This window comes from Pseudonocardia sp. NPDC046786, assembly GCF_040645415.1.
Taxonomy (GTDB): Bacteria; Actinomycetota; Actinomycetes; order Mycobacteriales; family Pseudonocardiaceae; genus Pseudonocardia; species Pseudonocardia kongjuensis.
Window position 1 is genome coordinate 1 of sequence record NZ_JBEYYF010000031.1, and the last position, 57,357, is coordinate 57,357.

Here is a 57,357-nt window from a genome sequence, read left to right on the forward strand (position 1 = left end):
CGCTCTTGCACACAGTCCCTGGGCGGTCCCGGCGCGCCCCCCCCCCCCCCCCCGGGGCCCCCCCGGGCCCGCCCCCCCCCCCCCGCCCCCCCGCCCCCCCGCGACCAGGGCGCGGGCCAGCCGCAGGTCGTCCGGGCTTCGCTCGGGGTGCGACTGCACGCCGAGCACCCACGGCCCGCCGGGGGGCGGCTCGATCGCCTCGACCACCGGGCCGGACCGGGCGGTCACCCGCAGCCCGCTGCCGGGCCGGTCGACCGACTGGTGATGGTGGCAGCGGACGGTGACCGGACCGGTGCCGAGTGCCGCCGCGATCCGGGAGCCGGGCTCGGCGACGAGCTGCACCGGCGCGTAGACGCCCGGCCCGGCCGAGTGCGCGGCGGCGACGGCGTCGCCGACCGCGTCCGGCAGGTGCTGGTGCAGCGTCCCGCCGAGCGCGACGTTGAGCAGCTGGTGCCCGCGGCACACGCCGAGCACCGGGATGCCGAGCTCCAGCGCGCGGTGCACCGCGGCCAGGTCGGCGGCGTCCCGCTCGGTCCGCGGCTCGTCGTCGTGCGGGCCGCGGACCGAGCCGTGGTGCGCGGCGCCGATGTCCGGCCCGCCGCTCAGCAGCACGCCGTCGCAGGCCGCGGCGGCGTCCGCGGCGTCCGCGGTCGGCGGCAGCAGCACCGGTGTGCCGCCGGCCGCGGAGACCATGTCCAGGTACCCGCGCGGCACCAGCACGGTCTCCTCGTCCTCGACGACCCAGTAGCTCGCCCGCTCGGTGTAGGCGGTGATCCCGATCAGCGGCCTCATGCGTCGGCACCGCGCAGGACGTCGAGCACCTGGTCGCCGTAGCGGGCCAGCTTGCCCTCGCCGATCCCGGCGATCGTGCCCAGCGCGGCCCGGTCGGCCGGGGTGCGGGAGGCGATCTCCCGCAGCGTCGCGTCGTGGAAGATCACGTACGCGGGCACCCCCTGTTCCTTCGCCGTGGCGGCCCGCCAGCTGCGCAGCCGCTCGAACACCGGCGCCGCCTCGGCGGACAGCTCGGCGGGGGGTCGGGAGCCCGATCCGGACCGGGTGCGCGGGCGGGCCGTGCGCTCCGGCTCGGCGCGCAGCATCAGTGGCGTCTCGCCGCGCATCACGGCGGGGGAGTCGTCGGTGAACACCAGCGTGGAGTGCAGCCCGCCGACGGCCAGCAGCCGGCGCGCCACCAGCTGGCGGATCACGCCGCGCCACTGCACCTCGGACAGCTCGGTGCCGATCCCGAACACCGACAGCTGGTCGTGCGAGAACTGCTCGACCTTCGGCGTCCGCTTGCCGAGCAGGATGTCGATCAGGTGCACCGCGCCGAAGCTCTGCCTGCGCTCGTTGCGCAGCCGCCAGACCGCGGACAGCACCTTCTGCGCGGCGACCGTCCCGTCCCAGGACGTCACCGGGGTCAGGCAGGTGTCGCAGTTGCCGCAGGCGGTGGCGCCGGTGCCGAGGTCCTGGCCGAAGTAGCGCAGCAGCTGCACCCGCCGGCACTCGGTGGTCTCGCAGAGCGCGAGCATGGCGTCCAGGTGCATGCCCAGGCGGCGCTTGTGCGCCGCGTCGCCCTCCGAGTCGTCGATCATCTTCCGCTGCTGGACGACGTCGGCGAGCCCGTAGGCGAGCCAGGCCGTCGACGGCTCGCCGTCCCGGCCGGCCCGGCCGGTCTCCTGGTAGTAGCCCTCGACCGACTTCGGCAGGTCGAGGTGCGCGACGAACCGGACGTCCGGCTTGTCGATGCCCATCCCGAACGCGATCGTCGCGACCATGACCAGGCCGTCCTCGCGCAGGAACCGGGACTGGTTGGTCCGGCGCACCGACGCGTCCAGGCCCGCGTGGTAGGGCAGCGCCCGGATGCCCTGCCCGGACAGGAACTCGGCGATCTGCTCCACCGACTTGCGGGACAGGCAGTAGACGATGCCGGAGTCCCCGGCGTGCTCGGAGCGCAGCAGGTCGAGCAGCTGGCGGCGCGGCTCGTTCTTCGGGGCGATCCGGTACTGGATGTTGGGCCGGTCGAAGCTGGCGACGAAGTGCCGGGCGTCGGTGAGCTGCAGCCGCTGCGCGATCTCGGTGCGGGTGGCCTCGGTGGCGGTCGCGGTGAGCGCGATCCGCGGGACGTCCGGCCAGCGCACGTGCAGCTCGGAGAGCAGCAGGTAGTCGGGCCGGAAGTCGTGCCCCCACTGCGCGACGCAGTGCGCCTCGTCGATCGCGAACAGCGCGATCCGGCCGCGCTCCAGCAGCCGGACGGTGGACTCCACCCGCAGCCGCTCCGGGGCCAGGTAGAGCAGGTCCAGCTCGCCGGCCAGGAATTCCTGCTCGGTGAGCCTGCGCTCGTCGGCGTCCTGGGTGGAGTTGAGGAACCCGGCCCGCACGCCGAGCGCCTGCAGTGCGTCGACCTGGTCCTGCATGAGCGCGATCAGCGGCGACACGACGACGCCGGTGCCGGGCCGGACCAGCGCCGGGACCTGGTAGCAGAGCGACTTCCCGCCCCCGGTCGGCATGAGCACCAGCGCGTCGCCGCCGCCCGCCACGTGGGTGACGATCTCCTCCTGGTCGCCGCGGAACGCCTCGTAGCCGAAGACCCGCCGCAGCACCTCGTGCGGGTCGGAGCTGCGCACCGGCGCCGGGACGGGCCCGCCGGGGTCGTCGGGGGGACCGTCGCGGTCGTCCGGCGGCGGTTCCCAGCCGTGGTCGTCGTCCGGCTCGGGTGGGAGCGGGACCTCGTCCGGTGCGGCAGGGTCGAACACGCACCCGATCGTAGGGGCCGGGATCGGCCGGGCCCGCCCGGCTCCGGGGATCCGGCACCGTCCGGTGCCGGGCCGGCGGGTCCGGGTGACCGGATCGGTGCTGCGCGAGGCGCGCCGGGGGTGTAGGTACTCGGGTAGGACACGGCGCGCCGACCCCGTTGCGCGCCCTGCACGCGGTAAGGAACAACCTGTGGATCTCAAGATCGGGTACAAGGCGTCGGCCGAGCAGTTCGGCCCGCGCGACCTCGTCGAGTATGCTGTGCTGGCCGAGCAGGTCGGGCTGGACAGCGTCTGGGCGTCGGACCATTTCCTGCCCTGGCGGCACACCGGCGGGCACGCCCCGGCGGCGCTGCCGTGGATGGCCGCGGTGGGGGAGCGCACCGAGCGGGTCCAGATCGGCACCTCGGTGCTGACCCCCACCTTCCGCTACAACCCGGCGGTGCTCGCCCAGACCTTCGCAACGATGTCGCTGCTCACCGGCGGCCGGATCGTCGCGGGCGTCGGCACCGGCGAGGCGCTGAACGAGATCGCCGTCTCCGGCCGCGAGTGGCCGGAGTTCAAGGAGCGCTTCGCCCGGCTGCGCGAGGCGGTCCGGGCGATGCGGGCGCTGTGGACCGAGGACACCGTGTCCTTCGAGGGCGAGTACTACACGCTGGTCGACGCGACGATCTACGACCGCCCTGAGCAGCCGGTCCCGATCTACGTCGCCGCCGGCGGCCCGATGGTCGCGCGCTACGCCGGCCGGCACGGCGACGGCTTCATCTGCACCTCCGGCAAGGGCATGGACCTCTACACCGAGAAGCTCGTCCCGGGTGTCGAGGAGGGCGCCGCCAAGGAGGACCGGGACGCCGCGACCATCGACAAGATGATCGAGATCAAGATCAGCTACGACCGGGACCCGGAGGCCGCGCGGGAGAACTGCCGGTTCTGGGCGCCGCTGTCGCTGACCGCCGAGCAGAAGCACTCGGTCGGCTCGTCGCAGGAGATGGAGCGGCTCGCCGACGCGCTGCCGATCGAGCAGATCACCCAGCGCTGGATCGTCGCCTCCGACCCGGACGAGGCGGTCGAGCAGATCCGCCCCTACATCGACGCCGGACTGAACCACCTCGTCGTGCACGGGCCGGGCGACGACCAGCGCCGCTTCCTCACCCAGTTCTCCGAGGACGTGCTGCCGAAGCTGCGGGCGCTGGGGTGAGCGCTCTGGAACGCGACGGCCGGGTGCTGCGCTGCCGGATCTCGGCCGGCCGGCACGGCACCCTGGACGGCCCCGCGATGCAGGAGGTCGCCGGGGCGCTGGAGAAGCTGGCCCAGGCCGACCCGGCCGATCCGGACGGCGTCGGCGCGGTGCTGCTGCACGGCGACGGCGAGAACTTCTGCACCGGCGGCGACGTGCGCGCGTTCGCCGGCGCCGAGGACCGGTACGGCTACGTGCACGGCCTGGCCGACACCTTCCACGCGATGCTGCGCCCGCTGGTCGGCTCGCCGGTCCCGACGGTCACCGCGGTGCCCGGCTGGGCGGCGGGTGCCGGGATGAGCATCGTGCTGGCCTGCGACCTGGCGGTCGGCGGCCGGTCCACCCGGCTGCGCCCGGCCTACCCGGCGATCGGGTTCTCCCCGGACGGCGGGATGAGCTGGACCCTGCCGCGGCTGGTCGGCGCGGCGCGGGCCCGCCGGATCCTGCTCACCGACGAGGTGCTGGACGCCGACGCGCTGGCCGAACTCGGGATCCTCGCCTCGGTCGTCGACGACGACGCGGTGGCCGACGAGGCCGCCGCGCTGGCGCACCGGCTGGCGCAGGGCCCGACGGCGGCGCTCGGCCGGATCCGCGGGCTGCTGGACCGGACCTGGGCATCGACCCTGGACGACCAGCTGGCGGCGGAGGCGGACTCGATCGCGACCTGCGCGGCCGGGCCGGAGGGGACCGAGGGGCTCGCCGCGTTCACCGAGAAGCGGCGGCCTCGGTTCCACTGAGGATCGTGGGCCGGGGCCGGGGCCGGGGCCGGCGGGTGCGGGCCCGCCGGCCCGGGAGCTGCGCCCGGCCCGGTCAGCGTCCGCTGACCGGGCTGCCGGCGGCGAGCCGGCGGCCGCGCTGCGCCGGCCGGGTGGCGCCGGGCATCCCGACGCCCCAGCGCTGCACCGGGCGGTGCAGGCCGGGCCCGAGCGGCCAGCCGGAGTCGAGCGGGGCGAGCAGCCGGTCCAGCTCGGAGTCCGGGGTGGCGCCGACGCTGTTGCGCAGCAGCCGCTGGAACTCCTCGTACTCGGCGAGGGCGTCGGCGACGTGGCCGCCGGCGAGCAGCGCCTCGACCAGGGCCCGGCGGGAACGCTCGCGGCTGGGCGCGGTGGCGACCGCGCGCCGGGCGACGGCGACGGCGTCGTCGTGCCGGTCGGCCGCGGTGAGGGTGCCGGACAGCCCCTCCAGCGCGGAGAGCCGCAGCTGGCGGAACCGCTCCCGCTCGACGGCGATCCACGGCGCCGTCCAGGACGGCAGGATGTCGGCCTCGAGCAGGCCGGTCTGCGGGCAGCCGATCTCGCGCACGGTGCGCAGCAGCTCCGGCGAGGACAGTCCGCGGACCAGCAGCAGCGCCTCGGCCAGGTCGACCCGCACGTCGTCGGCGAGGTGCAGCCGGCCGCGGTCGTCGGCGGCCAGCAGCTCGGGCAGGTCCACACCGGTCACGGCCTCGTCGAGCAGCCGGGCCGCGGGGCCCGGGCCGACGCCGGCCCACAGGTCGGCGGCCAGCGCGGCGGTCGGCTGCGGGCGCGGGTGCACGGCCAGGTAGGCGATGAGGCGGCGCGAGTCGACCGGCAGCGGGACCGGATGGTCACCGACGCGCAGGCCGAAGGCACCCAGGACCCGTACCTGCGGTGCGGTGCTCCCGGTGTCGGCGGTGGACGGTGCGCGTTCTGCGGAATCGGCGAGTGCTGGTGTCACAGCGCACTCACTGGATCGACAGTGATCGTCGGACATGCGGTTTTCCCCGGATCGTTCGTGACGTGCGGCCCGCAGGCGGCCCTGCGCCGGGCCGCGGCGCGCCACCCGGGCGGACGACCGGGGCGCGGAGAGGGCACGACGAGACCGCACCGCACGGACGGCGGGCGGCGTCTCCGTGCGATGTGCTCGGTCGCCGAGGATAGCGGAGCCGGGCCCCGGACGTGAGATCCGGGTGAGGATTCACTCCGGCGGCGGGGTGCGCGCACCGCCGAACGGGGCTCAGGCCCGGACGAGCAGCCGGACATGGGTGCCGTCGGGGGCCCGCCACACGTGCAGACTGTCGCACAGCTGGCGGGCGATCCAGGTGCCGCGCCCACGCGGGCGCGACGGGTGCGGCGGCGCCAGCCCGATCAGCGCCAGCGGGATCGAGCCGGTGTCGTGCACCTCGCACACCAGCTCGCCCGGGCGGGACCAGACCGACAGCGCGGCCTCCGGCGAGCCGTGCTCGACGGCGTTGGTCGCCACCTCGTTCACCGCCTGCACCATGTCCTCGCTGCGCACCGGATCGAACCGGCAGGCGCGGGCGGCCTCCTCCACCGCGTCCCGCACCCGGGACAGCTCGAAGGTGTTGTACTGCAGCTGGACGTCCGGCGGGCCGAGCAGGTGCGGCGGGGCGAACGGGAGCGCCGCGAGCACCTCGGCCGGCGGCCGGGACGCCGGGTTCGGGGTGAGCTGCTCGCCGCGCAGCTGCAGCGGATGGTTGGCCAGCGCCGCGTCGCCCACCGCACCGTGCAGCGGGATCCGCGGGTAGACGCACAGCTGGGTGACCGGCAGGCCGTCCAGCGAGATGTTGAGCGCGGCCTCCAGCTCGATCCAGAACCCGCCGTCGATCCCGTCGAGATCCGGGTCGTGCTGCGCCACGACGAACACCGGCCTGCCCGACGACGACAGCGCGCGCAGCTCCCTGGCCCGCCACGCGGCCACCGTCTGGCCGGACTCGCGGGCCGAGCGGGTGAGCGTGGTGAGCCTGCCGATCCCGCCGGAGCAGTCGGCCAGCTCCGCGCGCAGCGCCTGCTCGGCCTCCGCGGAGACCGCGAGCGCGATCTGGGCGCCGGTGTCCCGGTCCGCGGCGGCGGCCACCGGCGCGACCCGGCGGACCAGCTCCGCGGTGTCGTCGGCGTGCACCAGCGCGTGCGCGAAGCCGGGCGGCCGGGGGACCGCGTTGACCTTCATCTCTCGACCTTCATCGGACCGTCACCGTCCCGGCGCGCCGGGCGGCCCGACCGGGGGCGGCGCGTCGTCGAAGGCCAGCTGGGGGGAGAACGCGGCGCCGCAGCGGTCGAGGATCCGCTGCACCCGGGGCCGCACCCGGTGCAGCACCAGCCGGTGGGTGGACGGGAAGCCCTCCGCAGCGTGCACCAGCGCCACCGCCGAGGCGACGTCGATGAACCGGACCGAGGCCATGTCGAGCCCGATGTCGGTGGGGGCGTCGGCCGAGCGCAGGGTGCCGTCCAGCGCCTGGTGCAGCAGCGAGGTGATCTTCGGCCGGTTGCTGTGGTCGATCTCGCCGGCCAGCCGGGCGTGCCCGATCCCGAGCCGGACGATGCGCAGCAGCCCGTCGTCGTAGGCGCCGGTCACCGCGAGGTGGTCGCGGTGCAGCGCGCGCATGATGTCGATCGACTCGTCCGGGAAGTGCACGTGGTCGAACGTGCAGAGCGCGGCGAGGCTGTCCCGGTTCTCCCGGATCAGCCGGGCGAGCAGCCCATCGTACTCGGGCAGGGTGCCGGACGCACCCGGGGCCAGCGCCCCGTGCATCTGGCCGGTGATCCGGGCGCCGGTCCAGCCCGCGTCCAGCGCGCGGGTCACCTCGCCGGTGATCCCGGCGTGGATGTCCGGCAGCGGGGTGCGGAAGGTCCGCCGAGTGTCCTCCTCCGGCAGGATCTCCAGCTGCCCGACGCGCAGCGGCTCGCCGATCTCGTGACCGTCCTCGGTCATCCGGCGCAGCAGCCCGTCCGCGGCGCCGTCGTCGTCGAAGAAGAGGACCTTCTCGCCGCGGGCCAGCCCGTGCGCGACGAAACCGGAGGTGATCTCCCCGAGATGCTCGACGCTCTCCGGGACCGCGCAGACGTGATCGCCGGACGAGACATCGTCCGCCAGCTTGATCACGTGTCACCTACCGGGGCGCGGTCACCGGCTGTCGGTGGGCACGCCCTGTCACGCCTACCAGGACGCCGTCACCGTACGGAGACCGGCTCCGGGCCCCGGAGACCCCGGAGCGTGCCGGGCGCCGAACCGACGGTGACGCGCGACGAGCGGACCGCCACCGGCGGTGGTGCGCAGGTGATGGCGCGCAGAACATGCCGTTCGGCGCAGTGCGCCGACCCTCGGACGGAGCAGGGCCGGCTCGACCGGCGGGCTCAGCCGGCCGGCCGGACCTCGACCGACGTACTCGCGCTGCCCTTGATCGTCTGCAGGACCACGCAGTATCGCTCGGTCAGCCGCACCAGGGTGGCGACCGTGTCCGGGTCGGCCGGGGCGTCCCCGGAGCGGACGTCGACGTCGAGGAACAGGCGGATGTCCCGGAAGCCGACCGGGGCGTCCTTGGCGACGCCGAGGGTGCCCCGGAAGTCGAGGTCCCCCTCGGCCCGCAGGCCGCCCTGCACGTCGAGCTCCAGGGCCGTCGCCACCGCCCGCAGCGTCACCCCGGCGCAGGCGACCAGCGCCTCCAGCAGCATGTCCCCGGAGCACAGCTGGGTGCCGTCGCCGCCGGTCGCCGGGTGCAGCCCGGCCTCGGCGAGCGCCTGGCCGGTGCTCACCTTGCAGGCCACCCCCGCGCCGAGCTCGCCGTCGGCGGACAGCGTGACGACCGCGGATCCCGGGTCGTCGCGGTACTGCTGTTTGAGCGGGGCCTGGATGTCCTTGAGCGTCACGCCTGCGGCCGCGTGCGGGCCGGGCACGGAGTCGGCGCCGGAATGGGTGTCGGAATGAGTGTCGGTCACCGCGCCATCCTCACCCCGCGGGGCCGGGCTGCACAGTGCGGGAGCCGTCTAGGCTGCCCGGGTGGGCGGGGAATCCGATACGGGCAGGGCCGCGGCGGTCCGGCGCGGCGCCCGTGAGGCCCGGGACACGGTGCGCGACACCGTGCGGGACACGGTGCACGACGTCGCCGGTCCGCCCACCGGCGACGACCGGCTCTGGACGGTGCCGAACGCGCTGAGCATGCTGCGCCTGGCCGGGGTGCCGCTGTTCCTGTGGCTGATGCTCGGCCCGGAGGCCGACGGCTGGGCCGTCGCAGTGCTCGCGATCGGCGGCTTCACCGACTGGCTGGACGGGAAGCTGGCCCGGGTGCTGGACCAGTACAGCCGGTTCGGGGCGATGCTCGATCCGGCGGTCGACCGGCTCTACATCCTGGCCGCGCTGGTCGGCCTGGCGATCCGCGACATCGTGCCCTGGTGGGCGGTGGGTGCGCTGCTCGCCAGGGACGTCGTGCTGGCCGTGTGCGTGTTCGTGCTGCGCCGCCGGGGGTACGGCCCGTTCGAGGTCGTCTACCTCGGCAAGGCCGCGACCTTCGTGCTGCTCTACGCCTTCCCGCTGCTCCTTCTCGGGGACGGCCCGTCCGCCGCGGAGACCGCCGTCCGGGTGATCGCGCACGCGTTCGCGATCTGGGGCGTCGCCCTCTACATATGGTCCGGCCTGCTCTACCTGGTGCAGTTCGGGCTGGCGATGCGGCGCCCGTTCCCGCCCCCGGCGCCCCGGTTCGGTCACCCGGATGGCGGGGGCTAGGCTCGTCGCGTGAGTTCGGAGATTCCCTCGGACCTGACCTACACCGAGGCCCACGAGTGGGTGCGCGACACCGGGAACGGGGTGGTCCGGATCGGCATCACCGACCACGCCCAGTCGCAGCTGGGGGATGTGGTCTTCGTCCAGCTGCCGACCGTCGGCGACGTGCTGTCCGCGGGCGACACGATGGGCGAGGTCGAGTCGACCAAGTCGGTGTCGGACATCTACGCACCGGTGGCGGGCGAGGTGGTCGCCGTCAACGAGGCGCTGGACGCCGGTCCGGAGCTGATCAACTCGGCTCCGTACGGGGACGGCTGGATCGTCGACGTGCGGATCGCGGACGGCGCCACGCCGGCCGGCCCGCTCGACGCCGACGCCTACCGTCGGCTCGCCGACGGTTCCTGACCACCCCCGGCGACCGTCCGTCGCACGGGTCACCCGGGCGCCGCGGCCTGGCGTATCGCGGCGACACCGGGGCGGGTAGGTTCGGTCCCCCTGACACGTCGACATCGCGGCCGGTCGAGGCGACATCCGTCTCAGCGCAGCACCGCACCAGTGCGGCCGGCCCGCCTGCATCACCCGGACCGTGTCCGGGACCCCCGCTTCCGGAGGAGGAGACCCCGAGGTGACCACGAACGACCCGCGCGACGTGCCGCCGGAGCGCGCACCGGAGACCACATCGGTCTTCCGGGCGGACTTCCTCGCCGACGTGGAGCAGCCGAGCGCCGAGCCCGCCGTCTCCGGCGTCGACGGGCTACCCGCCGGGTCGGCCCTGCTGGTGGTCCGGCGCGGCCCGAACGCCGGTTCGCGCTTCCTGCTCGACGTGCCGACCACCAGTGCGGGCCGGCACCCCGACAGCGACATCTTCCTGGACGACGTCACCGTCTCCCGCCGGCACGCCGAGTTCCGCCGGGACGCCGGCGAGTTCGTCGTGGTGGACGTCGGCAGCCTGAACGGCACCTACGTGAACCGCGAGCCGGTCGACACGGCCGTGCTCGCCAACGGTGACGAGGTCCAGATCGGCAAGTTCCGCCTGGTCTTCCTGACCGGTCCTCGCGAGGGCGACCCCCGGGGCTGATCCACCGGCGGCGGTCCAGCGGACACGCCGTGCGGAGGCGGGCGTGTGACGATCGTCGAAAGGACGCTGTCACACCCCGTCCGGAGGCGCGCATCGGGGGCCCCGCCCGTGTAGCGTCGGAACGTGTCGGTGGCGGCGGTACGAGCGACCACAGCTCCCAGGGCACGGACCAGGGCGAGCAAGGCGATCAGGGCGGCCGGGGTGGCGGGTCCACCCCGGGCGGCCGACAGGCCCGACAGGGCCGGGGAGGCGGGCTGATGAGCGAGATGCGCGTCGTGGGCGTCCGGGTCGAACTCCCGGCGAACCAGCCGATCCTGTTGCTGCGGGAGACCAACGGTGATCGCTACCTCCCGATCTGGATCGGATCGGTCGAGGCGACGGCCATCGCCCTCGAGCAGCAGGGGGTCAAGCCGGCACGGCCGTTGACCCACGATCTGCTCAAGGACGTCATCGGGGCACTGGGCCGGCGGCTGGAACAGGTCCGGGTGACCGACCTGCAGGAGGGCACCTTCTACGCCGAGCTGATCTTCGACGGCGGCGTGACGGTGTCCGCCCGGCCGAGTGACTCGATCGCGCTGGCGCTGCGGACCGGTGTCCCGGTGCACGCCGACGAGAGCGTGCTGGCCGAGGCCGGGCTCGTCATCCCCGACGAGCAGGAGGACGAGGTCGAGAAGTTCCGCGAGTTCCTCGACTCGGTGTCACCGGAGGACTTCCGCGGCGCCCAGCCCGGCTGACACCCGAACGGGTGTTCCGGACCGTTCGGCGACACCCAGTGCCGCTCGGCGTGACCGGGCCGCCCGTGCTCCGTCACCTGGCGTTGTGCGGTACGGCCGTGTCGGCGAGCCGCGTTGACCACTCCGGCCCCCGGGCCTACCGTCATCAGCGTTGATGACATCCGTGCAACTCGCCTTCACCGAGAGTGATGGGACGGCGAGGACGGTCACGGTGCGGCCGACCGAGGGAGACCACGCGGTGCAGACGCCACCACGCGAGGGGCCGGGGCAGGCAGAGCTGTTCCCGGACCCGCTCGTCGGTGAGGGGCTGGACGGGGTGTCCGATCGCCTCGTCGGCTTCCGCGGTCCGACCGCATGCCAGGTCGTCGGCATCACCTACCGGCAGCTCGACTACTGGGCTCGGACCGGGCTCGTCGTGCCGTCGATCCGCGGTGCCGCCGGATCCGGCAGCCAGCGGCTGTACTCGTTCAAGGACGTACTGGTCCTCAAGATCGTGAAGCGGCTGCTCGACGCCGGGGTCTCGCTGCAGAACATCCGGATCGCGGTCGAGCACCTGCGCCGGCGCGGGATAAGGGATCTCGCCGGGATCACCCTGTTCTCCGACGGGACCACCGTCTACGAGTGCACCTCCCCGGAGGAGGTCGTCGACCTGCTGCAGGGCGGTCAGGGTGTGTTCGGGATCGCCGTCTCGGGCGCGATGCGCGAGATCAGCGGTGTGATCAAGGACTTCCCGGTGGAACGCGCCGACGGCGGCACCGTCGACGAGTCCCCGGAGGACGAGCTGGCCCGGCGCCGGTCCCGGCGCGCGATCTCCTGAGCGGCCGGCTCACGCGACCGAGCGGAACGGGTCGTGCTCGGCGATCAGCTTCTCCAGCCGCGCCTGGTCGACCCGGTTGACGACGGTCAGGCTCTCCTGCTTGTCGCGGACGCACTTGGCGAGGGTGAACGCAGAGGTGATGGCGTACAGCACGGCGATGGCCAGGAACGCCTTCACCCAGCCGTCGACGGGCAGGTAGAAGGTCCCGACGACGACCGCGGCCAGCGAGACGCCGAAGGACAGGACCGCCTGCAGGTGGAAGGCGGCGGTGGTGGCGGGAACGGGGTTCGGAGCGCTGCTGTTCGACATGTGAGCAGCCTGGCGGGACGGTTCCGGCCGCGGTGCCGTGGAAATACTGACCGGACCGGTTATCCTCGGCCCGGTAGTCGTTGACACCGAGCGGGAGAGACCCGGTGCAGTACAGCCGGGCGCCGAAGGAGCAAATCCCTTCCCGGAACCTCTCAGGCACCAGGACCGCACGGTAGAGACGCCTCTGGAAAGCGACGGGCCACCACGGGGGGCCCGTCCGCCGACGGGGAAAGCCCGAAGCCTCGGGTGAATCTCTCAGGCGCCCGGATCGCGGGTACGGACAGAGGGGGAGGGGCGAGACAGCCCTGCCCCGCCCGAGCCGTCACCTTCGGAGGCGCCGTGAGCCCGACCCCGCAGCAGCACCGTCCCACCCTCGCCGAGCTCGAGCGTGGACTGCCGTTCGCCGACCGGCACGTCGGGCCCCGGCCCGGCGAACTCGCCCGGATGCTCGACGCGCTGGGCGTCGACTCGCTCGAGGCGCTGGCCGACCGGGCCCTGCCCGCCGCGATCCGCGATCCCGAGCCGGTCGGCGGTTCGCTGCCGGCGCCGGTCGGTGAGGCCGAGATGCTCGCCGAGCTGCGGGCGCTGGCCGACCGCAACACGGTGAACGTCCCGATGATCGGGCTCGGCTACCACGGCACCCGGACGCCGTCGGCGATCCGGCGCAACGTGCTGGAGAACCCGGCCTGGTACACCGCGTACACGCCGTACCAGCCGGAGATCAGCCAGGGCAGGCTGGAGGCGCTGCTGGCGTTCCAGACGATGGTGTCGGACCTGACCGGGCTGCCGGTCGCCGGTGCGTCGCTGCTGGACGAGGCGACCGCCGCCGCCGAGGCGATGACGCTGCTGCGCCGGGCCGGGCGCGCGAAGTCGGCCCGCTTCGTGGTCGACGCCGACACGCTGCCGCAGACCCTGGACGTGCTCCGCACCCGGGCCGAGCCGCTCGGCATCGAGCTGGAGGTCGCCGACCTGTCCGGCGGTACCCTGCCGGACGGCGAGATGTTCGGCGTGCTGCTCAGCTACCCGGGCGCGTCCGGGCGGGTGTCCGACCCGTCGGCGCTGATCGAGCAGGCGCACGAGCGGGGCGCGCTGGTCGCGGTCGCCGCGGACCTGCTGGCGCTGACCCTGCTCACCCCGCCCGGCGAGCTGGGCGCGGACGCGGCGATCGGCTCCACCCAGCGGTTCGGTGTCCCGCTCGGCTTCGGCGGCCCGCACGCCGCCTACCTGTCGGTCGGGCAACGGCACGCCCGCCAGCTCCCCGGCCGGCTGGTCGGGGTCTCCCGGGACGCAGACGGCAACTACGCGCTGCGGCTCGCCCTGCAGACCCGCGAGCAGCACATCCGCCGGGAGAAGGCGACCTCCAACATCTGCACCGCGCAGGTGCTGCTGGCCGTGATGGCCGCCTGCTACGCCGTGTACCACGGCCCGGAGGGGCTGCGCGCCATCGCCCAGCGGACCCACCGGATGGCGGCGGTGCTGGCCGCCGGGCTGCGCTCCGGCGGCGTCGAGATCGTGCACGACGCGTTCTTCGACACCGTGCTGGCCCGGGTACCCGGCCGGGCGGACGCCGTCGTCGCCGCCGCGCACGACGCCGGGATCGCGCTGCGCCGGGTCTCCGGCGACGAGGTCGGCATCTCCACCTCGGAGATCACCACCGTCGCGCACCTGCGCGCGGTGTGGGAGGCGTTCGGGGCCGGCCCGCAGGACGCCGCGGAGCTGGACACCGGCACCGCCGACGCGCTGCCCGGCGCGCTGGCCCGGACCAGCGACTACCTGACCCACCCGACCTTCCACGAGCACCGGTCGGAGACCGCGCTGATGCGCTGGCTGCGCCGGCTCGCCGACGCCGACCTCGCGCTCGACCGCACGATGATCCCGCTCGGCTCGTGCACGATGAAGCTCAACGCCGCCGCCGAGATGGAGGCGGTGACCTGGCCGCAGTTCAGCGACCTGCACCCGTTCGCCCCGGAGTCCGACACCGCCGGTTCCCGGGAGCTGATCACCCAGCTGGAGACCTGGCTGGCCGACCTGACCGGCTACGCCGCGGTCTCGCTGCAGCCGAACGCGGGCAGCCAGGGCGAGTTCGCCGGGCTGCTGGCGATCGCGGCCTACCACCGCAGCCGCGGCGAGGCCGAGCGCGACGTCTGCCTGATCCCGGCGTCCGCGCACGGCACCAACGCCGCGTCGGCGATCATGGCCGGGATGCGGGTGGTGGTCGTCGGCACCGACGCCCAGGGCAACGTCGATCTCGACGACCTCCGGGCCAAGATCGACGAGCACGGGTCCCGGCTGTCCGCGCTGATGATCACCTACCCGTCGACGCACGGCGTGTACGAGGCGCAGGTGCGCGATGTGTGCGGCGCGGTGCACGACGCGGGCGGCCAGGTCTACGTCGACGGCGCCAACCTCAACGCGCTGGTCGGAGTGGCCCGGCCGGGCGCCTTCGGCGGCGACGTGTCGCACCTGAACCTGCACAAGACGTTCTGCATCCCGCACGGCGGCGGCGGGCCGGGGGTCGGCCCGGTCGCGGTGGCCGAGCACCTCGTCCCGTTCCTGCCCGGCCGCGGCGAGGTCGGCCCGGTGTCCGCGGCACCGCACGGCTCCCCGGGCGTGCTGCCGATCTCCTGGGCCTACCTGCGGATGATGGGGCTCGACGGGATGCGGCGGGCCACGCTCACCGCCGTCGCCGCCGCGAACTACGTCGCCCGCCGACTGGGAGAGCACTACCCGGTGCTGTACTCCGGGACCGACGGCTCCGTCGCGCACGAGTGCATCCTGGACCTGCGCGCGATCACCAAGGAGACCGGCGTGACGGTGGACGACGTCGCGAAGCGGCTGATCGACCACGGCATCCACGCCCCGACCATGTCGTTCCCGGTGGCCGGGACCCTGATGGTCGAGCCGACCGAGTCCGAGGACCTGGCCGAGATCGAGCGGTTCATCGCCGCGATGATCTCGATCCGCGGCGAGATCGACCGGGTCGCCGCGGGGGAGTGGCCGGCCGACGACAACCCGCTGCGGGGCGCCCCGCACACCGCGGCCTGCCTGGCCGACGACAAGTGGGACCACCCCTACCCGCGCGAGCTCGCCGCCTACCCGACCGGTGCGGCGCCGGGCGTGCACGACCGCAAGGTCTGGCCGCCGGTGCGCCGGATCGACGGTGCGCACGGCGACCGGAACCTGGTCTGCTCCTGCCCGCCGCCGGAGGCGTTCACCTGACGGCACCCCGGGCGTCCCGCCCGTCCCTCGACGAGCGGGCGGGACGCGCGGCAGCCGGGCCACCGGTGCCGGCTCCCGCGCAGCCGGGTGCCGGCACCGGCACCGGCGCGGGTGAGGCGGGACCGGCGGTGCGCCGCCATCCGGACCGGCGCGTCGCTCCAGCCGTGGCCGTCGTGCCGGCCGGTGCGCTGCACCAACACGAGGAACAGCCGCCCACCGAGCAACTCGGTGCACACCTGGAGCAGGTCGCCGTCGGCGTCCCGCTCGTGCAGCACCCCCAGCTCGCGATAGACGGCGATCCGCTCGTCCGGCAGGTCCAGGCGGGCCGCCAGGTCGTCGTGGTAGTTGCCCGGCACCGGCAGCAGCGGGACGCCCCCGGCCCGGGCGGCGGCCGCCGTTTCGAGCAGGTCGTCGGTGCCCAGCGCGACGTACTGCGGATCGGCGACCCCGGGACCCCACTCGCCGCGGCGCAGCAGCGACACGGTCAGCGCCAGCCGGACGGTGCGCCCGGCGTCGGCCAGCGCGCGGCTGCGGACCAGACCGAACGGGGCGGCGAACTCGCCGTCGGCGACCGGGTCCAGGCCGAGCACGCCTCTCCGGCACCCCGGCCGGGCAGATCCTGGCGACCGCGGTGTTCCTGCCGGTGGCGCTGCTGCCGGAGGAGGCGCTGCTCAGCTGGGGCTGGCGGGTGCCGTTCTGGGCGAGCGTGCTGGTGCTGATCGCCGGCGTGCTGATCCGGCGCACCCTGCACGAGCCCCCGGTGTTCGAGAACGAGCTCGCCGACGACCGCCGGACGGCCGCGGACGGTGCCCCGGCGCCGTCGAAGACGGAGCAGCTGCCGATCGCCGCTCTGGTGCGCGGGCACTGGCCGAACCCGCTGCGGGTCACCCTGGCGGCGACCGTCGCCTCGGTCAGCACCCTGATGACCGTCTTCGCACTCTCGTTCGCCGTCAACACCGCTCGGGCACTACCAGGGCGTCACCGACCAGGTGACGATGACGGCGACGCCCGGCGAGTACCGGACGGTGCTCGTGCCGCGCGGCTCGTCCCGCCCGGAGTGGCTGCCGCGCCCGGCCTGAGCGGGCACGCGGGCCTCCCGGCACCGCACGGTGCGGCGAGCGCCGGTCGGCTCACCCGGGCCCGGGAGGGTGCTGGAACTGGAGCCGGGGCCGGGGCCGGGGCCGGGTGACCGGTCTCGGTGTCACGGTGCCGGTGTCACGGTGCTGGTGTCACCGGTGCCGCGGGGTCGCGGTGCTCGCCCTTCACGGTGCGGTTGTGCGCGGTGCCGTCGACCTGTGCCAGCACCCGGTGCGGCCGGATCCGGATCACGCCGGGCGCCCCGCCGCGGAACGGCCCGCCGGGCACCTCGCCGGGCAGCAGCTCGGCGGTGCCGCGCACCTCGACCCAGCGCGGCGACCAGCCGGGGCCGTCCCCGGTGTCGTCGACGACGAGCGCGACCCGCGGGTCGCGCCGCACGTTGCGCCACTTCTGGGTGGCCGGGTTGTCGATGCCACCGATGTCGATCGTGCCGTCCGGGTTCACCAGGTAGCCGACCGGGCGGATCTGCGGGCCGCCGTCCGGGCCGATGGTGGCGAGCCGGGCGAGCCGCCCGGTCCCGCGCAGGTATCCGAGCTCGCTGTCGCTGAAGATGCTCATGTGAGCGATCCTCGGAGGTGAACCCGGCTTCAGGTCAAGGGTTTCCGGGGCCGTCCCGCCGGTCGATCCGGGGGAGCGGGCGGGTGACGTCGGCGTCCGGGCCGCCGGGGTCGCCGGATCCCTCGGCGGGGCGGACCGGGCGCAGGAACCGGGTCTCCTCCTCGGCGGACACCGGGGCGGGCCCCGAAGACGACACCGGGGCGGGCCCCGAGGCATCCAGCGGGGCGGGCTCGGTGCGCGGCTCGACCCGGCGCTCCAGCACCATGATGCCGATCACGAGCGCGGCGCCGAGCAGCGCCGGGACCAGCATTGCGATCCAGCCCGGGTCCGGGGCGAGGACGCCGCGGGCGCCGTCCTGCCAGGGCCACAGCGCCCGCAGCGCACCCAGCAGCACGCCCACCATGATCACCATGAGGGTGCGGCGGTGGTGCTCCAGCAGCCACTGCAGCAGCGAGACGAAGGTGCCCAGCCCGACGATCGCGCCGAGCGCGAAGACCGCGATGTAGGCGATGTCGAACTCGGCGACCGCGCGCAGGGTGGGCTCGTAGAGCCCGAAGACCAGCAGCAGGAACGAGCCGGAGAAGCCGGGCAGCACCAGCGCGCAGATGGCGATGGCGGCGGCGAGCCCGATCAGGACGTACGGCGGCCGCCCGTCGCCCGCGGCCGGCGGCAGGCTGCTCACCAGGTACGTCACCGCGAAGGCGACGACCACGATCGACCACTCGCGCCGGCCGCGCAGCATCCCGGTGATCCGCAGCGGCACCGCGACCGAGGCTGCGACCATCCCGAAGAACACCGCCCGGGAGCCGACCGGATGCGCCTCGATCAGGTCGGGCAGCACCCGCGACGCCAGCACGACGGCCAGGATCATCCCGACCGCGACCGGCACCAGCAGGCCCCAGTCCAGCCGGCGGAGCTGCTCGCGCGGCCGGACGTCGCCGCCGGCCTGGCCGGGGAGCAGGCCGCGGACCGCGCCCACCAGGTGGCCGGCCTGGGCGATCAGCCGCTCGTAGATCCCGACGACGAGGGCCATCGTCCCGCCGCTGACGCCGGGGATCGTCTCGACGACACCGATCGCCGCGCCACGCGCGAGGTGGACTCCGGACATACGCGACAACACGACGGGTCAGGTTACCGACCGGCGTTCGGGGACGGACCACTCGGGTGAGCAGGGCCCGCCTGAACAGGGTGATTGCAGGACGGAACGGTGCGCGGGGCGGGCATGCGGGCGGCCGGCCCGGCTGTGAAGCGGCACGGGTGTGAACCGGCCAGGCCGCGAACCGGCACGGGTGTGAACCGGTCCGGCCGGGTACCTACGGTGGGACCGCAGACCCGTCCGGAGAGGACCGCATGACCCGCACGCACCGCACCCGCCCCGATCGTCGCACGGCCGGCCCGCCGCCGTCCGGTGTGCAGGGCGACGTCCGGGAGCTCGCCGCCCGGCTGCACGGCCTGGACGGCTCGGGCTATGGCGCCTACAAGGGTCTCACCGGGCGCTGGTCGTTCGACGGGGTCGAGCTGTCGGTCCGCAAGGTCCAGGCCGATCCGTTCGCGCCGCCGTCGCGGCTGCGGATCACCGTGCCCGCGGCGACGGCGGAGCTGCCCGCCGAGCTGTACCGGAGCCCGGTGCGGGCCAGGGCGCTCGGCGGGTTCCTGCTCCGCGCGCTGCGCGCCGCCCTGCACGACACCCCGCTGACGGTCGACGCCGGCGGCCAGGAGGTGCTGGAGCGCAGCGCGATCCGGATCGACCGGGAGTCCGGCGCCGTCGTCGTCGAGCTGGGGATGCCGCTGCCGGGGCACGGCCGCCGGATCGCCGGGCACGCCGCCGCGCGGACCCTGACCGACGACCTCCCCGCTGCCGTGCACAGCGCGCTGAGCTGGACGAACGCCGACCGCGATCGGGCGGTGGAGTTCGTCGAGACGGTCGAGGACGCCGGCGCGCTGCGGGACGCGCTGCGCGCCGAGGGCCTGACCGGGTTCGTCGCCGACGGCGCCGTGCTGCCCCGCGCCTCCGGCATCGACGACCGCCCGCTGCGCGACGCCGTCCCGTTCGAGGCGCCGGAGTCGCTGCGGGTCACCCTGCACACCCCGAACCGCGGCCCGGTGCGCGGGATGGGCGTCCCCGAGGGCGTCACGCTGATCGTCGGCGGCGGCTACCACGGCAAGTCCACCCTGCTGCGGGCGCTGGAGAGCGGGGTGTACGACCACGTCCCCGGCGACGGCCGGGAGCTCGTCGTGACCCGGCCGGACACCGTCTCGGTCCGGGCCGAGGACGAGCGGTCGGTGCAGCGGGTGGACGTCCGCGCGTTCGTCTCCGACCTGCCGTCCGGCCGGCCGACCGACGACTTCTCGACGCCGTCGGCGTCCGGATCGACCTCGCAGGCCGCGTCGACGATCGAGGCACTCGAGTCCGGCGCCGACACGCTGCTCGTCGACGAGGACACCTCGGCGACCAACGTGATGATCCGGGACGCCCGGATGCGCGAGCTGATCTCGGCCGAGCCGCTGGTGCCGTTCGTCGACCGGGTCCGCCCGCTGCACCGTGAGCACGGCGTGTCCACGGTGCTGGTGATGGGCGGCTCCGGGGACTACCTGGACCGGGCCGACACGGTGATCCTGCTGCAGGACTACCGGGTCACCGAGGTCACCGGGCGGGCCCGGGAGATCGCCGGGGTGGCGCCGGACGCCGACGACGCCGGCTTCCCGGCGTTCGGTCGCCGGGTGTTCGATCCGGCGAGCGTCGATCCGCAGGTCCGCGGGCGCCGCAAGATCACCGCCCGCGGCCGCGGCCGGCTCACCTTCGGCGCCGACGACATCGACCTGTCCGCGGTGTCCCAGCTGGCCGACCCGTCGCAGACCACCGGGATCGGGCTGGCCCTGGCGCACCTGACGCTGGACGGCGTCACCCTCGCCGAGGCACTCGACCGGCTCGACGACGACCTGCGGCGCGACGGCGCCGCCGCGATCGCGCACGGCACGCTCGCCGACTTCGCGGTGCCCCGCAGGCACGAGGTCGCCGCCGCGGTGAACCGGCTGCGGTCCGCCCGGGTCACCGGCCACCGTCGGCGGGACGCCCCGCGATCCTGACCAACGGGTGACCGGCTGATTCCATCGGGTGACATCGGGAACCGGCGGAACCCCGCGGGCGACCCCTCCCGACGGCGCGGATGTTCGTCCGCGCGCCGTCCGAGAGGGGAGCACCCGCATGCGTCACATCGCCACCTTCTGCGGCAGCTGCAACTGCGGCTGCCCCGAGCTCTACGTCGACGAGGCCGCCGCCCCGGAGAAGCGGATCGTGATCACCGACGACTTCGGGCAGCGGATCCAGATGAGCGTCGACCAGTTCTCGGACCTGGTGGCCTCGGCCCGCGACGGCGTGCTGGACCAGGTGGTGTCCGCCTGACCCGGCCGGTCAGGCCAGCCACTCCAGCGCGGCGGCCGCCGTCCACGCCTGGGCGTGGCTGCCCAGCGCCTCACCGGTGAAGGGCTCGTAGTACTCGGCGAACGTCAGGTCGGTGAGCTGGGCCAGCGCCGCCGCTCGCAGGTCGGCGTGCAGGGCGTCGTCGCCGTCGCGGCGGGCGGCCCAGCCGAGCAGCAGCACCAGGAACGGCCACACCGGGCCCCGCCAGTAGGTGCGGGCCCGGAAGTCCGGGCTCTCCGGCGACGTCGAGGGCGGCAGCGGGAACCGGAGCCCGGGATGCCCCGCCCAGCGTGCCGAGCGCAGCAGTGCACGCTGGGCGGCGAGCAGGCCGGGCTCGCCGCCGGCGACCAGCGGGGCGAACCCGGCGATCGTCTCGGCGCCGATCCACTCGCCCGCCCGGACGTCGAAGTCGCGGGCCAGCCCGGTCGCCGGGTCCACCGTGCCGGCGACGCCCGCCCGGAACCGGGCGGCGGTGCGGCGCTGCTCGGCGGCGTCGTCCGGCCTGCCGAACTCGTCGCAGATGCGGGCGAGTGTCCCGGCCGCGGCGGCGAGCACCGCGGAGAAGAACACGTCGCGCACCCGGAAGTCGACCGTCGAGCCGGTCGCGGCGTCGTCGTAGCCGACCGAGCGCATCTGCTCGACCAGCCACAGGTAGCGGTCGTACTCGGTGTCGGTGGGGCGCTCCCCGGCCGAACCGACGTGCAGCACGTCGCGGCGCCGGTAGGGCGGCAGCGGGCCGGGCGTGATCCGGGCGTAGGGGCCGTCCCAGCGCGGCGAGTTGTCGAACCCGGACTCCCAGCTGTGGTGGATCTCCACCAGCCCGACGCCGTCCGGGTCCCGCGCGGAGGCCAGCCAGCGGTGCCAGGCGAGCCAGCCGTCCAGCGAGCCGGCGACCAGCCGTTCCGCCTCGGCGGCGTCCGCGCCGCCGTTCTCCCGGCCGCGGTCGAGGATGTGCCGCAACGCGATCGCGTGCACCGGCGGCTGGCAGATGCCGGACGTGCGGTAGCCGGCCGGGCGGGCGGCGACCTCGTCGGTGCCCCACCGGTCCGGCCCGGGGAAGTAGTCGGTCGACGACGGCGAGAAGACGATGTGCGGGACCATCCCGGTGCTCCACTGGGCGGCGAGCAGCGACCGGAGCTCGGTCGCGGCGCGCGGCACGTCGATCCGGGCCAGCCCGATCGCGACGAACGCGGAGTCCCAGCTCCACTGGTGCGGGTAGAGGTCGGGGGCGGCGGTCGTCATCGTGCCCAGGTCGTTGCGGCGCAGGACCTCGACGGCGGCGGACCGGAGCGTCCCGGGATCGACGGCGGCGGTGGTGCTCACGAGGGTCGGTTCTCCATCAGCTGGTGGGTCGCGGCGTCGTAGAGGCGCAGGGTGTGCGGTGGCAGGCGCAGGTGGACGACGTCGCCGGGATCGGCCCGGAACGACGCCGGTGCGCTCACCTTCAGCTCCCGGTCGCCCGCGCTGACGGTGAGCAGCACCGCCGAGCCGGTCGGCTCGCGCACCTCCAGCCGGGCGGGCAGGGTGCCGGCGGGCGCGTCCCCGCCGGTCCCGGCGATCTCGATGTTCTCGGCCCGGACACCGAGCAGCACGTCCCGCCCGGCGCTGCCGCGCAGCGCGGCGGGGGCGGGCAGGTCCGTCCCGGCGACGTCGATCCGGTCGCCGTCCGGGGTGAGCGTCGCGGCCAGGAAGTTCATCGGCGGGGAGCCGAGGAAGCCGCCGACGAACTTCTCGGACGGGGTGTCGTAGACGGCCAGCGGATCGCCGAGCTGCACGATCCGGCCGGAGCGCATGACGGCCACCCGGTCGCCCAGCGACAGCGCCTCGCCCTGGTCGTGGGTGACGTACACGGTGGTGACGCCGAGGTCCTGGACGATCTTCTTCAGCTCGGTCCGGAACTCCATGCGCAGCAGCGCGTCCAGGTTCGACAGCGGCTCGTCCATCAGCAGCACGTCGGCGTCGACCACGATCGCCCTGGCGACCGCGACCCGCTGGCGCTGCCCGCCGGACAGCTGGGCCGGCTTGCGGTCCAGGTAGGGGGTGAGCTGCAGCAGCTCGGCCGCCCAGGCCACCTGCCGGTCGATCTCGGCCCGGCCGGCGCGGCGGGTGGTCAGCCCGAACGCGATGTTGTCGCGCACCGAGCGGTGCGGGAACACCGCGTAGGACTGGAACACCATCGACAGGTTCCGGCGGTGCGCGGGCAGGTAGGTGACGTCGCGGCCGCCGATCGCGATCGAGCCGCCGTCGGGCAGCTCGAGGCCGGCGAGCATCCGCAGCAGGGTGGTCTTCCCGCAGCCGGACGGCCCGAGCAGGACGAGGAACTCGCCGTCGGCGATGTCCAGCGAGACGTCGTCGGTGGCCCGGTCGGTGCCGCCCGGGTACGTCTTGTGCACGTTCCTGATGGAGACGGAGCTCATCGGATCGTCGACCCCCACATGTTGGTCAGGTAGCGGCGCATCACCGCGATGAAGATCAGGGCGGGCAGGACGAGGGCGAAGCCGCCGGCGAACCGATAGGCCAGCGGCGAGTCGGCGAGCGAGGTGAGCACCTGCGCGGGCAGCGTCCGGTGGTTCAGGGTGAGGATCGAGGCGCCCAGGACCTCGTTCCAGCTCATGACGAAGGTGAAGATCGACGCGGCGGCGATGCCGGGCAGCGCCATCGGCGCGACGACCGTGCGGAACGCCTGCAGCGGGGTGGCGCCGAACACCCGGGCCGCCTCCTCGACGTCGACCGGTACGGCGACGAACACGCTGGCGACGATCAGGATCGTGGTGGGCAGCGCGATCGCGGAGTGCAGCAGGATCACCGCGTACGTCGTGTCGTACACCCCGGCGGTGAGGAACAGCCGGGCCAGCGGGACCGACAGCACCACGATCGGCAGCGCCCTGGTGAACAGCAGGAACAGCTGGTAGGGCTCCTTGCCGCGGAAGGCGACCCGGGCCAGTGCGTACGCGGCGGGCACCCCGACCAGCGAGGACAGCAGCAGCGTCCCGAGGCCGACGATCATCGAGTTGCCGAACGACGCGAGCACGCCGGTCGAGGTCAGGAAGGTCCCCAGCGTCTGCACCGACAGGTCGGTCGGCAGGAACGACAGCGGGAACCGGTTGAGCGACTCCCGGCTGGACAGCGCGGCGAGCGCGATCAGGTAGAGCGGCACCGCCATGAACGCGGTGATCGCGAGGCAGGCGGCCTGCAGCGCGATCCGGGCCCGGCGCCGGGCGCGCAGCGGGGCCGGGTCGGGCGGGGCGGGCTGTGCGGGCCGGGGCTGAACGGGCTGAAGGGGCTGGAGGGTCATCGGGACTCCCGCAGGGCGCGCAGGTAGACGAGCGAGGTGAGCATCGAGATGACGAGCACGACCAGGGCGAGCGCCGCGGCGACGTTCGGGTTCTGCAGGCCCGTGTACCAGCGGTAGGTCTCGCCGACCAGCAGCGGGAAGTTCTGCCCGGTCAGTGCCTGGGCCACGGCGAAGGTCTGGAACGCCAGGATGGTGCGCAGGATCAGCGCGACCTGCAGGCTCGGCCGCAGCAGCGGCAGGACGACCCGGCGCAGCCGCTCCCAGGGGCCCGCGCCGAACACGGCGGCGGCCTCCTCGTAGTCCTTCGGGATGCCCTGCAGGCCGGCGACCACGATGACCAGCACCAGCGAGGTGGCCCGCCACAGCTCGGCGACCAGCACGCAGACGAACAGCGAGACCGGATTGTCGAAGGCCAGCCAGGCGACCGGTTCCAGGCCGATCGTGGCGAGCGCCGAGTTGAGGTAGCCGCGGTCGGTGAACACCGCCAGCCAGACCAGGCCGGCGGCCAGGTCGGAGACGGCGAGCGGGATGACCCACAGGTAGAAGTAGGCGCCGGCGAACCGTGGCCGGGCCCGCAGCAGCAGCGCCATCGTCACGGCGAACGCGAACTGCACCGGGATCAGCACCACGATCAACAGCAGCGTGTTGCGCACGGCGGGCCAGAAGTACGGGTCGGCGACCATCCGGGCGACGTGCTCGCCGGTGAGGCCGCCGTCGGCGCCGGTGAACGCCTGCAGCACGCCCTGCACGACCGGCCAGCCGAACAGGGCGGCCATGAACACCACCGACGGCCCGACCAGCCAGACCACCGACGGCACGGCGCGCGGCCGGACCGGTGGGCCGCCGGTGTGCGGCGGGGTCTCCCGGGTGATCGTGGCGCTCATCAGCCCACCTCGCAGACGTCGGCGACCGGATCGGGGGCCCAGCACGGCACGCGCAGCTCGCCGAGGATCGCGGACAGCGTCCGGGCCTCCGAGCCGAGCACCGCCCGGACCGGCTCCCGGTTCAGGCAGATCCGGGTGAAGCAGTTGGCGAACACCTGGCTGACCTCGGCGTCCCGGGAGTCGAGCCCGACCGGCGGGAGCGCCAGGATCGCGTCGTCGGCCTCCTGCTGGGCGCGCACCGCTGCCGACTCCAGGGCGATCCCGGCCGGCAGGTCGGTCGGCAGCTCGGTGCGCACGACCGGGAAGAACGCGTTCTGCCGCAGCGTCTCCACCTGCAGGGCGGGATCGGACAGGCCACGGATCGCCTGCTCGGCGAGCTCCCGCTCGGCGCCCCCGCGGGGCAGCCCGACACCGGCGACGATGAGCATGTAGCCGAGCCCCTTCGGCCCGCGCGGGGCCGGCACCATCAGCCACTCGTCGGGGCGCTGGTCGACCGCGCCGACCAGCCGGGCGACGTGGTCCCAGGCGACCAGCACCTCGCCGCGGGCGAGCGGCTCCTGCATGAAGTCGTAGTTGGTCGACGCGGGCGCGGTCACCGCCCACAGCTCGCGCAGGTACTCCCAGGCGCTCTCGGCGTCCGGCGTGGTGAAGGTGGTGATCTGCCCGCCGGTGAAGCTGGGCAGCAGGTAGCCCTGGTGGAACCGGTGGTGCAGCCCGTTCGGGCCGGCCGGGATGCCGAACACCGGCCGTCCCTCGGCGGCGGCCGCGGCCTGCGCCCAGCGCAGGTAGCCGTCGTAGTCGAGATGCTGCACGTCCACCCCGGGCGGCAGGTGGTCCAGCGCCCGCCGGTGCACGGCCACCACGTAGGTCGCCTGCATCCAGGGCACGTACTTCGCCGTTGCGCCGCCCAGCCGGGCCAGGTCCAGCACCTCGTCGGAGTATCCGGCGGCGGTCAGGTCGGCCAGCAGGTCGTCGACGTCGTCGAGCTGGTCGGCGACCGGTGCCAGGTGGCCGTGCAGCCCGCCGACCAGGCCGGTGCCGACCCGGCCGGACTCGACCTGACTGCGGATGGTGGTGGCGAACACCCCGGCCTCGACCGGGTTGTAGGCGACGTCGACGCGCAGGTGCTCGCGCAGTGCCTGCTCGTAGCGCCGGCGTTCCTCGACCGGCGTGAACTGGGTGGAGAGGAACCCGACCGATCCGGCACCGGCGGCGCCGCTCGTGTCGAAGCCCGCGCACGCCGACAGCAGCGGGATGCCGAGTGCGGCCCCCAGCAACGCGCGGCGGGACACCGCGACTGGCGTCATCGTTGACCCCGATCTTTTGTTCAATCAGTGGACGGAAAACTTCGGTACATTGAACGGACAGAAGTGGGGGATGTCAACCGGACGGGGGACGGATGACGGTGGTGGCGAGCCACGGCGCACTGGTGGCGCTGGTCCGCGAGCGCGGCGGGCTGTCCAGGGCGCAGCTGCTCGAGGAGACCGGGATGTCCCGCGGCACCCTGGTGACCCGGCTCGACGCGCTCACCAGGAACGGGCTGGTCTACGAGGGGGAGAGCCTCGGCGCGACCGGCGGCCGGCGGGCCCGCCGGATCCGGTTCGACGACCGCGGCCGGGTCGTGCTGACCGTGGACATCGGGCAGACCCACGTCCGGGTCAGCGTGACCGACCTCGCCGGGACCGAGCTGCGCTTCGCCGAGCTGCGGTGCCGGCTCACCGACGGCCCGGACGCGGTGCTCGGGCCCGCGCTCGACGCGGCGGACGCGCTGCTGGCCGGCGGCGGCCCGGGGGAGCGGCCGGCCGGCGTGGGGATCGGTATCCCGGCGGCGGTCGATCCGGCGACCGGGATGGTGCTGCCGGTGACCCCGCTGCCCGGGTGGGCGCCCGGCGTCGTGGTGGCGACCGTCGGCCGCCGGTGGGGGCTGCCGGTGGTGGTGGAGAACGACGCCCGGGCCGCCGCCGTCGGGGAGAGCCGGTCCGACGACGAGACGCTGGTCGCGGTGAAGGTGGCGACCGGCATCGGCTGCGGCATCGTCGTCGGGGGCGACGTGATGCGCGGCGCCGCGGGCATCGCGGGCGACATCGGGCACGTGCGGGTCGGCGGCCCGGCCCCCGAACCGGTCTGCCGGTGCGGGCGGCACGGCTGCCTCGCCGCCTACTCGTCGGGCCGGGCGCTGCTCGGCAGGCTCGGCGGCGACGGCTACCGCACCCTCGACGACCTGGTCGCCGGGTCGGGGCGGCCGCGGGTGGGCGCGGAGCTGGCCGCCGCCGCGGACGTGCTGGGCGCCGCGCTCGCCACCACGGTGACCACGGTCAACCCGCACCGGGTGGTGCTCGGCGGGGTGCTGGGCGAGCTGCCCGCGGTCGTCGACGGGGTGCGCACCCGGATCCTGGACGCGGTCAGCGAGCGCGCCCGGCCGGTCGTGGAGGCGAGCACGCTGGGCCCGCGGGCCATCCCGCTCGGGCTGGCACGGCTGGTCGCCCGCACGGTGTTCGCGCCGGAGGCGGTCGACCGGCTGGTCGCCGGCTGAGCCGGACCGGTCCCGGGCGACTCAGCGGCCGGCCGGCTCCGGCAGGGCTGCCGCCAGGTCGATCAGCCGGTCCCGCAGCGGGGCGGCCCGCTCGGCGAACCCGGCCTGCGCCCTGGCGTACCCGGCCCGGCCCTCGGCGGTCTCGATCCGCACCGGGGTGAACCCGTGCGCGGCGAGATCGTAGGGGCTGGCCCGCATGTCCAGCTCGCGGACGTCCGCGGCCAGCTCGAAGCAGTCCGCGACCAGCTCGGACGGGACCGCCGGGGCCAGCTTGTAGGCCCACTTGTAGAGGTCCATCGTGGCGTGCAGGCAGCCCGGCTGCTCCAGCTCGGCCTGGGTCTCCCGGGTCGGGGTCAGCGTGTTGCGCGGGGCGGCGGCCTCGGTGAAGAACCGGTGGGCGTCGAAGTGCGAGCAGCTGATCCGCTGCGACTCCACGACGGCGTCGGTGCCGGCCGCGCCCAGCCGCAGCGGCACCGACCCGTGCCGCGGCCGCTCGGTGCGGTAGACCATCGCCCACTCGTGCAGGCCGAAGCAGGCCAGCCGCGGCTCCCGGGACCGGGTCGCGGTGAGCAGCCGGTGCACGAACGCCGCGGTGCCGCGCAGCCGCTGCGGCAGCGCGGCCGGATCGAGCAGCACCCCGTCGCCGGTGCGCCGGTAGCCGGGCCGGCCCAGGAAGCCGTCCGCGCCGTCCCCGGTGAGCAGCACCCCGGGGCCCGGGTCCCAGCGTTCCAGCTGCGCCGGCCGGTGCGAGTAGTAGGTGAACAGGAAGTCCCACACCGGATGCGGCTCGCCGCGCCGGCGGCGCTCCCGGTGCGGTCCGGTCCAGGCGGCGACCCGCCGCCGGTGCGCCTCGGCGCGGGCCCGCCATCCGGGCCCGTCCAGCACCTCGGTCGGCTCCGCCACGGTGCCGACGGTACGGGCCCCGATGGTCCGGCCGGTGCTCAGGGCGGGGCGGTGTTCAGGGCGGGGCGTCCGGGGCGTGCGTGGCGTCCCGGACGGTCCCGACGAACGCCTCGGTGACGTCCTCCAGGGTGACCACGCCGACCGTGCGGTCCCGGTCGTCGACGGCCCGCGCCAGGTGCGCCCTGGCCTCGCGCATGATCGTGAGCGCCTCGTCCAGCCGGGCCCCGACCGGCACCGGCGGCAGCGCGCGCACCCGCTGCGGCGGGATGGTGGCGGCGTCCGCGTCGGCGAGATCCAGCACGTCCTTGACGTGCAGATAGCCGGTCAGCCTGCCGTGCGCGTTGCGGACCGGGAACCGGGAGAACCCGGTGCGCCCGACGGCCGCGGTGAGCGCCCCGACGGTGGGCGAGCCGTCCAGGCAGACCAGGTCGTCCAGGCCGACGACCAGCCCGTCGACGTCGGCGACGGTCGACTCGGCGGAGGCGAGCGTGCGGCCGATCCGGGCGGACTCGTCGTCGTCGAGCAGGCCCTCGCGGCGTGCGTCGTCGATCATCTCGGACAGCTCGCCGGAGGTGAACGCGGTCTCCAGCTCGTCCTTCGGGGTCACCCCGGCCAGCCGCAGCGTCCCGTTCGCCATCCGGTTGAACAGCTCGACGAACGGCCGCGCCAGCGCCGTCCACACCAGGAACGCCGGGACCAGCACGATCGCCGCCCGCTCCGGCCCGGCGATGGCGATGTTCTTGGGCACCATCTCGCCGAGCAGCATGTGCGCGACCACCACGAGCAGCAGCGAGATCCCGAACGCGATCGGGTACGCGAGCGCGGCGGGCACCCCGAGCACGGCCAGCGGGCCGTCGATCAGGTGCGCCACCGCCGGTTCACCGAGCCGCCCGAGCAGCAGCGACGCGATCGTGATGCCCAGCTGGGACGCGGCCAGCATCCGGGACAGGTCGTGCGCGGAGTCGAGCACCGTGCGGGCGCCCGCCGAGCCGGCCTCGGCCATCGCCTCCAGCCGGTCCTTCCGGGCGGAGATCAGGGCGAACTCGGCGGCGACGAAGAACGCGTTCGCCCCGAGCAGCGCGATCGCCGCGAGCAGCGCCAGCAGGTCCCCGGTGCTCACGACGGCTGCACCGGCTCGCGGACGAGGCGGATCTCGGCGACCCGGTTCCGGGTGCGGCGCAGCACGGTCAGCCGCCAGCCGTCGAGCACCAGGTCGTCGCCGGCGTCCGGGATCCGGCCGAGCTCGGCGAGCACCAGCCCGGCCAGGGTCTCGTAGCCGCCCGCCGGCATCCGGAAGCCGGTCGCGGCGAGCACCTCGTCGGGCCGCATGAGCCCGGACAGCACCCAGCCGTCGGCGAGCCTGCGGACCCGGACCTGCTCGGCGCGGTCGTGCTCGTCGCGGACGTCACCGACGATCTCCTCCACCAGGTCCTCCATGGTGACCAGCCCGGCGGTGCCGCCGTACTCGTCGACGACCACCGCGGTCTGCAGGCCGGCCGCGCGCAACCGGGTCATCAGCAGGTCCCCGTCCAGCGACGACGGCACCGTCTCCACCGGCCGGGCCAGCTCGCGCGCCCGGGTGGACGCCCGTTCGGCGGCCGGCACCGAGCACGCCTGCTTGACGTGCACCAGGCCGAGCGGGACGTCCGGGTCGCCGTCGACCACCGGGAACCGGGAGAACCCGGAGCGCCGGGCGAGCGCGACCAGGTCGGACACCGTGCCGTCGGCGTCGATCGTCTCCACCCGGGGCCGCGGCGTCATCAGGTCGCCCGCGGTGCGGTCGGTGAACCGCAGCGACCGGTCCAGCAGCGCGGCGGTGGCCGGATCGAGGCTGCCGCTGGCGGCACTCGCTCGGACCAGCGAGCTCAGCTCGTCGGGTGAGCGGGCCGAGCGCAGCTCCTCGGCGGGTTCCACGCCGAGCCGCCGCACGATCGCGTTCGCCGCCGTGTTGAGCCCGGTGATCAGCGGCCGGAACACCGACGCGAACCCGGCCTGCAGCCAGACCACCGCCCGGGCGACCTCCAGCGGGTGCGCGATCGCCAGGTTCTTGGGGACCAGCTCGCCGAACACCATCGACAGCACGGTGGCCACCACCAGCGACAGCGCGGTCGCCGAGCCGGACGCCCAGCCGCCGGGCAGCCCGATCGCCTCCAGCACCGGGCGGATCAGGCCGGCGATCGCCGGCTCGGCGACGTAGCCGGTGGCCAGGGTGGTCGCGGTGATGCCGAGCTGGCAGCCGGAGAGCTGGAAGGACAGGGTCGCGTGGGCGCGCCGGACGGCCCGGGTGCGGCGGTCGCCGAGCCGGGCGACGGCGGACTCGATCCGGCTGCGCTCCAACGCGGTCAGCGAGAACTCGGACGCGACGGACACCGCGGTCCCCAGCGTGAGCACCGGCACGGCGAGCAGGCCGAGCAACGAGAGCAGGACGGTCACCGGGGACACTCCGGACGGCGGGTGCGGGCTGCAACGGTGCACGACGATACGGAGCGGCCGCGGACGGCGCGCGGCGGGAGCTGCGAGTGATGTCACGCCGTACGGGAACCGGTCGGGGGCTAGGTTGGTCAGCCATGACCACGGCGACGACGCCCCCGTCCGCGACACCGGGACCCGATCCCGGCGGGTCGCCCCTGGCCGGTCGCCGCGTGCTGGTGAGCGGCGCGTCGGCCGGGATCGGCGAGGCGACCGCGCGGGCGCTCGCCGCCCGGGGTGCCCGGGTCGGGCTGCTGGCCCGCCGGGCCGACCGGCTCGGCGCGCTGGCCGACGAGCTGCCCGGTGCGGTCGCAGTGCCGGTCGATCTCACCGACGACGACGCCGTGCCGGCCGCGGTCGGTACGGCGGCCGCCGCGCTGGGCGGGCTGGACGCGCTGGTGAACGCGGCCGGGGTGTTCCACGCCGGCGAGGTCGCCCCGGCGGCGGGGGAGCAGCCGATGGCGTCCCCGCAGGACTGGCGGCGGATGTTCGACCTGAACGTGGTGGCGCTGCTGGTGCTCACCCGGTCCGCCGCGCCGTACCTGGTGACGGGCACCGATCCGGCGGTGGTGTCGATCTCGTCGATGTCCGCGCGCCGGGTGCCGACCGCCGCGGGCGCCGTCTACGCGGCGTCCAAGCACGCGGTGCACGCGGTGTCCGAGGGCCTGCGGATGGAGCTGGCCCCGCGCGGCGTGCGGGTCACCACGGTCTCGCCCGGGTTCGTGCGCACCGGGATCGTCGACGACTGGCCGGACGGGCCGCTGCGGGACCGCTACGCCGAGCGGCTGGCCGCGGTCGGGCTGGACCCGGCCGTCGTCGCCGACGCGGTGGTGCACATCCTGTCCAGCCCGGCGCAGGTCGTCGAGTACGCCCTGACCTCGGTGACCCAGTGACGGCCGTGCCGTCGGACCCGGCCCCGCAGTACCGCGGCCGCCGGCCGTCCGGCCTGGCGAAGGGCAGCGCGTCGCCGTTCGTCGACTTCGACCGGCGCTCGTGGGCGCAGCTGGCGTCGTCGACCCGGGTCCCGCTGTCCGCCGAGGAGCTCGACCGGCTGCGCAGCTTCGGCGACTTCGTCGATCTCGACGAGGTCCGCGAGGTCTACCTGCCGCTGTCGCGGCTGCTGAACCTGCACGTCGAGGAGGGCGGCCGGCTCTACCGCGCCTACCGCCGGTTCCTCGGCGCGGCCAGCGCCCGCACGCCGTTCGTGATCGGCATCGCCGGCTCGGTCTCGGTCGGCAAGTCGACCACCGCTCGGCTGCTGCAGCTGCTGCTGGCCCGCTCGCCGGAGCACCCGAACGTCGAGCTGGTCACCACCGACGGATTCCTCTACCCGAACGCCGAGCTGGAGCGGCGCGGCCTGATGGAACGCAAGGGCTTCCCGGAGTCCTACGACCGCCGCAAGCTGCTGCGGTTCGTCTCGGAGATCAAGGGCGGCCGGCCCGAGGTGACGGCGCCGGTGTACTCGCACCTGGTCTACGACATCGTGCCGGACGCCCAGCTGGTCGTCCGCAGCCCGGACATCCTGATCATCGAGGGGCTGAACGTGCTGCAGCCCGCGGTGGCGGGTGCGCTGACGGTGTCGGACTTCATCGACTTCTCGGTCTACGTCGACGCCGCCACCGCGGATGTCCGGCGCTGGTACGTGGAGCGGTTCCTGCGGCTGCGGGGGACCGCGTTCCGGGACCCGCAGTCCTACTTCCGGCGCTACGCCGAGCTGGACCACGACGCCGCGGTGGCCCGCGCGGAGACGATCTGGGCGTCGATCAACGCGCCGAACCTGGAGCAGAACATCCTCCCGACCCGGTCGAGGGCCAGCCTGGTGCTGACCAAGGGGCCCGACCACAACGTCACCCGGGTGCGGCTGCGCAAGCTCTGACCAGCGCGTCGGTGCAGGCGGCGATGTTCGCGGCCGAGCAGGTCTCGTCGGTGACGTGCGCCAGCTCCGGGTCGCCGGGGCCGCAGACCAGCACCGCGCAGTCCCGGCCGCCGGTGCCGAGCCGCCGCGCCAGCACCGAGGCGTCGGTGAAGTAGGTCGCGAACTCCGCGGCGCCGCCGCGGTGGCCCAGCTCCCGGGCGGCCGGCGCGGCGCGCGGATCGGCCGGGTCGGTGCCGATCGCCGGCAGGTCGATCATCGTGTCGGTCCGGAGGTGCCCGGCGCCCCCGGTGTCCCCGGCGAGCCCGGCGACGACGGCGCGGGCGGCGTCGGCGTCGAACCCGGGGACCAGCCGCAGGTCCAGCTCCAGCTCGGCGTGATCGGGCACCAGGTTCGGCTGGGTACCCGACCGCAGCACACCCGGGTTGCAGGTGGCCGGGCCGTGCGTGGGGCTGACCGGCCAGCCGTCGTGGTCGTGCAGCCGGGTCGCGGCGCGGGCCAGCGCGACGAGCGCGTTGCGGCCCAGCTCGGGGCGCGAGCCGTGTGCGGAGACCCCGGCGGCGCTCAGCCGCAACCACAGCACGCCCTTGTGGCCGTGCAGCACCCGGTTCGACGTCGGTTCGGCGACCAGCAGCAGCGGCGACGGCTCGAGATCGGTGAGGGTGCGCGCGCCGTCGCCACCGGTCTCCTCGCCGAAGGTGAACACCAGTTGCAGCCCGGCGTCCGGCCCGCTGCGCAGCGCGGCGACGGTGATCGCGGCGACGCCGCCCTTCATGTCGGTGGACCCGCGCCCGCGCAGCCGCCCGTCGACGACGTCGCCGGCGTGCGGATCGAACGACCAGCCGGCGGGATCGGCCGGGACGGTGTCCAGGTGCCCGGTCAGCGTGGTCGGCGGGCCGGCGCCGCGGCGGGCCACCAGGTTCGCCCGGCCCGGTTCGGGCTCGGTCACCCGCACCGCGAAGCCGCCGTCGTCGAGGAGATCGGCGAGCAGGTCGGCGGCGACCCGCTCACCTCCGCCGCGGGTGTCCAGGGCGACCAGCCGTCCGGCGAGATCGACGGGATCGTGCACGCTCTCTCCTCTCGTTCCGTTCATCGACTGTGACACGTGGCGAGGCCGGTGCCGTCGCTCCGTGTCCGGCTGGCAGGATGTCCGGATGGGAGCTGACTCCGGCGGCGGGACCGTGACCGGCAGCGTGGAGACCCGGGACGACGAGCTCGCTGCCCGGTTGCGGCTGGTGGTCGGGCGGCTCAACCGGCGGATCAGGATCGACGGCAGCGAGACGCTGCCGCCGCTGCAGCTGTCCACCCTGGTCACCGTGGAGCAGCACGGGCCGCTGCGGCTCTCCGAGCTGGCCCGGCGCGAGGGCGTCACGGCGCCGACCATGTCCCGGGTGCTGTCCGCGCTCGACGAGCAGGGCATGGTGGAGCGGGCCGCCGATCCGGGCGACGCGCGGGGGGTGCTGGTCAGCATCGCCGGCACCGGCCGGGCCTGCCTGCAGGAGGTCCGCAGCCACCGCACCGCGCTGATCGCGCGGCGGCTCGACCGGCTCGACTCCGCGCAGCGCGCGGCGCTGGCCGCCGCGCTGCCCGCGCTGGAGGCGCTGCTCGTGCCGGACGAGGACTGACCCACCGGGCCCGCCGTCCGGCGGCACCGGGATCAGGCCGGCTCGCCGTCGACCGTCACGGTGATCTCCGAGCCGTCGTCCCGGCGGCCGCCGGTGGTGCAGCGCAGGCCGGCGATCCGGGCGGACTCCGGCAGCGGGTCCGGGTAGTGCCAGAACGCGTCCGCCAGCCGCACGCCGGACGGCAGCTCCGCGTGCTCGTAGGCGGCCTCGCCCTTGTACGGGCACCGGGTCCGGGTCTCGGCGGGGGAGAGGCCCACCGTGATGTCGGACGGTGGCAGGTACCAGCGGTTGGGCAGGCCCGTCTCGGAGAGCACCAGCGGGCGGTGCGACTCGGCGAGCACGGTGCGGAGGCCGTCGGCCGCGACGTGCGCGACCACGACGTGCCGCCCGGTCGGCCGGACGTCGACCCGGGTGTACGGGTCGGTGAGGTGGGCGAAGACCTGCTCGTCCTCGTCGTACCAGGCGTCGGCGGCGCTCCAGTAGAGGGCGGCCAGCCCGCGCAGCCAGTCCGCCGCAGGCACCGGCTCCGGGTAGTGCCAGACGGCGTCGGGGACGGTCCGGTCGCCCACCCGCAGTGAGCGGTAGGCGGCGTCGCCCTTGAACGGGCAGTGCGTCGTGTGCGCGCTCGCCACCAGCGCCGACGCGTCCAGGGCCGCCTCGGGGACGTAGAGCACCGGCAGCAGGTTCGACTCGTGCAGCAGGAACCCGCGCCGGGTGTCGAGCACGGTCCGGCCGGCCAGCTCGGCCCGGACCCGCCGCGGGAACGGGTGCATCAGCAGCTTGTGCGCCGGACCGTCGAGGGCGTAGTTGACCGTCGCCGGCGCGTGCGGCGACAGTGGTCCGTCGGATCGGGTGAGGCCCATCGGCGGTCCTCTCGTCGGGGGTCCCCTCACCGAACCAGAGGTCCGCTGCCGAGGCCACGCGAGAAAACCGAGCAGGTATCGCGATTAGCTCGAACAGCCCAACGCTTGCAAGGAACCTTTCGATCCTCTTACATGATTGCGAACCCTAATATTGCGATCCGCAACGTGTGTAGCATTCGAAACATGACGGAACGTCCGATTGGCCCGATTGACGACGACATGACCGTTGGCAGTGTCGCCACGGCCGAGCGCGACGACCTCGACGCCGTCGAGCGCTCCAACCGATCCGAGGACTCGCTGCAGTCGCTGGAGAAGCAGATCACCCTGCTCGTCCGGCGCACCATGGAGTCGGTGTGGGCACACGGTTACGGCTCCAACGAGGCCGTGGACCGCTACACCTACCCGGTCCTGATGCTGCTCGACGACGAGGGCGCGCTCTCCCTCACCGCCCTGACCGGCAAGCTCGGCGTCAGCAAGCCGACCGCCAGCCGCCAGGTGTCCCGGCTCTCCCGGGCCGGCCTGGTGGAGGTCTCCCCGCACGAGCGCGACCCGCGCTCGGTCAGTGTCGAGCTCACCGCGGCTGGGATGGCCGCCCGCGAGCAGGTCCGGGCCGCGCGCCTGGCACCGCTGCGCGACGTGATCGCGCACTGGCCGGACTCCGACCGGGAGTCGCTGGCCGGGCTGCTCGACCGCTTCAACGCCGATCTCGACCTGTTCCTGCGCTGATCCGCCCGCCGTTCCCACCGGTCGTACTGCTGCGCGCGGTGCGCGGACCGTCCGTCTCCCGTGTGATGCCATAGTGGGGGGTCCGGCCGGTCCGCCGTCCGGAGTCGGCGGAACCGGTGACGAGGGGTAGGTGCGGGCGTGGACGCGCTGGTGGCGCTCGTCGCCGGGGTGCTGAACAGTATCCGGGGTCTCGGCATCCCGGACGTCTGTCCCGGCGACTGGGCGTGGTCGGTCACCGCCCTCGGCGTGCTGGCCGGCCTGCTGCCCACCGCGGGGGCCGCGGCCGTCGCGCTGATCCGCCGCCGGATCGGCTCCGGCTCGTCGTCCGGGTACGGCGTCGCCGAGTCGGTGCTGATCGGCGGGATCGGCGTGCTGGCGGCCGGCCTGCTCCCGCTCGCCGTGTTCGTCGGGGCCGGCGGGGTGTTCGCCCGGGCCACCGCGGGTGACCCGGTGGTGCCCGGGCTGTCCGCCTCGGCCACCGACTCGATCCGGGTGGCGACCTGCGAGATCGTCGGCACCCAGAGCAGCTACCTGGGCCGGGGCAGCGTCGCCGGTGCGATCGGCGGTGGCGACGTCGTCACCTCGGTGACGGCCGTCGTGCTGCTCGGGATCGTGCCGCTGCTGGCGGTCATGCTGGTCGCCGTCCAGGCCCGCACCGCGCTGCGCCGCGGCCCGCGCTGGCCCGCCAAGTTCTTCTGGCTGCCGCTGTTCTCGCTGATCGTGCTGACCGCGGCCGTCCCGGCCGGGACCGCCGAGCACCTGTGGGTCGGCATCCTCGGCGGCAGCCTGCTCGGCGTACTGGTCGTCCCGATGTTCCCGCCCCCGTCCCGGGCCAAGATCGACCGGATCCGGGCCGCCCGGGACGCGCCGCCGGAGTCGCGGCCCGTGCCGACCGGCTCGTCGCGGGCCGGGCGGGGCCCCGGGTCGTCGGCGGCTCCGCAGGTCAGCGCCACGCCGAGCGTCGCGGAGCGGCTGGCCGAGCGGTTCTCCCGCCGGGAGCCGCAGGCCCCCGCCGAGGTGCCGGCGCGCTCCGGCGCCCCGTCGGTGGAGCAGGCCGCGCCCTACGTCGGCTTCGGGGCACCGTCCACCGGCGCGCGTCCACCGTCCGGCCGGGCCCCCGGGGCGCTCGCCCCCGGCTCGCCCCCGGCCGGCCGGCCGCCGTCCGCACCGGCGGCGCATCCCCCGTCCGGCCCCGCCGGGCATCCCGCGGCCGGTCCGCTGCGCGGTCCGCGCTCCGGCGGCCCCTACCCGCCGCCGCCCGGCCCGCCCCGCCGGCCGACCCTGGTCGCGCCGGTCCCCGGCGGACCGCCCCGGGCGCCGCGGTTCCGGCTGCTCAAGCGGCTCGGCGCGGGCGGCTTCGGCGGCGTCTGGCTGGCCCACGACGCCAAGCTCGGGCACACCGTGGCCGTCAAGTCGGCGCACGCCGCCGATCCGGAGACCGAGGAACGGATCCGCCGCGAGGCGGCCGCCCTCGGGTCGATGCGCCATCCCTGCTGCGTCGAGATCTACGACCTGCTGCACGCGTCGTCGGATCCCGGCCTGCGCGGGATGGACGGGCTGGTGATCGTGATGCAGTACGTGGACGGGATGTCGCTGGGCCAGCTGGTCGGCGAGCGCGGCACGCTCGACGACATCTCCGCCGCCCGCATCTGGACCGGCATCGCCGGGGCGCTGGACACCGCGCACCGCTCCGGGGTGCTGCACCGCGACATCAAGCCCGGCAACATCGTCGTCGACCCGCAGGGGCACCCGCACCTGATCGACTTCGGGATCGCCCGCAAGCAGGGCGACTCGACGCTGACCCAGACCGGGTACGTGCTCGGCACGCCCGACTACCTCGCCCCGGAGACGGCCGCCGGGAAGCCGGCGTCGCCGTCGTCGGACGGCTGGCAGCTGGCGGCCGCGGTGTCGTTCGCGCTGAGCGGGCAGCCGCCGCGCGGCGAGTCCGGCGACGCCGTCGCCGGGCTCCGGGCGGCCGCCGCCGGCGCCAAGCTGACCCACCTGCCCAGCCGCACCGCCCACCTGTCGCTGCTCAAGCAGGCGCTGCGGACCGAGCCGCACCGGCGGCCGGAGCTGAGCACGGTCCGGTCGAAGCTGGACGGGTGGCTGCAGCGGCAGGGGTACCGCTCGGACGGGCCGGTCACCGCGGTGTTCGACCGGCGCTGAGAGGGCCGGACACACGGCCGGCTCGGTGCGGGAACTTGATCCAACCGATCGGGCCCGAGCGACCGACTTCGAACTGGGACGAGGTCACGTGGTCTCGTCGACGAGCCTTTGTGCACGACAGGCGAGGTGGAGGAAGAGCCGCTGGTCGGTGTCGCCCTCGTCGATTCCCAGCACCTCGAAGGCCCGTTGCACTCGGTAGCGGATCGCGTTGCGGTGCAGGTGGAGGGCCTCCGCGGTGCGGGCGGCCGAGCACTGGAGGTCCAGGTAGGTGCCCACCGTGTCGATCATCGCCTGGCGTTTGGCGGGCGAGAGATCGGCGATAGGCGCGAACAGCCGGTCGATGGACTGCCGTACGGTGGGCGAGCCGTACCATTCCAGGAGCGTCGCCCGCATCCCGACGGCGTCGAAGTGCACCGGTACGTTGCTGCGCCTCCGGAACCGGGCCGAGGACACGGCGAGCCGGGCCTCGGTGGCGCTGCTGGCGAGCCCGGCGATGCCGGGCCGCGCCGTGCCTGCCCCACAGAAGATCCGCAGCCCGGCTGCCCGTCCGGAGAGTGCCTTGACCACGAAGTCGAGCTGACGGCGCAGCCGGGCGTGATCCTCGGGGTCCGGGGCGGTCCTCGTGGTCCAGAGCAGGAGGAGCACCGCCGGGTCGTGCCCCACGTGCCAGGTGCCCGGGAGGCTGCGCGCGGTCTGCAGAGCCAGGCCGGCCAGCTCGTCCCGCAGCTCGAAGGCGGCGAGATCGCCGCCGGTCACCTCCAGGAGATTGTCCGGCTCGATCCGGACGATCACGTGCCAACCGTCCACCGGAATGCCGAGCCTACGTGCGGACGGGGCGATCGTTGCCCGCTGAGAGCGGTCCGCCTCCACGAGCTGGACCAGCACCTCACCCGTCGAACGGCGGCTGACCTGCTCGGCCCGGGACCGCTCGGCAGCCAGCCGGGTGGTCTCGGCGGCGACTCGCCACAGAACCATCTCCAGCAGTGCGTCCGCGTCAGGGTCACCGGGGCGGTCGGTCCACAGCCGATCGGGGCGCTCCGGTCCGGCAGGCACCGCCAGAGCATCTCCCACCGGGATGCCGAGCCCGACAGCCCGTCCGAGTAACAACCCGACCCGCTCCAACAGCTCGTCAACGGAGCCGAAGGAACCCTCGTCGATCGCGTCGCAGACCGCACGGACACGATCCACGGTCACGCTGAGGCGGTCCGCCGCCTGCCGGACCAGTGTGCCGACCGCCTCGGTCAGGTCGACGTCCGGGGAGAGCCGGACGAGTGCGATGTCGGCCCGCCGCGCCAGCGCCATGGCCGTGAGCGAGACCTTGGCCTCGGGCGGTAGCAGTACGACCAAGCCGGCGACCTCGCGGGCCGCGGCCCGTCGCACTACGACGTCAAAGCGGTAGTCCCCCGCCAGCTCGGCCAGCCCCCGGTCGAGGACGACCAGTGCGCCGGCCGGTGCCATGTCCACCTGGCCGGTGTTGTCCACGAGACGCACCTCGCCCACGGGACGTTCGGGGGGGCCGGTGAGGATCTCGACCCCGCCGGGGTGCCGGCGAACGAGCTGGTCGACCACGGACTCGATCGTGCTCACGGGCGCAGTATGACCCTCTCACCTGGCAATAGGTGCACAGGAAACACGCCTGACGCCGTTCGGACACACTTCGTCACTCTGCACATCTTGAGCGCCAACTTGGTCGATACGCCCATAGGAGTCCGGGGAGACCCCGGCTTAGGTTTCCGGTATGACGAACGACGTCCCGATGCTCGACGAGCAGGACCTGGTGGACCTGTCAGTCGGCTGCACGGTGCTGGCGGGCGGTGGTGGCGGCGATCCGCGGATCGGGTTGCTCATGGCACTCAACGCCGTCCGGCGCACCGGTCCGGTGCAGCTGGTCGACCTGACCTCGCTGTGCCTCGACGACATGCTCGTGTCCGCGGGCATGATCGGCGCCCCGACCGTGATGGTCGAGAAGATCCCCAACGGCAACGAGGGCGATGTGATCCGCGCCGCGCTCGAGGCACGGCTCGGTCGCCCGATCGTCGCGCTCATGCCGATGGAGATGGGCGGGCTCAACGGCATGCTTCCCGTGGCCTGGGCGGCGCATGCCCGGCTCCCCCTGGTGGACGGCGACTTCATGGGGCGCGCGTTCCCGGAGCTGCAGATGTGCACGCCGCACCTCTACGACATCCCCTCCTGGCCTGCCGTCGTGGTCGACGAGCGCTCACAGGTGCTGACCTTCGAGCCTCGGGACAACGTGTGGCTCGAGAGGCTTGCCCGCACCGCCGTCTCCGCGCTGGGCGGGTGCGCGTGCGCAGGTCTGTATCCGATGGACGCCCGCACCGCGGCGACCCCGTTGCTGCGCGGCACCGTGTCCAAGGCAGTCTCGATCGGCCGCACCATCCGGACCGCAATCGACGACCCATTCCGGGCGCTCGATGCCCAGGTCGGGCTGTACCCGCTGCTCACCGGCAAGGTGATCGACGTCGACCGGCGCACCGCGGGGGGGTTCGTGCAGGGGTCGGCCATCGTCGAGGGCATCGAGGAAGACGCGGGTCGGCTCGTGCGCATCGAGTTCCAGAACGAGAACCTGGTCGCGATGGAGGACGGGGAGGCGCTGGCCACGGTGCCGGACATCATCACGCTGCTGGACCGGCACTCCGCGCACGGGATCGTCACCGAGCACATCCGCTACGGCCAGCGCGTCGTGGTCGGGGTGTTCCGTGCGCCCGACCAGTGGCGAAGCGAGCGCGGCCTGGCCACTGTGGGGCCGCGCGCCTTCGGATACGACCTCGACTACGTCCCTGTGGAGGACCGCCATGCCCGGGTCGGTTGACCTGCGGGTCGGCATCGACGTCGGCGGCACCAACACCGATGCCGTGGTCCTCGATTCCGAGAATCGGTTGCTCGCCAAACACAAGACCCCGACAACGTCGGATCTGACCAGCGGCATCACCGCCGCACTGGAGGCAGTGCTGGGTCAGATCGACCAGCCGGTCGAGCGCATCACCCACGTGATGCTGGGTACCACGCACGCCACCAACGCGATCCTGGAACGCCGGGACCTGTTGAAGGTCGCGGTGATCAGGATCGGTGCCCCCGCGACGGTGTCCATCCCGCCGCTTTCCGACTGGCCGAACGACCTGCGCCAGGCCGTGTCTGCCGGCGAGGCCGTGGTGCCCGGCGGATCGGAGGTGACCGGCGGGACGCTGGTGCCCTTTCAGCCCGACGAGGTCGCAGCCTTCCTGGAGAAGGTCCAGGGCACCGCGGAGGCTGTCGCGATCTCGGCGGTGTTCTCACCGGTCTCGGGCGAGCACGAGCGGCTGGCCGAGGAGATCGTGCGGAAGGTCCTCGGCACCGAGATCCCGGTCAGCCTCTCCCAGGGCATCGGCGCGCTCGGGCTGTTGGAGCGGGAGAACGCCTGTATCCTCAACGCCGCCTTGGTGGGAGTGGCCCACAAGGTGGTCCACGGCCTCAGCGCCGCGCTGGCGCAGAACGGGATCGACGCGGCCGCGTTTCTGACACAGAACGACGGAACGTTGATGGGCCTGGACTACGTCCTGCGGTTCCCGGTGCTCACCATCGGCAGCGGCCCGGCGAACAGCATGCGCGGTGCCTGCTATCTCGCGGACGTCTCGGACGCTGTCGTGGTCGATGTCGGCGGCACCTCCAGCGACGTGGGCATGTTGCTCAACGGCTTTCCACGCGAGTCGTCCACACCCACTGACATCGGCGGAGCCCGGACGAACTTCCGGATGCCGGATCTCGTGGCGATCGCCGTCGGCGGTGGGACCCGGGTGAGCGGGACCCCGCAGGACGTCGGCGTCGGGCCGGACAGCGTCGGGTACCGGCTGCGGGACGAGGCCCTCGTCTTCGGGGGATCCACCGCGACCCTGTCCGACGCCGCCGTTGCGGGTGGGCGCGCTGCGTTCGGCGACCCGGCCGCGGTGGCGGGCAAGGAGGAACTGCTGGCCGCGGCCCTGGCCAAGGCGGACGAGCTGGTGTCGGTGGCGACAGACCAGATCAAGACAGCGCGCGGGCCGGTCCCGCTGGTGGCCGTCGGCGGCGGTAGCGTCATCCTCCCGGACGCCATCCCGGGCGTCGAGCGGATCGTTCGTCCTGCGGACTACGACGTGGCCAACGCCATCGGAGCAGCCATCGCGTCTGTGTCCGGCCAGGTCGACAAGGTGTTCAAGCTCGCGGGCCGGCAGCGCCAGGAGGTCGTCGATCTCGCCAGAGCCGCTGCCCGGGACGAGGCGATCAGTGCGGGAGCCGACCCGGCTGCCGTCGAGATCGTCGAGGTCGAGGAGGTTCCGATGGCGTACCTGACCGAGCCGGTGGTCCGGATCCGGGTGAAAGCCGCGGGCCCGCTCGGCCGGATGTGACTGGCACGATCCGTCCGGCCCCACGGAGCCGACCGGGGGAGCCCCGCCCACGCGGCTCCCTGGCGGGCTCGGTGTATCCGCCCGTTCGGGTCTCGCCGATGTCGTCCGAGGCGTGTGCCCCGGCACCGACAGTCCGGGCTCATCGGAGGCCGCGACCTGTGCCTGCTCCGCCGTGGCGTCGGCCATGGCCCGTGATCCCGGAACCGATCGCACCACAGACGCCGGAAGAGGCCGCCAGCGGCCCCGGAGAGGACCCACCATGACCAACCGTTCGCCTGTGGGGGTGTTGGTGCACGGCACCACCCCGCCGGACCAGCTCGTGAACGTCTGCGTAGGCATCGAGGAGGCCGGCTTCGGGGAGCTGTGGCTCTCCGAGGACTACTTCTTCCTCGGCGGCCCGACCAGCGCCGCGATGGCGCTGCAGGCCACCAGAGAGATCCCCGTCGGCATCGGCATTCTGTCCGCCGTCGTCCGGCACCCGGCGGTCACGGCGATGGAGATCTCCACCCTGAGCCTGGCGTACCCGGGCCGGCTGATCACTGGGATCGGGCACGGCGTGCCCTTCTGGACTCGGCAGATGGGCCTCCATCCGACGTCCCCCATGCGGTCCTTGCGGGCGGCGATCGAGACGACACGTGCGCTGCTGGCCGGCGAGACCCTCTCGATCGACGAAGGCCCATTCACCTTCGACCAGGTCTCGCTGGTGCACCCGAATCCTGCCGGCGTGGATCTCTACGCCGGTGTGATCGGACCGAAGTCCCTCGAGCTCGCCGGCGAGATCGCGGACGGGACGGTCATGTCGGTCATCGCGGCACCGAGGTACCTGGACTACGCGAAGCAGCACATCGCGGCAGGTGCAGCGAAGGCGGGCCGAGACGTTTCGACCCACCGGATACCAACCTTCGCCATCTACAGCACCGACGCCGACGGCGATACCGCGAGAGCCGCCGCCCGCGACGGCCTGGCCTTCTACCTGCAGGCGGTCGGCCCGACGCCGATGACCGGCGTCTACGGCATCCACGATCGGCTGGGCGAGATTCTCGCCCTGGGCGACCTCCCCGCGATCGCCGAGGCGCTGCCCGGGGAGTGGGTCGAGGAGTTCACCATTTCGGGCACAGCGAAGGAGTGCGTCGGCAGGATCCGCACATTCCTCGAGGCCGGCGCGACCTCGGTGGTGCTCGCCCCGTTCCCCGCGGAGCACAGCGCCGAGATGCTCGCCCGCACCGCCGCCGACGTTCTACCCCACCTCTAGGAGTCCCGTGAGCGAGATCGTCTTCTTCCTGACCACCTTGCACTCCGAGGACGTCCGCGAGGCGTACGAGACGTGGGTCCGTGAGGTCGACCAGCCCACCGCCCAGGCGCTGCCCGGCGTGGAACGGTACCGGGTCATGCGTCTCGAGGGCCCCGTGATGGATGGGGTGGCCGTCCCGGCCTACAACTACATCGAGGTCCTCGAGGTCAGTGACCTCGAGACCTACCAGAGGTCCCTGGCGGCGACACCGGCGAGCTTCTTCGAACAGTTTCGCAGCCACATCAGCGCCTTCGACGCGGTGGTGGGAAAGGTCCTGCAATGACGGCGCCGGGACTGCTCGCCCGCTCCGAGATCCAGGCGGCGACCTCCGTCGACGACGCCGTCGCCCGTCTTGCTGAGCTGGGTACCGAAGGTGCGCCGTTGGCCGGAGGCACCTGGCTCATGCGCTCGGCCCGTCCGCCGCGGACGTTCATCTCCCTGCAGCGTGTCGCCGAGCTGCGCGAGGTGTCGGTGAACGGCTGGGGAGCGCTCGTCACCCATGCCGAGCTGGCTGCCGCGGCGCTGCCGCCCGCGCTGCACGCCGTCCGCACCGCGGCGCGTACTTCGGCATTCCCGCAGGTTCGCAATGTCGCGACGCTGGGCGGGAATCTCTCCGCCCGCGGCTTCGCCGAGGCAGACCTGGTGCCCGCGCTGCTCGCGCTCGACGCCACCGTCGAGGTCGCGACGCCGGCGGGCAGGCAGCGAACCGATGTCGAGGCTTACCTGCGGGTCGCGCAAAGCTCCGGCCCAGCACTACTCGTGTCCGCGACTGCGCCGGCGCCCATGGGCCGGTTCTCCGGGTACGGGAGGCTCACGGTCCGGGGCGGGGGCGAGTATGCGATCGCCTCCGTGGCGATCGCGGCCGACCTGGACGGGGCGCGCGTCGCCTCCACCGTCCGCGTGGCCGTCGGCTCGGTGGAGGCCCGGGCCCGGCGTTGTCCGGAGGCCGAGGCACTGCTGACGGGCACCGTGCTCGATGAGACATCCGCGCGGGCCGCCGGTCGGGCCGCGGCCGAGGTCCTTACCGCGCGCGACGACCTCCTGGCCCCGGGCTGGTACCGGCTCGAGGTGCTCCCGGTCGTTTTCGCGCGCGCCGCGGCCGACTGTCTTGCCGCCACCCCCGAGGAGACCTCGTGAACTACCGCCTGACCGTGAACGGCCGGGAGACCGAGGTCGATGTGCCCGGCGCGACTCCGCTGGCCGAGGTACTGCGCGACCATCTCCACCTGCGCGGTACCAAGGTCGGCTGCGGGACCGGGCGGTGCGGCTCCTGCACCGTCCGTCTCGGCGACCGTGCGGTCGCCTCCTGCATCCTGCCGGTCGGGCTCGCCGAGGACGAGCCGGTCACGACTGTGGAGGGCCTGGCCGCGCCGGACGGGCCGCGACACCCGGTACAGGACGCCATGGTCGCGCGCCACGGTGTCCAGTGCGGCGCCTGCACACCGGGAATGGTCATGACGCTCGCGACGTTCCTCGACGCCGTGCCCGACCCGGACGACGAGCAGGTACGTGAGGCGCTCACCGGCAACCTGTGCCGCTGCACCGGCTACCACACCATCGTCGATGCCGCGCTCAGCGCGGCGACCGCACGGAAGGACATGCCGTGACCGCCCCCTCGGACACCCCGGTCCGACCCGCAGCAGGCGCCGTCGGCCGATCCATCCCGCGGCCGGACGCCGACGCTAAGGTGCGTGGAGCCGCCGTCTACGCGGTCGACCTCGCCGAGGCGGGCCTGCTGCACGCCGCCGTCCTGCGTGCCGAGATCGCGGCAGCGCGGATCGTCCGGTTGGACACCCGTGCCGCAGCCGCCATGCCGGGGGTTCACGTCGTGGTGACGGGCGCGGACGCACCCGCTCTGTCGGGAATGCTCGTGGTCAAGGACCAGACCGTCTTCGCGATCGACACCGTCCGCTACGCCGGTGAGCCGATCGCCGCCGTCGCGGCCGACACCCCGGCACAGGCTGCGGCCGCGCTGGCAGCGGTCGAGCTGGAGCTCGAGCCGCTCGATCCGGTGGTCGATCTGCACGCGGCCGTGGCCCCCGGCACCCGGTTGGTCCACCCTGACTGGGCCACGTACGAGGCCCCCGTGGCGGGTTTCCGCGGCGGCAACGTGGCGTGGGAGTCGCGGCTGGAGAAGGGCACGGACGAGGAGTGGGCGGCGGCCTTCGCCACTGCGCACCGGGTGATCTCGGACGAGTTCCGGGTCCCGCGCCAGCACCAGACGCCGATCGAGCCGCACGCCTGCGTCGCCACCTACACGTCCGGGCGCTTCACGGTCCACACCTCCACACAGTTCCCGCACTCGGTGCGCACCCGCACCGCCGAGCTGCTGGGGGTAAGGCCCTCGGCGGTCCGGGTCGTCGTGCCGACCGTCGGTGGGGGGTTCGGGGGCAAACTCGACGCGATGCTCGAGCCGATCGCCTGTCTGCTCGCCCGCCGTGCGGGGCGTCCGGTGCGGTTGGTCAATACGCGGGAGGAAGAGCTGGCCACCGCAGGTCCCCGGGAGAACGCGATCCTGCGCCTGCGCACCGCCGTTGACGCCGGCGGGCGGATCCTCGCGCAGGAGGCCGACATCCTCACCGACAACGGCGCCAACTCCAGTGGTGAGACGCTGATCTGCGCGGGCCTGCCCGCGCTGGTGCTCGGCTCGACCTATCGCATCCCGCTCGCCCGCTACCGCACTCGCGTGGCCTACACCACCACACCGCCGACGGCCGCGTTCCGCGGGGTGGGCGGACCCTATGTGGTGTTCGCCCAGGAGGCCCACCTCGACCATGTCGCACGCGAGGCGGGTGTCGACCGCCTCGAGCTGCGGCTGCGGAACGTGCTCGCGGCAGGCGAGGCCATGATCAACGGCCAGGAGCTCGACGACACGATCCTGGTGCAGGCGCTCGAGTCGGTACAGCGCCGGGTCTCGTGGACGCGGAGCACAACCGAAGCCACCTCGCGTCGGTTGCGTGGCACGGCGGTGGTCCCGCTGACGTGGCTGACCAATCCGGGCCCCGGGGAGGCATCGGTCGCGCTCTCCGAGGACGGCACCGTCCTGGTCAGCACCGCGGCTACCGAGATCGGCACCGGTGCGGTGCAGACCGGGGTGCGGCAGATCGTCGCCGAGCGGCTTGGCATCGACGTCGACGACGTGCTGGTGGCGAATCCCGACACCGACACCGCAGGCTTCGACAACGGTGCGCAGGGCAGTCGCACCACCTACGGCGCGGGCAACGCCGCCGGACAGGCCGCGGGGGAGCTGCGCGAGCAGATCCTGCACACCGCGGCCGGAATGCTCGAGGCCGCCGAGGCGGACTTGGAGATCGTGGGAGACCGGGTGCGAGTCGTGGGTAGCCCGGGGGCCTCGGTGGCACTGTCCGCGGTGAGCCGGGCGGCGATGTGGTCGGGCGGCCCACTCTCCGCCACCGGGCGGTTTGTCTCCCCACCCCCTGAGTTCGACGCGGGCTGCATGATCGGAGCCCTCTTCACCACGATCAATGCCACCTCGTCGCACGCCCACGCCGCCGAGGTGGAGGTCGACCCGGACACCGGGGAGGTCACCATCCTGCGCTACGTCGTGGCCCAGGACGTGGGCCGGGCGGTAAACCCGGCGATGATCGCCGGACAGGTCAACGGCGGCGTCACCCAGGGCCTCGGGTACGCGCTGTACGAGGATCTGCGCATCGGGCCGGACGGAAGAGTGCTCGACCGGGACCTGGAGACCTATCGCATACCCACCGCCCTCGATGTCCCGCCCATCGACCTGGAGATCCTCGAGAACCCTCTGCGCAACGGCCCCTACGGGGCGAAGGGCGTCGCCGAGCCGCCGATCGTCCCGGTCGCCGCGGTCGTCGCCTGCGCGGTCGCCGATGCCATCGGGGCACCCCTCACCGAGCTGCCCCTCACCCCGTTCGCCGTACTTGCCGCCTTGCGGCAGAGGTGACCGTGACGGCTGGGACAGGCCCGGGTGCGCTCACCGCGGGCGAGAGCTGCGGCGACGTCGACTCCGACGAGGCGGTGTCGCCGAGGGGTCGCGCCGCCATCTCATCGAACTCGTGACCATATGCCAGGACGCCGCTCCGAAGCGCGTCCGAAACAATTCATTGCCATGCATTCTGGAACTCGAGAACTGTGGCAAACGGTCCATAGAAGCGACTCCCGACGACCGATTCTCTTTCTCGTCCGACGCCCAAACCTGGGGACCTGAGGAGCAGCAGCCGAATCATGACCACCACCACCGAACCGGTCGAGAGCCGGACCAAATACACCGGGGCGCGAATCAGGCGCACCGAAGACCCGCGCCTGCTCGCCGGCCGGGGTCAATACATCGACGACGTCACCGTGCCGAAGATGCTCGAGGCGGCTGTCCTGCGCAGCACCCACGCGCACGCACGGATCCGGAACATCGACGTCACTCGGGCACGCGCGTTGCCCGGCGTCTTCGACGTGATCGTCGGCACGGACCTTGCCGAGCTGGCCGAGCCGCAGCCGGTGATCTGGTTCCCGATTCCCGAGCAGCGCATCGCCCGCGTCCACGCCTTGGCCGTCGAGCGGGTCCGCTGGGTCGGCCAGGCGGTCGCCGCAGTGGTCGCCACCGACCGCTACGTCGCCGAGGACGCGCTCGAGTTGATCGAGGTCGACTACGAGCCGTTGCCGGTGGTGGCCGACCTCGACGCGGCCCTCGCCCCCGGCGCTCCACGGTTGTTCGCCGACTGGCCGGACAACGTGAGCGGCGCACTGACCTATCGAAACGGCGACGCGGACAAGGCGTTCGCGACCGCCGACCTGGTGGTATCAGGCACCTTTGACCATGGCCGCACCTTCGGCTGCCCGCTCGAGCCGCGGGGCTGCATCGTGAACTGGGACTCTTTCGAGGGCACCCTCGACGTCTGGCTCGGCACTCAGTCGCCCAACCTCGCCCGCGACCTGTTCGGGGAGGTGTTCGGGATCCCGGTCCACAAGATCAGAGTCCGTACCCCGAACTTGGGCGGCGGGTTCGGCAACAAGTTCGACTTCTACCCCGAGGAGGTCATCGCCGCCGTGCTGTCACGGCGTACGGGCCGGCCGGTGAAGCTGTTGGAGAGCCGGGCCGAGAGCTTTGCGGCCACCGGGCACTCCCGCGACCAGCGCATGGATTTCGAGATGGCGCTCCGAAGCGACGGCACGATCGTCGGGTTGCGGGGGACCGCCTACGGCGTACTGGGGGGCGCGCTGGGCACCGTCGGCTCTGGTCCGCCCTGGGCATCGGTGCTGACCTGCATGGGACCGTACAAGATTCCCAACTTGGAACTGAACCTGAAGGCGGTGGTGACCAACCGCTCGCCCTACGGCTCCTATCGTGGCTGGGGTGCGCCGAAGGGCAATCTCGTCCACGAGCGGCTGATCGAGATGGCCGCGCGCGAGCTGAGAATGGATCGCGCGACCATCCGGCGCAAGAACTTTCCGGCCCCGGACGAATTCCCGTACTTCACCGGTGCCATCTTCACCTTCGACAGCGGCCGCTACGCCGACTGTCTGGACCTGGCGATGAGCAAGGTCGAGGAACTCGGCTGGCGGGACCGCCAGGCGCAGGCTCGCGCCGAGGGGCGCTGTGTCGGGATCGGCTACTCCTTCCACATCGAGCCGAGCGGCTACGGGCCCAGCCGGATCCTCAACCTCGCCGGGCTTACCCACTCCGGCTTCGATGAGGCGACCGTGCGGATGGACTCCACCGGCAGGGTGACCATCTACACCGGACAGATCAACATGGGGCAGGGCACCCACACGGTGTACTCCCAGCTCGCTGCGGACACTCTCGGCATCCCGATGGAGGACGTCCTCGTTGTCACCGGTGACACCGACTCGTGCCCCTACACCGGGTACGGCACGGGGGGCAGCCGCGCGACCGCACTCGGTGGGGCCGCGGTCCTCCGGGCGGGCGAGCGGCTGCGTGCCAAGATCCTCCGGGTCGCCGGACAGCTTCTCGAGGCGTCGCCCGACGACCTGGACATCGACGATGGCACCATCTCTGTCCGGGGCACCACGGGGCCCACGGTGACGACACGGGACGTCGGCGACGCCGCCTACCGACGGCTGCGCGACCGGCTCCCGGAGGAGGAGATGCCGACCCTCGAGGAGGTCGACGTCTTCGACCCGGTCAACATGGCGACCTCGTTCGGCTGTGCTGTGCTGCTCGCCGAGGTCGACCCGGAGACCGGGACGGTGACCCTGCTCGACTGCCTGCAGGCCCACGACTGCGGGACAGTGGTCAACCCGATGCTGGTCGACGGTCAGTTGGCCGGGGGCCTGGCGCAGGCGATGGGTGGTGCGCTGCTCGAGGAGCTCGTCTACGACGGGGACGGCCGGCTGCACACCGGCAGCTTCCGGGACTACCTGCTGCCCACGGCCAGCGACATCCCACCGTTCAGCTTCTTCCACCAGGAGACACCCGCACCGGACATCCCGGGCGGGATGAAGGGGGTCGGGGAGGCGGGCACGATAGCTGGGGTGTCGCTTGTCGCGAGCGCCATCGACGACGCGCTGCGCGACCACGGAGTGACCGTGACACGCTTCCCCGTCACCCCGCACCGGCTCCTGGCGCAGATCCGCGAGGCCGCCGAGAACGGTGCGGCTCGGTGAAGCCGCCCGTCGTGGGATACGCCCGGGCCGGGGATGTTCAGGAGGTCGTCGCCATGCTCGTCGAGCACGGCGCGGACGCCACGGTGCTCGCCGGCGGGCAGAGCCTGATGCCAATGCTGTCCTTCCGGCAGGCCCGGCCGTCGTTCCTGATCGACATCAACCGCGTCGAGGCACTGGATTTCGTCCGGGACGAAGGCGAGAGCCTGCTGCTCGGCGCGACGACCCGGCAGCGCGACGTCGAGACGAACCCGGTCGCGGCGGCCGCGATCCCGTTGTTGCCAGAGCTTCTCGGTCACGTCGGGCACGTGACCAACCGCAATCGAGGGACGGTCGGTGGCAGCCTGGCGCACGCCGATCCGGCGGCCGAGCTGCCTACCCTGGTCACCGCACTGGACGGTGAGCTGATGGTGGAGGGCCCGCGCGGTCCTCGTACCATCGCGGCCGAAGACTTCTTCCTCGCGCCGCACCGGACCTCCATGGGGTTCGACGAGGTGCTCACTGCCGTCCGGCTTCCCCGGTTGCCCGCCGGCACTGCGGTGGCGGTAGAGCAGATCGCCCGTCGTCACGGCGATCTCGCCGTCGTCGGCGTCATCGCGGCGATCCGACTTGGCCCGGACGGTGCGATCGACCTGGTTCGGCTCGCCGCGAGCGGAGTCGGCCCGGTCCCGGTCCGGCTCCACGCCGTGGAGACCGCCCTGACCGGGGTGGCCCCCACGACCGAGGCCATCGACGCCGTGGCCGAGGCGGTGTCCGCCGCCGTCCAGCCGCCGGACGACATCCATGCCCCCGCGTCCTACCGGCGCGACATGGCCTGCCTGCTCGTGAAGCGGGCGGTCGGGGAAGCCCTCCGACGCAGCGAGGTGAGCGAATGACCGACAGGCAGACCGTGTCGATGACTATCAACGGGCACGTCTACACAGATGAGGTCGAGCCTCGGCTCACCCTCGCGGACTTCATCCGCCGCCACTGCGGGCTCACTGGGACCCATCTGGGTTGCGAGCACGGTGTCTGCGGGGCGTGCACGATCATGGTGGACGGCAAGACCGCGCGGGCGTGCCTGATGCTCGCGGTGCAGGCCGACGGCTGCACCCTCACCACAGTCGAGGGCCTGGCCGAGGGGGAGCGATTGACCCCGCTGCAGGAAGCTTTCTGGAACAACCACGGCCTGCAATGCGGTTTCTGCACCCCCGGCATGCTGATGTGCGCCACCGAGCTGCTGCAGACCGACCCCGACCCCACGGCGGAGAAGGTGCGGACGTGTCTGTCTGGCAACCTCTGCCGCTGCACGGGCTACGACTCCATCGTCACCTCCGTCCTCAGCGCGGCGGAGCGGCTTCGGAGCTGACAGCTCGCCCCCCAGTCGGACGACATCGCCGGTGTCGGACGACGGGAGCCGAAGGTGCCGCCGGGTTCGGCGGCACCTTCGGTGGGCAGCTCTGCGTGGTCGGGTAGCGGGCTGGGGGGCCGACGGCCACGATCAGGCCGGTGCCCCGGTCACGGCGCGCAGCCCGGCGTCGAAGTGCGACATGACCTCGTCGACGAGCTCGGGGAGGTCCGGGTCCCGCGGGTCGGCGCCGTGGTCGCCGAGCCAGTGCTGCACGGCCACCCGCAGCCCGGTCACCGCCGCCGCGGCGACCAGCACCGGGTACAGATCGCGGGCCGGATCGGCCCCGGTGCGGGCGACGACGGCCTCGGCCAGCGCCTGCTCCTGGGCCACATACGCGGCGAGCTGGTGGGCCAGCAGCGTGGGGTGCCCGCGCAGCACCCGCATCCGCAGCACCCGCTGCCGGTGCTCCGGATCGGCGACGACGGCGCGCAGGGCGTGCCGCAGCGACTCGGGGACCGGCTCGTCGGCCGGGCGGGCGGTGAACGCCTCGACCAGCACGTCGGTCGAGGCGGCATTGCCGGCGACGACCGCCTCCTCCTTCGAGGTGAAGTAGTTGAAGAAGGTGCGCGGGGCGACGTCGGCGGTGTCGGCGATCTGCTCGACCGTGACGTGCTCCAGGCCGCGTTCGCTGCACAGGCGCAGCGCCGCCGACGCGATCGCCGTCCGGGTGGCGGCCTTCTTGCGCTCCCGGCGGCCGGGGACGGCGTCAGCCACGGTCGGCCCCCACGTTCTCCCGGGCCGGCGGATCGATCACGGACACGATCTCCGGCCGTTCCCGGCCGTCGCCGGGCTCGATGTCGACGTCGAGGCGCAGCCCCTCCTGCGGCACCGTCACCCGGTGCGCGGCCGGCCTGCCCTCCCACCGGTAGACGGTGGACACCGTGCCGGTGGCCACGCAGAGCCGGTAGCGGCCGTCGGCGTCGGCGCGGGTGCTGCCGAGCTCGGCGCCGTGCCGGTCGATCACGGTCAGCACGGCGCCGCCGGCCGGGGCGCCGTCAGCGCGGACCACGCCGTGCAGCACCGGGCCCGGCGCGTCGCCGTGGGTCGGCTCGGCGGGCAGGTCGAGGGTGTCGCGCAGCGGCACCTCGCGCAGGGCGAGGATCGCCAGCAGCGCCAGGGAGGCCAGTGGCGCGGCCACCAGGAAGATCATCGCGGTGGCGTGGCCGTAGGACTCCATCACGATCGCGCGCACCGGCTCCGGCAGCTCGGCCAGGTTCGGGACCTGTCCGCCGCTCACCGGCCCGGCCCCGTCGGCGAGGCCGGCGTCGGCCAGGCCGGCGGTCGTCCGGCTGCCGACCACCGACGCCAGCAGCGCGCCCAGCCCGGCGACGCCTGCCGAGCCGCCGAGCGACCGGAAGAAGGTCACCGTGGAGCTGGCCGAGCCCATGTGCCGCAGCGCCACCGTGTTCTGCACCGCGAGGACGAGGTTCTGCTGGGTGGCGCCGACGCCGAGGCCGACCAGCGCCATCGTGAGCGCCACCTGCCAGTACGGCACCGTCGAGGAGATCACCGCGCCGCCGAGCGCCAGGCCCGCCGTCAGCAGCACGCCGCCGCCGACCAGGTAGCGCTTCCAGGCGCCGTAGCGGGTGATCAGCTGCCCGGCGACGGTCGAGGCGAGGAACATGCCGCCGATCATCGGCAGGGTCAGGAACCCGGCCTCTGTGGCGGTCGCGCCGCGCGCCAGCTGGAAGTACTGGGACAGGAAGATCGTGGAGCCGAACATCGCGACGCCGACGAACAGGCTCGCGGCGGTCGCCAGGACCACGGTGCGCTCCCGGAACAGGAACGGCGGTACCACCGGCTCCTTCGCCCGCCGCTCGACGACGACGGTCAGCGCCAGCAGCACGATCCCGCCCGCGATCAGCCCGATCGAGATCGGCGAGGTCCAGGCGAACTGCTTGCCGGCCAGCGACATCCACAGCAGCAGCGCGGAGACGCCTGCGGCGATGAGCAGCGCGCCGAGGTAGTCGATGGAGACGTCGTCGCGCTTCTCGGTGGGGACGTTCAGCGTGCGCTGCAGCACGACCATCGCGATCGCGGCGAGCGGGACGCCGACGAAGAAGCACCAGCGCCAGCCCAGCGGCGAGTCGACGATGACCCCGCCCAGCAGCGGGCCGCCGACGACCGCCAGCGACATGATCGCCGAGAGGTAACCCATGTACCGGCCGCGCTCGCGCGGGGTGATGATCGCCGCGATGACCACCTGGGTCAGCGCTTGCAGGCCGCCCATCCCGAGCCCCTGCAGCACCCGGAAGCCGATCAGCTGGGACGTCGAGACCGCCAGCCCGCACAGCAGCGAGCCGATCAGGAAGATCCCGATCGCCGCCTGGACCAGCAGCTTCTTGGGGTAGAGGTCGGCCAGCTTGCCCCAGATCGGGGTGGACGCCGTCATCGCCAGCAGGGCCGCCGAGACCACCCAGGTGTACTCGGCCTGGGTGCCGCCGAGATCGCCGAGGATCCGGGGGAGCGCGTTCGAGACGATCGTGCTGGACAGCACGCCGACGAACAGGGCCATGAGCAGGCCGGTCAGCGGGAGCACCACGGTCCGGCGGTGGGTGGCCGCCTCCTCCGGGGAGCGGGTAGTTGACGTCACACAACGATCGTACGCGAAAATCGTGCAGCGAGTGCAAGTTTGCCGACCGTGCTTCGCGTACACCGGGCACCGGTGCTCAGGCCGCGGGCAGCTCCACCACGACCGTGCTGCCCGCCCTGGGCGAGCTGCGCACGGTGACCCGGCCGCCCGCGTCCTCGGCCGCCCGGCGGACCAGCGGGAGGCCGACGTGGCCCGGCGCGGGATGCGCGTCGGGATCGAATCCGGTGCCGTCGTCGGACACGGTGAGCCGGGCCCGCCCGCCCGGCCCGCCCTGCACGGCCAGCTGCACGGTGATCCGGTCCGCCGCGGCGTGCGTCCGCGCGTTGCGCAGCAGCTCGCCCGCCATCCGGTGCAGCAGCACCGCGGTCCGGTCGCCCAGCCCGTCGGTGGCGCCGGTCTCGACCGCGGCGACCGGCTCGCCGGCCGTCGCGAGCGCCCGCAGCGCGGCGGGCAGCCCGGCCGCGTCGATCTCGTCGGGCAGCAGCTCGTCGAGCACCGAGCGGATCCGGGTCATCCCGTCGCCGACGCTCTCCCGCGCCCGGGACAGCAGCTCCGGGCGGGCCGGGGCGAGATCCAGCATCATCCCGGCCGAGGCGAGACCGGGCAGGACGTCGTCGTGCAGCCGGCGGGCCAGGTCGCGGCGGGCCAGCTCGCCCGCGGCCAGCCCGTAGAGCGCCGCGTCCCGGCGCTCGGCCCGCTCCCGGTCCCGGCGGCGGGCCAGCGCGACCGACATCGGCAGCACGGCCAGTGCCACCGCCAGCAGGCCGGCGATCACCGGCGGCACCAGCAGGCCGAGCGCCCGGATGGTGGCCCCGGTGACGTCGACCGGGACGTAGACCTCCAGCCGGGCCGGTCGGCCGGCCGCGTCGGTGAAGCCGAGGAACACCTCGCGCTGGCTCGGGCCCTGCTCGTAGCGGTGCTCGTCGTCGGCCGGGACGGTGAGCACGACGGCCGCGCCGCCGTCCAGCCGGGCGGCGAGATCGGGATCGAACCGCCGGGTCAGGCCCTCGACCTTCGGCTCGTCGGAGAACACCACCCGCGCCGACGGCCCCTCGACCAGCCATACCTTGACCCGGCTGACCATCCCGACGGTGCGGAACGGGGCGACGTCCTCCAGCAGCCGCTTGCGCGCCTCCGGTCCGGCGGCGGCCAGGTCGCGGTCCGCCAGCGGCACGACGACGGCCGCCGCGACCCGGCGCGAGACCTGCTCGGCCCGCCGTACCGCCTCGTCGTGCGCGAGCCACCACACCCCGGCCACGACCAGCGCGCAGACCAGCAGGACCGCGGCCAGCGTGGCGAGCGCGTGCCGGAGCAGGGTCCGGCGGACGACGGTCACGGCAGCCCGGGCGGCCGGGCCGGGGCCGCCGGTTCGCCCTCCGGGTCGAACGCGACCAGGCCCACCCGCTCGGCCTCCACCACGGCCTCCAGCTGGGACCGGGCGCCGAGCTTGCCGAGCAGGGCGCGGACGTGGTCGCGCACCGTGTGCAGCGAGAGCCCGAGCTGGCCGGCGATCCGGGTGACGTCCCGGCCATGCGCGAGCGCGGCCAGCACGTCCGCCTCGCGCGGGGTGAGGTGCGGCGCGTCCGCGGCGGGCGCGGCCGGTGCGGTGCCGCCGGCCGCCACCGCGCGCACCGCGGCGAGGACCCCGGCCAGCGGGGTGTCCTTGCCGAGGAACCCGGCGGCCCCGGCGATCTCCGCCTCCCGGGCGGGCGCGGCCCGCGGATGCGCGGTCAGCACCAGTGCCCTGGCACCCGCCTCGTGCACATCGGGCAGCAGGGTGAGGCCGCCACCGGGCAGCCGGACGTCGAGCAGCACGACGTCGACCGCGCCGTCCGCGAGCAGCGGGCGGGCGTCTGCGACCGAGTGCGCCACACCGGCGACGGACAGGTCGGGCTCGGCGGACAGGCCCAGCGCCAGCAGATCGGTGAACGAACGGTGGTCGTCCACCAGGAGTACCCGCACCATGCCTGAGCACCCCCTCAATTCTCGGGAGATCCGGGGAACCTGGCCAGAGGTTAGCCTGCCCTCGCCCTGGACGGGAGTGATCGGACACTCCCGGCTTTCCGGGCTGGTACGACCGAACTTCGGAGGACCCTCACGTGACCCGATCGACGAGACGCGGCGTGCTTGCCGGCGCGTTCCTCACCGTCTCCCTGCTGGTCGCCGCCTGTGGCGGCGGCACCCCGGCCGAGCCGGCACCGGAGGAGGACGGCCCGCGCAGCCTGACGCTCTACTCCGGGCGCGACGAGGAGCTCATCGGACCGCTGATCCAGCAGTTCCAGGAGCAGTCCGGCATCACCGTCGACACCCGGTACGGCTCGACCACCGAGATGGCCGCGCAGCTCGGCGAGGAGGGCGCGAACACCCCGGCGCAGGTCTTCCTCTCCCAGGAGTCCGGCGCGCTCGGTGCGCTCGCCGAGGGCGGCGCGTTCGCCCCGCTGCCCGGCGACGTGACCGGCGCCGTCCCGGCCGAGTACACCTCGACCGACGGTTCCTGGGTCGGCCTGACCGGCCGGGCGCGGGTGATCGCGTACAACACCCGGGTCCCCGAGGCCGAGGTCCCGGCCGACGTCAAGGAGCTCACCGGGCCGGAGTGGAGCGGCCGGGTCGGGATCGCGCCGACCAACGCGTCGTTCCAGGCGTTCGTCACCGCCATGCGGCTGATCGACGGCGAGGACGCCACCCGTCAGTGGCTGTCCGACATCCGGGACAACGACCCGCAGATCTTCCCGCGGAACACTGCCATCCTGGAGGCCGTGGACAGCGGAGCGGTGGACGTGGGCCTGATCAACCACTACTACGTGGCGGCGGCCGAGACCCCGCCGGCGAACACGGCGCTGAAGTTCGGTGCGCCGGGTACCGCGAGCGCACTGGTCAACGTGACCGGCGCCGCGATCCTCGCCGGTGCGGCCGAGTCGACCGAGGCCCAGGAGCTCGTGGCGTTCCTGGTCTCGCAGCCGGCCCAGGAGTACTTCGCGACCGAGACCGGTGAGTACCCGCTGATCGAGGGTGTCGCCGGACCGGCGGACATGCCCGCGCTCGCCGAGCTGGGTGCCCCGGACGTCGAC

51 protein-coding genes, 1 pseudogene and 1 riboswitch (1 of these 53 only partly in view) are annotated in these 57,357 nt (G+C 73.8%); of the genes and pseudogenes, 28 read left to right on the forward strand and 24 right to left on the reverse strand.

Translation table 11 applies throughout. The annotated features are described in order from the left end of the window. Together ABZ881_RS27295 and recQ are read right to left on the reverse strand one after the other, a co-directional pair. The coding region (locus ABZ881_RS27295; RefSeq protein WP_358488529.1) for a gamma-glutamyl-gamma-aminobutyrate hydrolase family protein at positions 1 to 792 on the reverse strand (792 nt) is incomplete at its 3' end. Then, a complete protein-coding gene (gene recQ, locus ABZ881_RS27300; protein ID WP_358488585.1) occupies positions 789 to 2,624 on the reverse strand; it encodes a DNA helicase RecQ in 1,836 nt (611 codons plus the stop codon). The genes ABZ881_RS27295 and recQ, both read right to left, overlap by 4 nt. Before the next feature lie 319 nt (positions 2,625 to 2,943). On the opposite strand from recQ, the gene fgd reads away from it, so the two are divergent. Both fgd and ABZ881_RS27310 read left to right on the forward strand, forming a co-directional pair. Further along, positions 2,944 to 3,948 carry a glucose-6-phosphate dehydrogenase (coenzyme-F420) gene (gene fgd / locus ABZ881_RS27305; RefSeq protein WP_358488531.1) on the forward strand — a complete coding sequence of 335 codons (1,005 nt, stop codon included), beginning with the start codon at positions 2,944 to 2,946 and terminating at the stop codon, positions 3,946 to 3,948. Then, complete coding sequence (locus tag ABZ881_RS27310; RefSeq protein WP_358488532.1) at positions 3,945 to 4,724, forward strand: enoyl-CoA hydratase-related protein; 780 nt, start codon at positions 3,945 to 3,947, stop codon at positions 4,722 to 4,724. Before fgd ends, ABZ881_RS27310 begins: the two co-directional genes overlap by 4 nt. Before the next feature lie 73 nt (positions 4,725 to 4,797). Here ABZ881_RS27310 and ABZ881_RS27315 read toward each other — a convergent pair whose 3' ends face one another. From ABZ881_RS27315 to ABZ881_RS27330, 4 genes are all read right to left on the reverse strand, one after another. Next, positions 4,798 to 5,682 (reverse strand): BTAD domain-containing putative transcriptional regulator, encoded by an 885-nt coding sequence (locus ABZ881_RS27315; RefSeq protein ID WP_358488533.1) that lies wholly within the window; start codon positions 5,680 to 5,682, stop codon positions 4,798 to 4,800. A gap of 279 nt (positions 5,683 to 5,961) precedes the next feature. Beyond that, on the reverse strand, positions 5,962 to 6,915 hold the full coding sequence (locus ABZ881_RS27320; protein WP_358488534.1) for an ATP-binding protein: 954 nt from the start codon (positions 6,913 to 6,915) through the stop codon (positions 5,962 to 5,964). Between the two features lie 21 nt (positions 6,916 to 6,936). Then, complete coding sequence (locus ABZ881_RS27325) at positions 6,937 to 7,848, reverse strand: MEDS domain-containing protein (RefSeq protein WP_358488536.1); 912 nt, start codon at positions 7,846 to 7,848, stop codon at positions 6,937 to 6,939. A 251-nt stretch (positions 7,849 to 8,099) separates the two neighbouring features. Further along, positions 8,100 to 8,612: an OsmC family protein gene (locus tag ABZ881_RS27330; protein ID WP_344018003.1), complete on the reverse strand. Its 513-nt coding sequence runs from the start codon at positions 8,610 to 8,612 to the stop codon at positions 8,100 to 8,102. A 223-nt stretch (positions 8,613 to 8,835) separates the two neighbouring features. Here ABZ881_RS27330 and ABZ881_RS27335 point away from each other — a divergent pair, with 223 nt between their 5' ends. The 5 genes from ABZ881_RS27335 (at position 8,836) to ABZ881_RS27355 (ending at position 12,091) form a co-directional block, all read left to right on the forward strand. After that, positions 8,836 to 9,465 carry a CDP-alcohol phosphatidyltransferase family protein gene (locus ABZ881_RS27335; protein WP_358488586.1) on the forward strand — a complete coding sequence of 210 codons (630 nt, stop codon included), beginning with the start codon at positions 8,836 to 8,838 and terminating at the stop codon, positions 9,463 to 9,465. A gap of 9 nt (positions 9,466 to 9,474) precedes the next feature. Then, a complete protein-coding gene (gene gcvH, locus ABZ881_RS27340; RefSeq protein WP_358488538.1) occupies positions 9,475 to 9,867 on the forward strand; it encodes a glycine cleavage system protein GcvH in 393 nt (130 codons plus the stop codon). 220 nt (positions 9,868 to 10,087) lie between these two features. Continuing rightward, positions 10,088 to 10,540, forward strand: a complete 453-nt coding sequence (gene garA / locus ABZ881_RS27345; RefSeq protein WP_085911046.1) for a glycogen accumulation regulator GarA — start codon at positions 10,088 to 10,090, stop codon at positions 10,538 to 10,540. A gap of 257 nt (positions 10,541 to 10,797) precedes the next feature. Next, positions 10,798 to 11,274, forward strand: coding sequence for a bifunctional nuclease family protein (locus ABZ881_RS27350; protein WP_010224693.1), 477 nt, complete (start codon positions 10,798 to 10,800; stop codon positions 11,272 to 11,274). A gap of 211 nt (positions 11,275 to 11,485) precedes the next feature. Then, positions 11,486 to 12,091, forward strand: a complete 606-nt coding sequence (locus ABZ881_RS27355; protein WP_358488540.1) for a MerR family transcriptional regulator — start codon at positions 11,486 to 11,488, stop codon at positions 12,089 to 12,091. Positions 12,092 to 12,100: 9 nt separating this feature from the next. Here ABZ881_RS27355 and ABZ881_RS27360 read toward each other — a convergent pair whose 3' ends face one another. Then, on the reverse strand, positions 12,101 to 12,400 hold the full coding sequence (locus tag ABZ881_RS27360) for a YiaA/YiaB family inner membrane protein (protein ID WP_358488541.1): 300 nt from the start codon (positions 12,398 to 12,400) through the stop codon (positions 12,101 to 12,103). A gap of 81 nt (positions 12,401 to 12,481) precedes the next feature. After that, positions 12,482 to 12,578, forward strand: a riboswitch (glycine riboswitch). A gap of 161 nt (positions 12,579 to 12,739) precedes the next feature. Here ABZ881_RS27360 and gcvP point away from each other — a divergent pair. Next, positions 12,740 to 15,619, forward strand: a complete 2,880-nt coding sequence (gene gcvP, locus ABZ881_RS27365) for an aminomethyl-transferring glycine dehydrogenase (protein ID WP_358488543.1) — start codon at positions 12,740 to 12,742, stop codon at positions 15,617 to 15,619. A gap of 592 nt (positions 15,620 to 16,211) precedes the next feature. Next, positions 16,212 to 16,577 (forward strand): annotated as a pseudogene (locus tag ABZ881_RS27370) (MFS transporter); the annotation flags it as partial. Positions 16,578 to 16,834: 257 nt separating this feature from the next. Here ABZ881_RS27370 and ABZ881_RS27375 read toward each other — a convergent pair. After that, entirely contained in the window at positions 16,835 to 17,275 is a 441-nt protein-coding gene (locus ABZ881_RS27375) for a PPOX class F420-dependent oxidoreductase (RefSeq protein ID WP_358488544.1), read from the reverse strand. 34 nt (positions 17,276 to 17,309) lie between these two features. Next, positions 17,310 to 18,383: a DUF368 domain-containing protein gene (locus ABZ881_RS27380; protein WP_358488546.1), complete on the reverse strand. Its 1,074-nt coding sequence runs from the start codon at positions 18,381 to 18,383 to the stop codon at positions 17,310 to 17,312. Between the two features lie 242 nt (positions 18,384 to 18,625). On the opposite strand from ABZ881_RS27380, the gene ABZ881_RS27385 reads away from it, so the two are divergent. Both ABZ881_RS27385 and ABZ881_RS27390 read left to right on the forward strand, forming a co-directional pair. Then, positions 18,626 to 20,362: an ABC-ATPase domain-containing protein gene (locus tag ABZ881_RS27385; protein ID WP_358488547.1), complete on the forward strand. Its 1,737-nt coding sequence runs from the start codon at positions 18,626 to 18,628 to the stop codon at positions 20,360 to 20,362. 118 nt (positions 20,363 to 20,480) lie between these two features. After that, positions 20,481 to 20,678, forward strand: coding sequence for a hypothetical protein (locus ABZ881_RS27390; RefSeq protein WP_344017739.1), 198 nt, complete (start codon positions 20,481 to 20,483; stop codon positions 20,676 to 20,678). Positions 20,679 to 20,687: 9 nt separating this feature from the next. Here the strand turns inward: ABZ881_RS27390 and ABZ881_RS27395 are convergent, their stop codons facing one another. The 5 genes from ABZ881_RS27395 to ABZ881_RS27415 are packed head-to-tail and all read right to left on the reverse strand — an operon-like array spanning position 20,688 to position 26,182. Then, on the reverse strand, positions 20,688 to 22,019 hold the full coding sequence (locus ABZ881_RS27395) for a glycogen debranching protein (protein ID WP_358488549.1): 1,332 nt from the start codon (positions 22,017 to 22,019) through the stop codon (positions 20,688 to 20,690). Beyond that, positions 22,016 to 23,113 (reverse strand): ABC transporter ATP-binding protein, encoded by a 1,098-nt coding sequence (locus ABZ881_RS27400; RefSeq protein ID WP_344017737.1) that lies wholly within the window; start codon positions 23,111 to 23,113, stop codon positions 22,016 to 22,018. The genes ABZ881_RS27395 and ABZ881_RS27400 overlap by 4 nt, the downstream gene beginning before the upstream one ends. After that, entirely contained in the window at positions 23,110 to 23,991 is an 882-nt protein-coding gene (locus ABZ881_RS27405) for a carbohydrate ABC transporter permease (protein WP_358488550.1), read from the reverse strand. Before ABZ881_RS27405 ends, ABZ881_RS27400 begins: the two co-directional genes overlap by 4 nt. Continuing rightward, entirely contained in the window at positions 23,988 to 24,875 is an 888-nt protein-coding gene (locus tag ABZ881_RS27410; protein WP_344017735.1) for a sugar ABC transporter permease, read from the reverse strand. Before ABZ881_RS27410 ends, ABZ881_RS27405 begins: the two co-directional genes overlap by 4 nt. Continuing rightward, entirely contained in the window at positions 24,875 to 26,182 is a 1,308-nt protein-coding gene (locus ABZ881_RS27415) for an extracellular solute-binding protein (protein WP_344017733.1), read from the reverse strand. Before ABZ881_RS27415 ends, ABZ881_RS27410 begins: the two co-directional genes overlap by 1 nt. A 92-nt stretch (positions 26,183 to 26,274) precedes the next feature. Between ABZ881_RS27415 and ABZ881_RS27420 the strand changes: the two genes are divergently transcribed. After that, on the forward strand, positions 26,275 to 27,408 hold the full coding sequence (locus ABZ881_RS27420; protein WP_358488552.1) for an ROK family transcriptional regulator: 1,134 nt from the start codon (positions 26,275 to 26,277) through the stop codon (positions 27,406 to 27,408). A 21-nt stretch (positions 27,409 to 27,429) separates the two neighbouring features. Here ABZ881_RS27420 and ABZ881_RS27425 read toward each other — a convergent pair whose 3' ends face one another. The 3 genes from ABZ881_RS27425 to ABZ881_RS27435 are packed head-to-tail and all read right to left on the reverse strand — an operon-like array spanning position 27,430 to position 30,744. After that, complete coding sequence (locus ABZ881_RS27425) at positions 27,430 to 28,311, reverse strand: 3-methyladenine DNA glycosylase (protein WP_358488554.1); 882 nt, start codon at positions 28,309 to 28,311, stop codon at positions 27,430 to 27,432. A gap of 55 nt (positions 28,312 to 28,366) precedes the next feature. Next, the gene (locus tag ABZ881_RS27430; RefSeq protein ID WP_358488555.1) at positions 28,367 to 29,431 is read right to left on the reverse strand and encodes a hemolysin family protein; all 1,065 of its coding nucleotides are present in this window, start codon (positions 29,429 to 29,431) and stop codon (positions 28,367 to 28,369) included. Further along, a complete protein-coding gene (locus tag ABZ881_RS27435) occupies positions 29,428 to 30,744 on the reverse strand; it encodes a hemolysin family protein (protein WP_358488556.1) in 1,317 nt (438 codons plus the stop codon). Before ABZ881_RS27435 ends, ABZ881_RS27430 begins: the two co-directional genes overlap by 4 nt. Positions 30,745 to 30,878: 134 nt before the next feature. Between ABZ881_RS27435 and ABZ881_RS27440 the strand changes: the two genes are divergently transcribed. Both ABZ881_RS27440 and coaA read left to right on the forward strand, forming a co-directional pair. Next, positions 30,879 to 31,673 (forward strand): SDR family NAD(P)-dependent oxidoreductase, encoded by a 795-nt coding sequence (locus ABZ881_RS27440; RefSeq protein WP_358488557.1) that lies wholly within the window; start codon positions 30,879 to 30,881, stop codon positions 31,671 to 31,673. 53 nt (positions 31,674 to 31,726) lie between these two features. After that, on the forward strand, positions 31,727 to 32,656 hold the full coding sequence (gene coaA / locus ABZ881_RS27445; RefSeq protein ID WP_358488588.1) for a type I pantothenate kinase: 930 nt from the start codon (positions 31,727 to 31,729) through the stop codon (positions 32,654 to 32,656). Here the strand turns inward: coaA and ABZ881_RS27450 are convergent. Then, on the reverse strand, positions 32,628 to 33,722 hold the full coding sequence (locus tag ABZ881_RS27450; protein WP_358488558.1) for a M20/M25/M40 family metallo-hydrolase: 1,095 nt from the start codon (positions 33,720 to 33,722) through the stop codon (positions 32,628 to 32,630). The two genes, coaA and ABZ881_RS27450, sit on opposite strands and share 29 nt — an antisense overlap. Positions 33,723 to 33,807: 85 nt before the next feature. Here ABZ881_RS27450 and ABZ881_RS27455 point away from each other — a divergent pair, with 85 nt between their 5' ends. Then, positions 33,808 to 34,278, forward strand: a complete 471-nt coding sequence (locus tag ABZ881_RS27455) for a MarR family transcriptional regulator (protein ID WP_358488560.1) — start codon at positions 33,808 to 33,810, stop codon at positions 34,276 to 34,278. Positions 34,279 to 34,310: 32 nt separating this feature from the next. On the opposite strand, the gene ABZ881_RS27460 is transcribed toward ABZ881_RS27455, so the two are convergent. Beyond that, on the reverse strand, positions 34,311 to 35,141 hold the full coding sequence (locus ABZ881_RS27460; protein WP_358488561.1) for a DUF427 domain-containing protein: 831 nt from the start codon (positions 35,139 to 35,141) through the stop codon (positions 34,311 to 34,313). A 219-nt stretch (positions 35,142 to 35,360) separates the two neighbouring features. On the opposite strand from ABZ881_RS27460, the gene ABZ881_RS27465 reads away from it, so the two are divergent. Together ABZ881_RS27465 and ABZ881_RS27470 are read left to right on the forward strand one after the other, a co-directional pair. Beyond that, entirely contained in the window at positions 35,361 to 35,867 is a 507-nt protein-coding gene (locus ABZ881_RS27465; RefSeq protein ID WP_358488563.1) for a MarR family transcriptional regulator, read from the forward strand. Between the two features lie 138 nt (positions 35,868 to 36,005). Then, a complete protein-coding gene (locus ABZ881_RS27470) occupies positions 36,006 to 38,033 on the forward strand; it encodes a protein kinase (protein ID WP_358488564.1) in 2,028 nt (675 codons plus the stop codon). An 84-nt stretch (positions 38,034 to 38,117) separates the two neighbouring features. Here the strand turns inward: ABZ881_RS27470 and ABZ881_RS27475 are convergent, their stop codons facing one another. Next, positions 38,118 to 39,620, reverse strand: coding sequence for a helix-turn-helix domain-containing protein (locus tag ABZ881_RS27475; RefSeq protein ID WP_358488565.1), 1,503 nt, complete (start codon positions 39,618 to 39,620; stop codon positions 38,118 to 38,120). A gap of 151 nt (positions 39,621 to 39,771) precedes the next feature. Here ABZ881_RS27475 and ABZ881_RS27480 point away from each other — a divergent pair, with 151 nt between their 5' ends. From ABZ881_RS27480 to ABZ881_RS27525, 10 genes are all read left to right on the forward strand, one after another. Beyond that, entirely contained in the window at positions 39,772 to 40,863 is a 1,092-nt protein-coding gene (locus ABZ881_RS27480; RefSeq protein ID WP_358488566.1) for a DUF917 domain-containing protein, read from the forward strand. Continuing rightward, a complete protein-coding gene (locus ABZ881_RS27485; protein ID WP_358488589.1) occupies positions 40,847 to 42,412 on the forward strand; it encodes a hydantoinase/oxoprolinase family protein in 1,566 nt (521 codons plus the stop codon). Before ABZ881_RS27480 ends, ABZ881_RS27485 begins: the two co-directional genes overlap by 17 nt. 259 nt (positions 42,413 to 42,671) lie before the next feature. Beyond that, the gene (locus tag ABZ881_RS27490) at positions 42,672 to 43,664 is read left to right on the forward strand and encodes an LLM class flavin-dependent oxidoreductase (protein WP_358488568.1); all 993 of its coding nucleotides are present in this window, start codon (positions 42,672 to 42,674) and stop codon (positions 43,662 to 43,664) included. Positions 43,665 to 43,671: 7 nt separating this feature from the next. Beyond that, complete coding sequence (locus ABZ881_RS27495) at positions 43,672 to 43,986, forward strand: hypothetical protein (RefSeq protein WP_358488569.1); 315 nt, start codon at positions 43,672 to 43,674, stop codon at positions 43,984 to 43,986. Beyond that, on the forward strand, positions 43,983 to 44,840 hold the full coding sequence (locus tag ABZ881_RS27500) for an FAD binding domain-containing protein (protein ID WP_358488570.1): 858 nt from the start codon (positions 43,983 to 43,985) through the stop codon (positions 44,838 to 44,840). Before ABZ881_RS27495 ends, ABZ881_RS27500 begins: the two co-directional genes overlap by 4 nt. Then, positions 44,837 to 45,310, forward strand: coding sequence for a (2Fe-2S)-binding protein (locus ABZ881_RS27505; protein ID WP_358488572.1), 474 nt, complete (start codon positions 44,837 to 44,839; stop codon positions 45,308 to 45,310). Before ABZ881_RS27500 ends, ABZ881_RS27505 begins: the two co-directional genes overlap by 4 nt. Continuing rightward, the gene (locus ABZ881_RS27510) at positions 45,235 to 47,634 is read left to right on the forward strand and encodes a xanthine dehydrogenase family protein molybdopterin-binding subunit (RefSeq protein ID WP_358488573.1); all 2,400 of its coding nucleotides are present in this window, start codon (positions 45,235 to 45,237) and stop codon (positions 47,632 to 47,634) included. Before ABZ881_RS27505 ends, ABZ881_RS27510 begins: the two co-directional genes overlap by 76 nt. A gap of 281 nt (positions 47,635 to 47,915) precedes the next feature. Continuing rightward, complete coding sequence (locus tag ABZ881_RS27515; protein ID WP_358488575.1) at positions 47,916 to 50,309, forward strand: xanthine dehydrogenase family protein molybdopterin-binding subunit; 2,394 nt, start codon at positions 47,916 to 47,918, stop codon at positions 50,307 to 50,309. A gap of 11 nt (positions 50,310 to 50,320) precedes the next feature. Continuing rightward, entirely contained in the window at positions 50,321 to 51,181 is an 861-nt protein-coding gene (locus ABZ881_RS27520; protein WP_358488590.1) for a xanthine dehydrogenase family protein subunit M, read from the forward strand. Continuing rightward, the gene (locus ABZ881_RS27525) at positions 51,178 to 51,654 is read left to right on the forward strand and encodes a (2Fe-2S)-binding protein (RefSeq protein WP_358488576.1); all 477 of its coding nucleotides are present in this window, start codon (positions 51,178 to 51,180) and stop codon (positions 51,652 to 51,654) included. The genes ABZ881_RS27520 and ABZ881_RS27525 overlap by 4 nt, the downstream gene beginning before the upstream one ends. A gap of 132 nt (positions 51,655 to 51,786) precedes the next feature. On the opposite strand, the gene ABZ881_RS27530 is transcribed toward ABZ881_RS27525, so the two are convergent. The 4 genes from ABZ881_RS27530 to ABZ881_RS27545 all read right to left on the reverse strand — a co-directional run bounded on the left by ABZ881_RS27530 (position 51,787) and on the right by ABZ881_RS27545 (position 56,254). After that, entirely contained in the window at positions 51,787 to 52,410 is a 624-nt protein-coding gene (locus ABZ881_RS27530) for a TetR family transcriptional regulator (RefSeq protein ID WP_358488578.1), read from the reverse strand. Continuing rightward, on the reverse strand, positions 52,403 to 54,289 hold the full coding sequence (locus ABZ881_RS27535) for an MFS transporter (RefSeq protein WP_358488579.1): 1,887 nt from the start codon (positions 54,287 to 54,289) through the stop codon (positions 52,403 to 52,405). The genes ABZ881_RS27530 and ABZ881_RS27535 overlap by 8 nt, the downstream gene beginning before the upstream one ends. A gap of 76 nt (positions 54,290 to 54,365) precedes the next feature. Beyond that, positions 54,366 to 55,625 carry an ATP-binding protein gene (locus ABZ881_RS27540; RefSeq protein ID WP_358488580.1) on the reverse strand — a complete coding sequence of 420 codons (1,260 nt, stop codon included), beginning with the start codon at positions 55,623 to 55,625 and terminating at the stop codon, positions 54,366 to 54,368. Continuing rightward, complete coding sequence (locus tag ABZ881_RS27545) at positions 55,622 to 56,254, reverse strand: response regulator transcription factor (RefSeq protein ID WP_358488582.1); 633 nt, start codon at positions 56,252 to 56,254, stop codon at positions 55,622 to 55,624. The genes ABZ881_RS27540 and ABZ881_RS27545 overlap by 4 nt, the downstream gene beginning before the upstream one ends. A gap of 134 nt (positions 56,255 to 56,388) precedes the next feature. Between ABZ881_RS27545 and ABZ881_RS27550 the strand changes: the two genes are divergently transcribed. Next, positions 56,389 to 57,357 carry the 5' portion of an iron ABC transporter substrate-binding protein gene (locus ABZ881_RS27550; protein WP_358488583.1) on the forward strand. 63 nt of this gene lie beyond the right edge of the window, so only the first 969 of its 1,032 coding nucleotides appear in the window; its start codon is at positions 56,389 to 56,391; the stop codon falls past the right edge of the window.

Bases quoted from the DNA above. Each gene is read 5' to 3' on its own strand.
- ABZ881_RS27320 (WP_358488534.1), bottom strand. From the start codon at position 6,915: ATGAAGGTCAACGCGGTCCCCCGGCCGCCCGGCTTCGCGCACGCGCTG.
- ABZ881_RS27350 (WP_010224693.1), top strand. From the start codon at position 10,798: ATGAGCGAGATGCGCGTCGTGGGCGTCCGGGTCGAACTCCCGGCGAAC.
- ABZ881_RS27360 (WP_358488541.1), bottom strand. From the start codon at position 12,400: ATGTCGAACAGCAGCGCTCCGAACCCCGTTCCCGCCACCACCGCCGCC.
- ABZ881_RS27375 (WP_358488544.1), bottom strand. From the start codon at position 17,275: ATGAGCATCTTCAGCGACAGCGAGCTCGGATACCTGCGCGGGACCGGG.
- ABZ881_RS27380 (WP_358488546.1), bottom strand. From the start codon at position 18,383: ATGTCCGGAGTCCACCTCGCGCGTGGCGCGGCGATCGGTGTCGTCGAG.
- ABZ881_RS27385 (WP_358488547.1), top strand. From the start codon at position 18,626: ATGACCCGCACGCACCGCACCCGCCCCGATCGTCGCACGGCCGGCCCG.
- ABZ881_RS27390 (WP_344017739.1), top strand. From the start codon at position 20,481: ATGCGTCACATCGCCACCTTCTGCGGCAGCTGCAACTGCGGCTGCCCC.
- ABZ881_RS27400 (WP_344017737.1), bottom strand. From the start codon at position 23,113: ATGAGCTCCGTCTCCATCAGGAACGTGCACAAGACGTACCCGGGCGGC.
- ABZ881_RS27405 (WP_358488550.1), bottom strand. From the start codon at position 23,991: ATGACCCTCCAGCCCCTTCAGCCCGTTCAGCCCCGGCCCGCACAGCCC.
- ABZ881_RS27410 (WP_344017735.1), bottom strand. From the start codon at position 24,875: ATGAGCGCCACGATCACCCGGGAGACCCCGCCGCACACCGGCGGCCCA.
- ABZ881_RS27415 (WP_344017733.1), bottom strand. From the start codon at position 26,182: ATGACGCCAGTCGCGGTGTCCCGCCGCGCGTTGCTGGGGGCCGCACTC.
- ABZ881_RS27420 (WP_358488552.1), top strand. From the start codon at position 26,275: ATGACGGTGGTGGCGAGCCACGGCGCACTGGTGGCGCTGGTCCGCGAG.
- ABZ881_RS27440 (WP_358488557.1), top strand. From the start codon at position 30,879: ATGACCACGGCGACGACGCCCCCGTCCGCGACACCGGGACCCGATCCC.
- ABZ881_RS27455 (WP_358488560.1), top strand. From the start codon at position 33,808: ATGGGAGCTGACTCCGGCGGCGGGACCGTGACCGGCAGCGTGGAGACC.
- ABZ881_RS27460 (WP_358488561.1), bottom strand. From the start codon at position 35,141: ATGGGCCTCACCCGATCCGACGGACCACTGTCGCCGCACGCGCCGGCG.
- ABZ881_RS27465 (WP_358488563.1), top strand. From the start codon at position 35,361: ATGACCGTTGGCAGTGTCGCCACGGCCGAGCGCGACGACCTCGACGCC.
- ABZ881_RS27480 (WP_358488566.1), top strand. From the start codon at position 39,772: ATGACGAACGACGTCCCGATGCTCGACGAGCAGGACCTGGTGGACCTG.
- ABZ881_RS27485 (WP_358488589.1), top strand. From the start codon at position 40,847: ATGCCCGGGTCGGTTGACCTGCGGGTCGGCATCGACGTCGGCGGCACC.
- ABZ881_RS27490 (WP_358488568.1), top strand. From the start codon at position 42,672: ATGACCAACCGTTCGCCTGTGGGGGTGTTGGTGCACGGCACCACCCCG.
- ABZ881_RS27500 (WP_358488570.1), top strand. From the start codon at position 43,983: ATGACGGCGCCGGGACTGCTCGCCCGCTCCGAGATCCAGGCGGCGACC.
- ABZ881_RS27515 (WP_358488575.1), top strand. From the start codon at position 47,916: ATGACCACCACCACCGAACCGGTCGAGAGCCGGACCAAATACACCGGG.
- ABZ881_RS27525 (WP_358488576.1), top strand. From the start codon at position 51,178: ATGACCGACAGGCAGACCGTGTCGATGACTATCAACGGGCACGTCTAC.
- ABZ881_RS27545 (WP_358488582.1), bottom strand. From the start codon at position 56,254: ATGGTGCGGGTACTCCTGGTGGACGACCACCGTTCGTTCACCGATCTG.